The 57,671-nt window shown below is 38.4% G+C and carries 56 protein-coding genes (2 of these 56 running past the window's edge); 29 read left to right on the top strand and 27 right to left on the bottom strand.

The genetic code is table 11. The features are described from left to right. From GR160_RS03505 to GR160_RS03485, 5 genes are all read left to right on the top strand, one after another. A protein-coding gene (locus GR160_RS03505; protein WP_160748446.1) for an efflux RND transporter periplasmic adaptor subunit crosses the window boundary here: on the top strand, positions 1-673 show its 3' portion. Its footprint begins 566 nt before the window's first position; only the last 673 of its 1,239 coding nucleotides appear in the window; the start codon falls outside the window, past its left edge; its stop codon occupies positions 671-673. Positions 674-811: 138 nt separating this feature from the next. Beyond that, positions 812-1,516, top strand: coding sequence for an ABC transporter ATP-binding protein (locus GR160_RS03500; protein WP_160748445.1), 705 nt, complete (start codon positions 812-814; stop codon positions 1,514-1,516). A gap of 53 nt (positions 1,517-1,569) precedes the next feature. Beyond that, positions 1,570-3,996, top strand: coding sequence for an ABC transporter permease (locus GR160_RS03495; protein ID WP_160748444.1), 2,427 nt, complete (start codon positions 1,570-1,572; stop codon positions 3,994-3,996). 2 nt (positions 3,997-3,998) lie between these two features. Beyond that, a complete protein-coding gene (locus GR160_RS03490; protein WP_160748443.1) occupies positions 3,999-6,425 on the top strand; it encodes an ABC transporter permease in 2,427 nt (808 codons plus the stop codon). A gap of 69 nt (positions 6,426-6,494) precedes the next feature. Next, a complete protein-coding gene (locus GR160_RS03485; RefSeq protein ID WP_160748442.1) occupies positions 6,495-7,826 on the top strand; it encodes a TolC family protein in 1,332 nt (443 codons plus the stop codon). Between the two features lie 154 nt (positions 7,827-7,980). On the opposite strand, the gene GR160_RS03480 is transcribed toward GR160_RS03485, so the two are convergent. Together GR160_RS03480 and gyrA are read right to left on the bottom strand one after the other, a co-directional pair. Further along, positions 7,981-9,270: a hypothetical protein gene (locus GR160_RS03480; RefSeq protein WP_160748441.1), complete on the bottom strand. Its 1,290-nt coding sequence runs from the start codon at positions 9,268-9,270 to the stop codon at positions 7,981-7,983. Positions 9,271-9,286: 16 nt separating this feature from the next. Beyond that, positions 9,287-11,875 carry a DNA gyrase subunit A gene (gene gyrA / locus GR160_RS03475; RefSeq protein ID WP_160748440.1) on the bottom strand — a complete coding sequence of 863 codons (2,589 nt, stop codon included), beginning with the start codon at positions 11,873-11,875 and terminating at the stop codon, positions 9,287-9,289. 283 nt (positions 11,876-12,158) lie between these two features. Between gyrA and GR160_RS03470 the strand changes: the two genes are divergently transcribed. Next, on the top strand, positions 12,159-14,717 hold the full coding sequence (locus GR160_RS03470; protein ID WP_160748439.1) for an ATP-dependent Clp protease ATP-binding subunit: 2,559 nt from the start codon (positions 12,159-12,161) through the stop codon (positions 14,715-14,717). Positions 14,718-14,765: 48 nt separating this feature from the next. On the opposite strand, the gene GR160_RS03465 is transcribed toward GR160_RS03470, so the two are convergent. The 5 genes from GR160_RS03465 to GR160_RS03445 all read right to left on the bottom strand — a co-directional run bounded on the left by GR160_RS03465 (position 14,766) and on the right by GR160_RS03445 (position 17,313). Then, positions 14,766-15,302 carry a DUF4252 domain-containing protein gene (locus tag GR160_RS03465; RefSeq protein WP_160748438.1) on the bottom strand — a complete coding sequence of 179 codons (537 nt, stop codon included), beginning with the start codon at positions 15,300-15,302 and terminating at the stop codon, positions 14,766-14,768. A 2-nt stretch (positions 15,303-15,304) separates the two neighbouring features. Then, a complete protein-coding gene (locus GR160_RS03460; RefSeq protein ID WP_160748437.1) occupies positions 15,305-15,829 on the bottom strand; it encodes a DUF4252 domain-containing protein in 525 nt (174 codons plus the stop codon). Between the two features lie 73 nt (positions 15,830-15,902). Next, positions 15,903-16,364: a DUF4252 domain-containing protein gene (locus GR160_RS03455; RefSeq protein WP_160748436.1), complete on the bottom strand. Its 462-nt coding sequence runs from the start codon at positions 16,362-16,364 to the stop codon at positions 15,903-15,905. A gap of 12 nt (positions 16,365-16,376) precedes the next feature. Further along, positions 16,377-16,817 carry a hypothetical protein gene (locus GR160_RS03450; RefSeq protein ID WP_160748435.1) on the bottom strand — a complete coding sequence of 147 codons (441 nt, stop codon included), beginning with the start codon at positions 16,815-16,817 and terminating at the stop codon, positions 16,377-16,379. Continuing rightward, positions 16,798-17,313 carry an RNA polymerase sigma factor gene (locus GR160_RS03445; protein ID WP_160748434.1) on the bottom strand — a complete coding sequence of 172 codons (516 nt, stop codon included), beginning with the start codon at positions 17,311-17,313 and terminating at the stop codon, positions 16,798-16,800. The genes GR160_RS03450 and GR160_RS03445 overlap by 20 nt, the downstream gene beginning before the upstream one ends. 113 nt (positions 17,314-17,426) lie before the next feature. On the opposite strand from GR160_RS03445, the gene GR160_RS03440 reads away from it, so the two are divergent. Both GR160_RS03440 and GR160_RS03435 read left to right on the top strand, forming a co-directional pair. Further along, positions 17,427-18,881, top strand: a complete 1,455-nt coding sequence (locus tag GR160_RS03440) for a S41 family peptidase (protein ID WP_160748433.1) — start codon at positions 17,427-17,429, stop codon at positions 18,879-18,881. Between the two features lie 86 nt (positions 18,882-18,967). After that, positions 18,968-19,615, top strand: a complete 648-nt coding sequence (locus GR160_RS03435; protein ID WP_160748432.1) for an HAD family hydrolase — start codon at positions 18,968-18,970, stop codon at positions 19,613-19,615. A 38-nt stretch (positions 19,616-19,653) separates the two neighbouring features. On the opposite strand, the gene GR160_RS03430 is transcribed toward GR160_RS03435, so the two are convergent. The 5 genes from GR160_RS03430 to aroB form a co-directional block, all read right to left on the bottom strand. Further along, the gene (locus tag GR160_RS03430; protein WP_160748431.1) at positions 19,654-20,139 is read right to left on the bottom strand and encodes a hypothetical protein; all 486 of its coding nucleotides are present in this window, start codon (positions 20,137-20,139) and stop codon (positions 19,654-19,656) included. A 100-nt stretch (positions 20,140-20,239) separates the two neighbouring features. Beyond that, entirely contained in the window at positions 20,240-20,671 is a 432-nt protein-coding gene (locus tag GR160_RS03425) for a DNA primase (RefSeq protein WP_370519195.1), read from the bottom strand. Between the two features lie 52 nt (positions 20,672-20,723). Next, entirely contained in the window at positions 20,724-21,695 is a 972-nt protein-coding gene (locus GR160_RS03420) for a deoxyhypusine synthase family protein (RefSeq protein WP_160748430.1), read from the bottom strand. Between the two features lie 3 nt (positions 21,696-21,698). Further along, on the bottom strand, positions 21,699-23,147 hold the full coding sequence (locus tag GR160_RS03415; RefSeq protein ID WP_160748429.1) for an arginine decarboxylase: 1,449 nt from the start codon (positions 23,145-23,147) through the stop codon (positions 21,699-21,701). A gap of 297 nt (positions 23,148-23,444) precedes the next feature. After that, positions 23,445-24,512: a 3-dehydroquinate synthase gene (aroB, locus tag GR160_RS03410; protein WP_160748428.1), complete on the bottom strand. Its 1,068-nt coding sequence runs from the start codon at positions 24,510-24,512 to the stop codon at positions 23,445-23,447. 89 nt (positions 24,513-24,601) lie between these two features. On the opposite strand from aroB, the gene GR160_RS03405 reads away from it, so the two are divergent. Continuing rightward, positions 24,602-25,774, top strand: coding sequence for a proline dehydrogenase family protein (locus GR160_RS03405; protein WP_160748427.1), 1,173 nt, complete (start codon positions 24,602-24,604; stop codon positions 25,772-25,774). 67 nt (positions 25,775-25,841) lie between these two features. Here the strand turns inward: GR160_RS03405 and GR160_RS03400 are convergent, their stop codons facing one another. Then, complete coding sequence (locus GR160_RS03400; protein WP_160748426.1) at positions 25,842-26,843, bottom strand: 2-hydroxyacid dehydrogenase; 1,002 nt, start codon at positions 26,841-26,843, stop codon at positions 25,842-25,844. A 176-nt stretch (positions 26,844-27,019) separates the two neighbouring features. Between GR160_RS03400 and GR160_RS03395 the strand changes: the two genes are divergently transcribed. Together GR160_RS03395 and GR160_RS03390 are read left to right on the top strand one after the other, a co-directional pair. Continuing rightward, on the top strand, positions 27,020-27,643 hold the full coding sequence (locus tag GR160_RS03395; protein WP_160748425.1) for a hypothetical protein: 624 nt from the start codon (positions 27,020-27,022) through the stop codon (positions 27,641-27,643). Positions 27,644-27,649: 6 nt separating this feature from the next. Next, entirely contained in the window at positions 27,650-28,384 is a 735-nt protein-coding gene (locus GR160_RS03390) for a hypothetical protein (RefSeq protein WP_160748424.1), read from the top strand. On the opposite strand, the gene GR160_RS03385 is transcribed toward GR160_RS03390, so the two are convergent. Beyond that, positions 28,381-28,878: a metallophosphoesterase gene (locus GR160_RS03385; protein ID WP_160748423.1), complete on the bottom strand. Its 498-nt coding sequence runs from the start codon at positions 28,876-28,878 to the stop codon at positions 28,381-28,383. The two genes, GR160_RS03390 and GR160_RS03385, sit on opposite strands and share 4 nt — an antisense overlap. 129 nt (positions 28,879-29,007) lie before the next feature. Here GR160_RS03385 and truA point away from each other — a divergent pair, with 129 nt between their 5' ends. The 5 genes from truA to GR160_RS03360 all read left to right on the top strand — a co-directional run bounded on the left by truA (position 29,008) and on the right by GR160_RS03360 (position 35,540). Further along, complete coding sequence (gene truA / locus GR160_RS03380; protein ID WP_160748422.1) at positions 29,008-29,742, top strand: tRNA pseudouridine(38-40) synthase TruA; 735 nt, start codon at positions 29,008-29,010, stop codon at positions 29,740-29,742. A 68-nt stretch (positions 29,743-29,810) separates the two neighbouring features. Next, the gene (locus tag GR160_RS03375; protein WP_370519206.1) at positions 29,811-31,532 is read left to right on the top strand and encodes an ABC transporter ATP-binding protein; all 1,722 of its coding nucleotides are present in this window, start codon (positions 29,811-29,813) and stop codon (positions 31,530-31,532) included. Positions 31,533-31,645: 113 nt separating this feature from the next. Continuing rightward, positions 31,646-32,104 (top strand): pantetheine-phosphate adenylyltransferase, encoded by a 459-nt coding sequence (gene coaD / locus GR160_RS03370; RefSeq protein ID WP_160748420.1) that lies wholly within the window; start codon positions 31,646-31,648, stop codon positions 32,102-32,104. 15 nt (positions 32,105-32,119) lie between these two features. Next, positions 32,120-33,847, top strand: a complete 1,728-nt coding sequence (locus tag GR160_RS03365) for a M14 family metallopeptidase (RefSeq protein ID WP_160748419.1) — start codon at positions 32,120-32,122, stop codon at positions 33,845-33,847. 73 nt (positions 33,848-33,920) lie between these two features. Then, entirely contained in the window at positions 33,921-35,540 is a 1,620-nt protein-coding gene (locus GR160_RS03360) for a M1 family metallopeptidase (protein WP_160748418.1), read from the top strand. Between the two features lie 51 nt (positions 35,541-35,591). On the opposite strand, the gene GR160_RS03355 is transcribed toward GR160_RS03360, so the two are convergent. The 3 genes from GR160_RS03355 to GR160_RS03345 all read right to left on the bottom strand — a co-directional run bounded on the left by GR160_RS03355 (position 35,592) and on the right by GR160_RS03345 (position 38,626). Beyond that, a complete protein-coding gene (locus GR160_RS03355) occupies positions 35,592-36,644 on the bottom strand; it encodes an AMP-binding protein (RefSeq protein ID WP_160748417.1) in 1,053 nt (350 codons plus the stop codon). 20 nt (positions 36,645-36,664) lie between these two features. Continuing rightward, positions 36,665-37,573, bottom strand: a complete 909-nt coding sequence (locus GR160_RS03350) for a CPBP family intramembrane glutamic endopeptidase (RefSeq protein WP_160748416.1) — start codon at positions 37,571-37,573, stop codon at positions 36,665-36,667. A gap of 156 nt (positions 37,574-37,729) precedes the next feature. After that, entirely contained in the window at positions 37,730-38,626 is an 897-nt protein-coding gene (locus GR160_RS03345; protein WP_160748415.1) for an aldo/keto reductase, read from the bottom strand. Positions 38,627-38,739: 113 nt separating this feature from the next. Between GR160_RS03345 and GR160_RS03340 the strand changes: the two genes are divergently transcribed. From GR160_RS03340 to GR160_RS03325, 4 genes are all read left to right on the top strand, one after another. Beyond that, positions 38,740-39,375 (top strand): hemolysin III family protein, encoded by a 636-nt coding sequence (locus GR160_RS03340; RefSeq protein WP_160748414.1) that lies wholly within the window; start codon positions 38,740-38,742, stop codon positions 39,373-39,375. A 45-nt stretch (positions 39,376-39,420) separates the two neighbouring features. Then, the gene (locus GR160_RS03335; RefSeq protein ID WP_160748413.1) at positions 39,421-40,239 is read left to right on the top strand and encodes a helix-turn-helix domain-containing protein; all 819 of its coding nucleotides are present in this window, start codon (positions 39,421-39,423) and stop codon (positions 40,237-40,239) included. Positions 40,240-40,303: 64 nt separating this feature from the next. Beyond that, positions 40,304-40,816, top strand: a complete 513-nt coding sequence (locus tag GR160_RS03330; protein WP_160748412.1) for a DUF6265 family protein — start codon at positions 40,304-40,306, stop codon at positions 40,814-40,816. An 8-nt stretch (positions 40,817-40,824) separates the two neighbouring features. Then, positions 40,825-41,391, top strand: coding sequence for a pentapeptide repeat-containing protein (locus GR160_RS03325; RefSeq protein WP_160748411.1), 567 nt, complete (start codon positions 40,825-40,827; stop codon positions 41,389-41,391). A gap of 47 nt (positions 41,392-41,438) precedes the next feature. On the opposite strand, the gene GR160_RS03320 is transcribed toward GR160_RS03325, so the two are convergent. Next, on the bottom strand, positions 41,439-42,785 hold the full coding sequence (locus GR160_RS03320; RefSeq protein ID WP_160748410.1) for a DEAD/DEAH box helicase: 1,347 nt from the start codon (positions 42,783-42,785) through the stop codon (positions 41,439-41,441). A 152-nt stretch (positions 42,786-42,937) separates the two neighbouring features. Here GR160_RS03320 and GR160_RS03315 point away from each other — a divergent pair, with 152 nt between their 5' ends. Then, entirely contained in the window at positions 42,938-43,192 is a 255-nt protein-coding gene (locus tag GR160_RS03315) for a hypothetical protein (protein ID WP_160748409.1), read from the top strand. An 88-nt stretch (positions 43,193-43,280) separates the two neighbouring features. On the opposite strand, the gene bcp is transcribed toward GR160_RS03315, so the two are convergent. Continuing rightward, positions 43,281-43,739: a thioredoxin-dependent thiol peroxidase gene (bcp, locus tag GR160_RS03310; RefSeq protein WP_160748408.1), complete on the bottom strand. Its 459-nt coding sequence runs from the start codon at positions 43,737-43,739 to the stop codon at positions 43,281-43,283. A gap of 33 nt (positions 43,740-43,772) precedes the next feature. On the opposite strand from bcp, the gene nth reads away from it, so the two are divergent. Continuing rightward, positions 43,773-44,432, top strand: a complete 660-nt coding sequence (gene nth / locus GR160_RS03305; protein WP_160748407.1) for an endonuclease III — start codon at positions 43,773-43,775, stop codon at positions 44,430-44,432. A 17-nt stretch (positions 44,433-44,449) separates the two neighbouring features. On the opposite strand, the gene GR160_RS19260 is transcribed toward nth, so the two are convergent. The 3 genes from GR160_RS19260 to kdsB all read right to left on the bottom strand — a co-directional run bounded on the left by GR160_RS19260 (position 44,450) and on the right by kdsB (position 46,284). Then, positions 44,450-44,593: a hypothetical protein gene (locus GR160_RS19260; protein WP_202390694.1), complete on the bottom strand. Its 144-nt coding sequence runs from the start codon at positions 44,591-44,593 to the stop codon at positions 44,450-44,452. 60 nt (positions 44,594-44,653) lie between these two features. Beyond that, complete coding sequence (locus GR160_RS03300) at positions 44,654-45,238, bottom strand: RNA polymerase sigma factor (RefSeq protein WP_160748406.1); 585 nt, start codon at positions 45,236-45,238, stop codon at positions 44,654-44,656. 320 nt (positions 45,239-45,558) lie between these two features. Further along, positions 45,559-46,284 (bottom strand): 3-deoxy-manno-octulosonate cytidylyltransferase, encoded by a 726-nt coding sequence (gene kdsB, locus GR160_RS03295; RefSeq protein WP_160748405.1) that lies wholly within the window; start codon positions 46,282-46,284, stop codon positions 45,559-45,561. A 193-nt stretch (positions 46,285-46,477) separates the two neighbouring features. Here kdsB and GR160_RS03290 point away from each other — a divergent pair, with 193 nt between their 5' ends. Continuing rightward, a complete protein-coding gene (locus GR160_RS03290) occupies positions 46,478-46,921 on the top strand; it encodes an SRPBCC domain-containing protein (protein ID WP_160748404.1) in 444 nt (147 codons plus the stop codon). A 13-nt stretch (positions 46,922-46,934) separates the two neighbouring features. On the opposite strand, the gene GR160_RS03285 is transcribed toward GR160_RS03290, so the two are convergent. From GR160_RS03285 to GR160_RS03265, 5 genes are all read right to left on the bottom strand, one after another. Then, positions 46,935-48,353, bottom strand: a complete 1,419-nt coding sequence (locus tag GR160_RS03285; RefSeq protein WP_160748403.1) for an ATP-dependent RecD-like DNA helicase — start codon at positions 48,351-48,353, stop codon at positions 46,935-46,937. Positions 48,354-48,453: 100 nt separating this feature from the next. Continuing rightward, a complete protein-coding gene (locus tag GR160_RS03280) occupies positions 48,454-49,392 on the bottom strand; it encodes a nitronate monooxygenase family protein (protein ID WP_160748402.1) in 939 nt (312 codons plus the stop codon). A 1-nt stretch (position 49,393) separates the two neighbouring features. Further along, positions 49,394-49,732 (bottom strand): hypothetical protein, encoded by a 339-nt coding sequence (locus GR160_RS03275; RefSeq protein ID WP_160748401.1) that lies wholly within the window; start codon positions 49,730-49,732, stop codon positions 49,394-49,396. Between the two features lie 194 nt (positions 49,733-49,926). After that, positions 49,927-50,169 (bottom strand): hypothetical protein, encoded by a 243-nt coding sequence (locus GR160_RS03270; protein WP_160748400.1) that lies wholly within the window; start codon positions 50,167-50,169, stop codon positions 49,927-49,929. A 3-nt stretch (positions 50,170-50,172) separates the two neighbouring features. Continuing rightward, a complete protein-coding gene (locus tag GR160_RS03265) occupies positions 50,173-51,783 on the bottom strand; it encodes a S8 family serine peptidase (protein WP_160748399.1) in 1,611 nt (536 codons plus the stop codon). Positions 51,784-51,877: 94 nt separating this feature from the next. Between GR160_RS03265 and GR160_RS03260 the strand changes: the two genes are divergently transcribed. The 6 genes from GR160_RS03260 to GR160_RS03235 all read left to right on the top strand — a co-directional run. Then, positions 51,878-52,735, top strand: a complete 858-nt coding sequence (locus GR160_RS03260) for an EamA family transporter (protein ID WP_160748398.1) — start codon at positions 51,878-51,880, stop codon at positions 52,733-52,735. Positions 52,736-52,740: 5 nt separating this feature from the next. Beyond that, positions 52,741-53,619, top strand: a complete 879-nt coding sequence (locus GR160_RS03255) for a helix-turn-helix domain-containing protein (RefSeq protein ID WP_160748397.1) — start codon at positions 52,741-52,743, stop codon at positions 53,617-53,619. Positions 53,620-53,699: 80 nt separating this feature from the next. Beyond that, a complete protein-coding gene (locus GR160_RS03250; protein ID WP_160748396.1) occupies positions 53,700-53,924 on the top strand; it encodes a hypothetical protein in 225 nt (74 codons plus the stop codon). Positions 53,925-53,995: 71 nt separating this feature from the next. Continuing rightward, complete coding sequence (locus GR160_RS03245; protein WP_160748395.1) at positions 53,996-55,339, top strand: TolC family protein; 1,344 nt, start codon at positions 53,996-53,998, stop codon at positions 55,337-55,339. Between the two features lie 3 nt (positions 55,340-55,342). Continuing rightward, entirely contained in the window at positions 55,343-56,374 is a 1,032-nt protein-coding gene (locus GR160_RS03240; protein ID WP_160748394.1) for an HlyD family secretion protein, read from the top strand. 3 nt (positions 56,375-56,377) lie between these two features. After that, a protein-coding gene (locus tag GR160_RS03235; RefSeq protein ID WP_160748393.1) for an MFS transporter crosses the window boundary here: on the top strand, positions 56,378-57,671 show its 5' portion. 350 nt of this gene lie beyond the right edge of the window; 1,294 of the gene's 1,644 nt are visible here — the first part of the coding sequence; the start codon lies at positions 56,378-56,380; its stop codon lies off the right edge, out of view.

Genomic DNA, 57,671 nt, shown 5'->3' with positions numbered 1-57,671 from the left:
CATTATTCAACAAAGTATACAGCGCGAAAAAGAGGCCAACCGCATACAAATAAATCAAATTTCGCAATCGCAGGCCACTATGTATAAGAGCCTTGAAATATTGCGCAGCAATAAAAAAAACTTTTTGGTAATTGCCCCGCTCGCCGGAAGACTTACTTCTTTTGAGCCGATATTAGGAAAAAATTATGTGGCCGGTGAAAGCATTGGCAAAATTGACGTAATGAAAGGATACAAACTGGTTGCCGAAATTGATGAATTTTACCTGCCGCGTGTAACCGAAAACCAAAAAGGAAAAGTAGAATATAAGGGTAAAGAAATAGATGTAGTGGTAAGCAAAGTAGTACCCGAAATTAAAAACGGGCGATTTTTAGCTGAATTAAATTTTATTAGTAATAAACCTATTACTGTACAACAGGGGCTTAGCTTTAGTGTAAGACTTATTCTTAGTGAAAAACAAAAAACAGTAGTACTGCCACGAGGAAGGTTTAATGAAGAAACCGGTGGTAAATGGATATTTGTAGTTAACGGTGATAAGGCTGAATACAGGGAAATAAAACTGGGGAGGGAAAACCCGTTATATCATGAGGTGCTTAGCGGACTTAAACCCGGAGATAAAGTAGTAACCAGTAATTATGCCGACTATAAAGAAATAAAAATACTAAACTTAAATTAATTAAAGATCACTTTTTAATATGCCGGCTCTCATCAGGCCAGTGCACAGACCATTAAGATATAAACAAAACGAAGGAGTTCATCATCAATCAAATAAATCATCATTAATCACTAACCATCAACTCTAAAAATTTTAGTTATGATACAGATCAGTAAACTTACAAAAGTATTCCGCACCGAAGAAATAGAAACCCGTGCGCTTAACGAAATATCACTTGAAATAAAACAAGGCGAGTTTGTAACCATTATGGGGGCTTCCGGCTGTGGTAAATCTACCCTACTTAATATTGCAGGCCTGTTGGACAATGCCACAGGCGGCAGCTACAAACTACTCGATAAAGAAATTAACGGACTTAGCGAAAGCGAACGCTCCAAAATACGCAAGGAAAATATTGGTTTTGTATTCCAGAATTTTAACCTAATAGATGAGCTTTCGGTTTTTGATAATATAGAGTTGCCGCTTATTTATAATAAAGTTCCATCACAGGAGCGTAAGAAAAAAGTAGAGGCCATAGCCGAAAGGCTTGCCATATCGCACAGGCTTAAACATTACCCCCAGCAATTATCCGGAGGGCAGCAGCAACGTGTTGCGGTGGCACGTGCATTAGTTAATGACCCAAAAATTATACTTGCCGATGAGCCAACAGGTAACCTTGACAGCAAAAACGGCAATGAGGTTATGGAACTGCTTACCGATCTGCATGCATCGGGTGCCACTATACTTATGGTAACACACTCTAATCATGATGCTGCTTTTTCCCAGCGAACCATAACTATGAAAGACGGTGAAATTTTGAGCGAAAAACACAACACAAAAAAAGTGGATGTACTGATTACTGGATAAATAATCATTATCTAAAACCTTCATCAATCATCAATACCTAATAATCAGACAACATGCTTAAAAACTGGCTAAAAATATTTTTACACCACTTAAGAGTTAATGCTTTCTTTTCGGCGCTAAATGTACTGGGGCTGAGCCTGGGAATTTCAGGACTTATATTTGCCATACTTTACTTGAACGATGAGCAATCTTATAATAGCTGGAACCCTAATAAGGATAATGTTTTTCAATCTATAAGTGTTATAAGCGAAGACATGATATGGCCGCATAACGTGTACCCGTTGGCACCGTTTATGGACAAAATACCTGAAATTGAAGAATACTGCTACCTGAACAATTATTACGATAAAGAGATTGTTGCATACGGCCAGAAAAAAGTAGATCTGGAACTACTTGACACTCAAAAAAACTTCTTTTCTTTCTTTCCTTTCGAAATTATAAAAGGTAACGGCACCAACCCACTGCCCGACAGCAATAGTATATCACTGAGCGAAAAAGCAGCACAAAATATTTTTGGAAAAGAAGACCCTGTTGGAAAAGAAGTTAAATATACCGGAAGAAGCCTTGTTGTGCGCAGTGTGTACAGGATACAGGGTAAATCATCTTACATGCCCGATGCGGTAATAAATCTTATAGGCATAACACGCCTTAAAGGCAACGAAGACCAATGGGGCAACTTTAATTTCGGATTACTTTTAAAGCTAAAAAACCCGGAACAAATAGACATAGTAAAAAAGAAAATTGAAAATGTACTTATAGAAAACCGTTCAAAGAAATTTGCACAGCAAGAGGGCATTTCGCTGGAGGAATACCTTAAAAAAAATGGCTCTATGAAAACAATATATGAGCCATTGTCTATGGCAAGGCTTCACTCAATTGTAGAAGGCTATCCTGAAGGGCGTGGAAATTATCAGTTCCTGCTCATTATAGTGGGATTATCGGTACTAATACTTTTGCTGTCTATAGTAAACTATGTAAATCTTGCCACCGCCAATGCTATTAAACGTGCTAAAGAAGTTGGTGTTAGAAAAGTGCTTGGTGCAAGTAAAAATAATATTATAAAACAGTTTTTATTTGAGGCTGTACTAACAGCTTTTACTGCAATATTAGTGGCACTGGTTATCGTAGAATTGGCATTACCTTTTTATAACGACTTCCTTTCTAAAGATCTTGCCCTAAACAGCACTCAATTTTATCAGCAGCTTATACTAATATTTATTACGGTTATAGTTACTGCAGGTTTACTGCCCGCAATATATGTATCAAACTTTGAAATGCTAAAGGTGCTCCGCGGAAATTTTAGCCGCAGTAAAAGCGGTATTTGGCTGCGCAACGGCATGCTGATAGTACAGTTTGCCATAGCTTCGTTCTTTATTGTAGGCTCTTACATCGTTTACTTACAGGTAAATTTCATGATGAATAAAGACCTTGGCCTAAATGGAGAGCAGGTACTGGAAATAGTATACCACAACCCAAAAGTGGAGCCTACCCAAAATGATCTGAAAATTCTTTATAGTCATTATGAGGCTGTTCGCGATGAGATAAAGAAAATTAAAGGTGTACAGGGTGTAGCCGGCGGCGCATTCACATTGGGTGCAGATGCCGGAAGTTCATCGGGATATACTTACAATGGAAAAAATATACAGGGACAGAACATGGCAACAGATTTTGGATTCCTGAACATGATGGGAATGAAAATAGTAATGGGGCGCGAAATCAACGATACTTTTTCGTCTGACACCATCAATTCCATGATGATAAACGAAACAGCTGCCAAAATGATGAACGAAAAGAACCCTATAGGCAAGGAAATAGACTGGAACGACAAAAAGCTACGTATAGTTGGGGTAGTAAAAGATTTTCATCTTACCGGACCTCAAAACAAAATTCCGCCAATGTCGTTCTTTCATTTAAAGACTATAGACTGGATGTCATATAACCTCCAGAAAATGTATGTAAAAATATCGCCTGAGGCCATGCCGCAAGCCATTGCCGATATAGAGAAATTATGGACTTCGAAAATAGATACAGAATACCCCTTCAGTTACGATTTTGTAGATAAAACGTATGCCCGCACCTATTTGGGGTATATAAAACAACGCAACCTGTTCTCATTGTTAAACGGTGTGGTAATAGCTATTGCATTATTTGGCTTGTTTGCACTTGCCTCATACAGCATACAACGTCGCATGAAAGAAATTGCAATTCGCAAAACTCTTGGTGCAGAAACCATTGTGCTCATGAAACAGCTTAGCATACAATATATAGTATTTTGCATTATGGGCTTTATTATAGCTGCATTGCCTGCCTGGATACTGCTCGAAAAATGGCTCGAAAATTTTGCTTTCAGGATAGATGTTTCCTTAATGCCTTTTATTATTGGTTTTATAATACTAATGCTCCTTACACTTGCCGTAGTACTGGGAAGGGCTTTTGCGGCCACAAGGGTTAATGTGCTTAAATATCTAAAATACGAATAGTTATGCTAAACAACTGGTTAAAAATATTTATCTATCAGGTAAGACATAATAAATTCTTCACTTTTCTAAATGTATTGGGTTTAAGCATAGGTATTGCAGGTTTGATATTTGCCATACTCTATTGGGATGACGAGCACAGTTATGAAGCCCAAAACCCTGTAAAAAACAAAGCCTATTTTGTTGTAACAGACCTTAGTGAAGATATGGTTTGGGGGTCTTCGGCAGCACCGGTGGGTAAACATATAAGTGAAGTGCCTGAAGTAAGCGAATATTGTTATATAAATTCCTGGTATAACAGCGATATAATTAAATATAAAGGCAGGAAAGAAATGGCCGCTAAAATAATTGACGCGCAGGCAAATTTCTTTCATTTTTTCCCTTATCATTTTATACAGGGAAGTGCAGATACTGCGCTTACACCTGCAACAATAGCCATTTCAGAAAACTTAGCCAAAAGATTATTTGGTAATGAAAATCCTATGAACAGGCAGGTTGAACTTACGGGTAAAACATTTACGGTAAAAGGTGTATATAAAATAGAAGGTAAAGGCCTGTATATGCCGGAAGTCGTTACTAACATGATAGACTCTAAGCTTAAAGAAAACGAGAACAATTGGGGAAGCTTCAGTTTCGGGCTTTTTGTTATGGCAAAAAATGCAAACGACGGCATTACAATTGCTCAAAAAATAGAAAACCTTTACTACAATTACAGTACGGTAAAAAGTGCTAAAAAAAGTGCTATTCCGGTAGATGAATATATTAAGCGTTATGGTAAGGTAAGAATAACGACAGAACAGCTTGCAACCATGAGGTTGCATTCTAAAGTAAATGATATACCCGAAGGCAGGGGAAGCTACCAGTTTCTTCTTATCATGGCAGGCTTGTCAATACTCATACTCGTCATGTCTGTAGCCAACTATGTAAACCTTGCTACCGCAAATGCCGTAAAACGGGCTAAAGAAGTGGGCGTAAGACAAATTCTTGGCGCAGGTAAAAGAAACATTATTTACCAATTTATTTTTGAAACAGTTATACTTACACTCTTTGCACTGCTCTTTGCGCTAATGATCGTAGAAATAGCTCTGCCCTACTACAACAGTTTTTTAGGTAAAAAACTGGTTATAACTAACAATCGCTTTTTTGCAGAACTGATCATAATTTTTGCTGTAGTGGTAATATTAGCAGGCGTATTTCCTGCAAACTATGTTGCAAAATTTAAAGCTGTTGAAGTACTAAAAGGCAACTTTGGTCGCAGCAAAAAAGGTATATGGTTACGCAACTCGATGCTAATTGCCCAGTTTGCCATTGCTTCATTTTTTATTATTGGTTCCTATATAGTAAACCAGCAGGTTAACTACATGGCGGGTAAAGACCTTGGGTTTAACGGCAACCAAGTGGTAGATATTTATTTCAGAAACCCTTACGATTTTACAGAAAAGGGATTCCGTGATATGATCTCTGCACGCTATAATAACATAAAAGAGCGCCTCATGCACATAAAAGGCGTTCAACAGGTATCTGCTGCAACATTTACAATGGGCAATGGCTCTTCTTTTCAGTCAGGATTTATCTACAAAAATATAGAGGCTTCCTTTCAAAACATGGCTGTAGATTATAACCTTACCGACATTTTAAAACTCAAAATCAAGGAAGGAAGAAGCCTGTCGCCTAAATATGCTTCAGATAGTATTAATGCTGTATTGCTCAATGAAACAGCTATAAAGCTTATGGGCATAAAAAATCCGGTTGGCCAGTACATAAATTATGGCAACGATCTGCGCATGCAAATAATAGGCGTAGTGAAAGACTTTCATGTTAGCGGTCCGCAGGATAAAATATTGCCTATGGCTTTCTTCCATTACAAGAGCATAAACTGGATGTTGCAAAATGCACACAGCATTTATGTAAAAATTGATCCACAGTATACAGAAGAGGCACTTGCGGGCATGGAAAAATTATGGACAGAAGATGTAGATCCTGATTATCCTTTTAACTACGGCTTTGTAGACAAAAATTTTGAACGTGCTTATAAAAGCTACGTATACCAACGCAATCTTTTTACATTATTAAACATTGTGGTTATCATTATAGCGCTGTTAGGCTTGTTCGCGCTTGTATCGTTCAGCATACAAAGGCGAATGAAAGAAATAGCCATAAGACGAACTCTGGGTGCCGAAACCCCTGCCCTGCTTCGTGAACTCTCAAAACAATATGTTATTTACTGTATTGCAGGCTTTGTTATAGCTTTTGTGCCGGCATGGCTGTTGTTAGACAAATGGCTGGAAAATTTTGCATATCGCATACAGGTTGGCATAGTACCATTCATTGCCGGGTTCGTTGCCATTATGATACTTACACTGGCAATAGTACTTGGACGCGCTTATAATGCCACTAAAGCAGATGTACTGAAGTACCTTAAATACGAATAATAGATTTGAAGTTAGTTTTTTTAAATAGCCTGCGGCATTTTAATACCGCAGGTTATTAATCCGTGTATTATGAAAAGGTTTTATTATTTATATATCTCAATACTTATAGCTTCGGCACAAAGTGTACAGGCTCAACAGGTACTCACATTACAGCAATGCCTGGACACCGGACTTAAGAACACCCCGGACTTCCAGATAAAACAGCTTGAAATTCTGAGTACCGAAACAACCTACCGCAGTGCTGCTAAGGAATACCTACCTGTAGTAGAGTTTAACAGTACACATGCCTACAATTTTGGTTCGGTTATAGACCCTGCCACAAACAACAGGGTAAGCAGCCGCATACAAACAGACAATTTTGGCCTTAACGCCAGTATGAACTTACTTGACTTTACTATTTTTACCTCTGCCCGACGAAACAAAATTGCCATACTAAAGGCCCTTGCCGATAAAGAAGCTACCGCATCAGAATATGCCATTACGCTGCTGGACAACTACATAAATGTTATCTATACACAGGAACTTTTAAAAATACAGCTTACTCAGTTTGAAAATGCAAAATTCAATCTGAACCGTATTACACAGGAAGTAGAAATAGGAAGCCGGCCTAAAAGCGACCTTTATGATATGCAGATGAGTTATTCGCAAGAGGAGAGCACTTTACTGCAAACTACTCAACTGTTATATAATCAAAAACTGACACTGCTCCAACTGATGAATGTTATTATCTATAGGCCAAACGATATTGTATTGCAAAGCATAACAGCCATTACATTACCCACAGAGATTAGATTAGAACAGTTGCTTGAAAAATCATTTGCGGCTTCTCCGGCGATACATTCGGCCGAATTAAACCAACACATAGCCCTGAAGGAAACTGCAATAGGGCGCAACAAATACCTGCCAAAAATTTCTGCCTTTTACAGTTATTCATCCTTTTATTACCTGCCTCTCAACCAATCTGGTACACAAGATATTGCCCCTTTTTGGACACAGGTCAACGATAATAAAAACCACTACTTAGGATTACAGCTTTCAGTACCCATTTTCAACGGGCTTAAAACACACCGCGATGTACAGCTTGCTAAAGTAAAACAGCAAATAAGCACTGTAATGCTTGAGCAGGAAAAGATAAAGCTACGCCAAACTATAGAGCAGGAAATGGTTAAAAAAGAGCAAAGCACAATACTGGCTTCTAAATTTGAAGAAGCCCGCCTTTTTGCCGAAAAATCGTTTACTACTACACAGGCTAAATTTAGCAGTGGTCTTGTAGATGCCATAACATTTACATCGAGTAAAAACCAAATGCTTACCGCAGAATACAATCTTTTAAAGGCAAATTTATCAGTCGCATATGCTGATCTAAAGCTATACTTTTTGCAGTATAACCGCTTTGATTAAACAGTTATGCTAAATTGCTCTCTCAATTCATCTCTCAAAACACCAATATTTTCTCATCAGAATCTTGCTGAAAAATATCTTGACAATAATCTAAAAAAAAGCGCAATTTGAAAAATATCAAATTGCGCTTTTGCTTTTTAATTACTGATAAGAATTAAGCTTTCTTTTGCTTAGCTTTCATTGCTTTATATTCAGTATTTTTTTCAAGTGCCTGATAAAGGCTTGCAAGTACTGATATTATGTATTGATCGTCCGGCTTAAGTTTATGGGCTTTTTCAAAATATGGCAGTGCATTATTATACAGGCCATCTTTTTTCTTTTTTAGCACCTCATAGCGAGCGTTGTCTTTAGCAGATGTACCCAGTTTATTCATTTCGTCTACAATTTGCTTTTCGCTGGTAAGTTGTAAACCGCCAATACCTACTAAAGCATCAATATAGTCAGGGTTTATGGCAAGGGCTTTTTTATAATAAGCTTCCGCTCCGGCAGGATCGGCCTCGGTTGACACTACTCCAAGATTATAGAACAACATAGCATCGTTAGGGTTTTTAGCCGCTGCCTCTGCAATAAGTTCTTTATATCTAGCCATATCTTTTGTTTTAAGATAAAGCTCAGCTTCAGCAATAATAAGGCTGCTGTCTTCAGGATTAGCCTTTCTTGCATTGCTCATAGCCTCTTTTGCTTTTTCTATCTCACCTTTTTGAGAATAGATAAGCGCAATATTTTTTACAATATCCCCTCTTAATGATGGTGTTGTTTCTACTTTAGGATCAGAATATAATCCGTTCTTAACAGAAATATCCATAGTAGCCTTATTAGGGAAGGTCTCTACCTGACCGTTAGATTTGTTTTTAGCTGAATATAAAGTAGTAACACCTGTAAAACCAATTTTATCCAGTTCAAGATAGTTTCTAAGAGCTGTATCATAATCCTGCCCATTAACTGCCATAGCCGCAGAATTGTAAAGCATAGAAGCATCTTTTGTATCAAGCTTATAAGCTAAGTCATACAATTGTCCTGCTTCTTTAAATTTCTTTTCGTTTACAATTGTAGCGGCCGCATTTAAAAGCTGGTCTTTTACAGCAGGAAAAATTTGCTCCTGTATCTCTTTAGTACGGTTTTGTTTACCCGCTTTTTCTATTTCAACAACTTTATTGTAATCTTCTATAGCTGCAGGAAGTATAGTTAATGCACCCGCTGGGTTTTTCTTGGCTTCACCAATAGCATACTGAGCTTTATAAAAGTAAAAATCAGCTTTTTGCTCGTTAGTAGCATTAGCCATAAGTGGCTCAGCTTTGTCGAGAAGCGTTTTAAATTCGGGTGTATAAGTTTGCGTAGCCGCCCCCTTATCATTTAATTTTTTAAGTGCCTTAAGTTCATCTTTTTGTGCATAAGCATTAAGCGAAAGCATTAGTGCTGCTGCAATTACATAAGTAACTTTCATTTTGTTGCTGTTTTAGTTATTCTTCTGTTTGTGGTTCTTCGTCAGTAAAATCGTCCGGATTAATTTCAAGGTCATCTACATCAGTGCCTTCCGGAGCAATAATAGCATTAACACCATTTTCGGCATCTCCGTCTAATACTTCTGCAACTGCCTCATCAACGGCTTCTTCTTCGCGCATAACTTTAGTTACTGCAGCAATAGAGTCGTTGCCTTTAATGTTTATAAGGCGAACACCTTGTGTGGCACGTCCCATAACCCTCAGATCACTTACCGCCATACGGATAGTTAATCCAGACTTGTTGATGATCATAAGGTCATCAGCATCGGTAACATTGTTTATAGATACAAGGCTACCTGTTTTGTCTGTAATACTTAGGGTTTTTACACCTTTACCTCCGCGGTTTGTAATCCTGTAATCTTCAAGGCTTGAACGCTTACCATATCCGTTTTCAGACACCACAAGAATTTCACTGTTCATATCGTTTACAGATACCATCCCGATAACCTCGTCTTTTTCATCCTGAAGCGTTATACCACGAACCCCACTGGCACTACGACCCATTGGGCGGGTTTTGCCTTCTTCAAATCGAACAAGCTTGCCCGATTTAACAGCTATAAGCACCTGGCTCTCGCCTGTAGTAAGCTTGGCTTCTAATAGCTCATCGTACTCACGTATGGTTATGGCTGCAATACCGTTTAGCCTTGGGCGCGAATATTGCTCTAACAGTGTCTTTTTAACAATACCTTGTTTGGTTGCCATAATAACGTAATGGCTGTTTATGTAGTCCTGGTCTTTAAGATCCTGTGTACATATAAATGCTTTAACCTTATCGTCATTCTCTATATTGATAAGGTTTTGTATAGCGCGGCCTTTACTGGTTTTTGTTCCTTCGGGAATTTCGTAAACGCGCATCCAGAAACACTTACCCTTTTGGGTAAAGAACAACATGTACTGGTGGTTGGTAGCCACAAACAGGTGTTCAAGGAAGTCCTGATCGCGGGTTGCCACACCTTTTTGCCCCACACCTCCCCTGTTTTGGGTTTTATATTCAGAAAGCGGTGTACGTTTAATATAACCTGCGTGAGAAATGGTAATAACCACATTCTCATCAGCAATAAGGTCTTCAATACTTACATCGCCTCCGGCATATTCAATCTGTGAACGACGGTCGTCTCCAAATTTCTCTTTAACCTCAATAAGCTCTTCTTTAATAAGCTGCATCCTTAAGTCTTTACTTTCTAATAAAGCCCTTAATTCTGCTATTAACTTCATTATTTCTTCATATTCTGCACGAAGCTTATCCTGCTCAAGACCTGTAAGTTGTCTTAAACGCATCTCTACAATGGCACGTGCCTGAATTTCAGAAAGATTAAAACGCTCAATTAATTTAGCGCGTGCCTCTTCTCCGTCTTTAGAACTACGGATAAGAGCAATAACCTCGTCTATATTATCAGACGCTATAATAAGTCCTTCTAATATATGTGCACGCTCTTCGGCTTTACGAAGTTCAAACTGCGTCCTTCTTACAACTACATCGTGCCTGTGTTCTACGAAGTAGTGTATCATATCTTTCAGATTAAGCAATTGCGGCCTTCCGGCCACAAGCGCAATATTGTTTACACTGAAAGATGATTGCAGTTGTGTAAATTTGTATAATGTATTAAGCACCACATTTGGCACAGCATCGCGTTTAAGTATATAAACGATGCGCATACCGTTACGGTCGCTCTCATCGCGAATGTTTACAATCCCGTCTATTTTCTTCTCATTAACAAGGTCTGCCGTTTTCTTGATCATGTCGGCCTTGTTAACCTGAAAAGGTATCTCGGTAACAATAATACATTCCCTTCCTTCAACTTCTTCAAAGTTGGCTTTAGCACGAACTACTATCCTTCCGCGGCCTGTTTTAAAAGCTTCACGAACGCCCTCATAACCATATATAACACCTCCCGTAGGGAAATCAGGTGCTTTTACATGGTGCATAAGCTCGTCTATTTCAATATCGTTGTTATCTATATAGGCAAGTGTACCATCTATTACCTCAGTAAGGTTGTGTGGCGGCATATTGGTTGCCATACCCACGGCAATACCGCTGGCACCGTTTACCAAAAGGTTAGGTATCCTTGTTGGCATTACAGTAGGCTCCTGTAGTGTATCGTCAAAGTTTAACTGAAAATCTACGGTTTCTTTGTCAAGGTCGCTCATTATCTCTTCAGACAGTTTGCGAAGCCTTGCCTCTGTATAACGCATTGCAGCCGGGCTGTCTCCATCTATAGACCCAAAGTTACCCTGACCGTCTACCATAAGGTAACGAAGGCTCCAGTCCTGGGCCATACGCACCATGGCGTCATATACAGAGCTGTCTCCGTGCGGGTGAAATTTACCCAATACCTCTCCAACTATCCTTGCCGATTTTTTGTGGGCTCTGTTACTAAAAACGCCCAGTTCATACATTCCGTAAAGTACCCTTCTATGCACGGGTTTCAAGCCATCCCTAACATCAGGAAGCGCCCTGGATACAATAACCGACATCGAATAATCGATGTAGGCCGATTTCATCTGGTCTTCTATGTTAATAGGAATTAACTTTTCTCCATCTGCCATAAGTAGTTATATTAAAAATTACAGTTAATTTATAGTTTATACAAAACGTGCCAATATACGTATTTTTATTAGCAAATTAATCGTTTTAGGTAGGATTTTTAAACCTTTTTATCAACATCCTCACAATCAGAAAGCAGCATAAAAGTTAATAAACAATTACTAAAACATTTTTATTTACGGTTTTTTTTTTGTCTCTTAGCCTGACAGTACTTTTAATAGGTATGGTTTTTGTAAAATATTAAGTAAATGGTTACATTTACAATAGACAAAGAAAGGAATTATTATGGACGATAATTTTTCACCAAGGGTTAAAGACGTTATAACCTACAGCAAGGAAGAAGCCCTGCGGTTAGGACACGATTTTATTGGTACAGAGCATTTAATGCTGGGGATTTTGAGAGATGGCAATGGCAAAGCAATATCTATACTAACTAATATATCTGTAGATCTGGAACACCTGCGTAAAAAAGTAGAGATTCTGAGCCCTGCAAATCCTTCTGCCGAGCGCAACAATGAGAAGAAGAACCTTCATTTAACGAGGCAGGCCGAAAGGGCTTTAAGGACCACATTTTTAGAAGCTAAGGTGTTTCAAAGCACTTCTATAAGTACAGCACATTTACTGCTTTGTATTTTGCGCAACGAGAACGATCCAACCACTAAACTGCTCAATAAGCTAAAAATTGATTACGAAACAGTTAAAGAACAATTTATCAGCATGACATCAAACGAAGAAGATTATATGGAAAATCTGCCAAAAGCGGAATCCTACAACGATGATCCCGGACAGGATGACAGTTTGCGTGAAAGTACGTTTAACAATCCTGCTGCCGGCAATAAGGCCAACAAAAAATCTAAAACACCTGTATTGGATAATTTTGGCCGTGACCTTACCGAACTTGCCGAAGAAGGCAAGCTTGACCCTGTAGTGGGCCGTGAAAAAGAAATTGAGCGTGTTAGCCAGATACTTAGCCGAAGGAAAAAGAACAACCCATTACTAATTGGTGAGCCGGGTGTTGGTAAATCGGCTATTGCTGAAGGACTTGCACTGCGCATTATCCAGAAAAAAGTATCGCGCATATTGTTTAACAAACGTGTGGTAACGTTAGACCTTGCCAGCCTTGTTGCTGGTACTAAATACCGCGGCCAGTTTGAAGAGCGTATGAAAGCCGTTATGAACGAGCTTGAAAAGAACGACGACATTATATTGTTCATCGACGAGATACACACCATTGTTGGTGCCGGCGGTGCAACTGGATCGCTGGACGCCAGTAATATGTTTAAACCTGCGCTGGCAAGGGGCGAAATTCAATGTATTGGAGCCACAACCCTTGATGAATACAGGCAGTATATTGAGAAAGACGGTGCTCTTGAAAGACGTTTCCAAAAAGTTATTGTAGAGCCTACTTCTATCGAAGAGACTATTACGATACTGAACAACATCAAGAATAAGTATGAAGACCACCACAACGTGATTTATACACCTGAGGCTATCGAAGCGTGTGTAAAACTTACAAGCAGGTATATGACTGAGCGCTTTTTACCGGACAAAGCTATTGATGCTTTAGATGAGGCAGGAAGCCGTGTGCACATTACAAATATTGATGTACCGAAACAAATACTTGACCTTGAGCGTCAGTTGGAAGAAGTTCGTGAGCTTAAAAATACAGTTGTTAAAAAACAAAAGTATGAAGAGGCAGCAAAACTTCGCGACGACGAAAAACGTATAGAAAAAGACCTTGCCATAGCCCAGGAGCAATGGGAAGAAGATTCTAAAAACAACCGTATTACCGTTACCGAAGATAATGTTGCCGATGTGGTTAGCATGATGACAGGCATACCTGTAAACCGTATTGCTCAAACAGAAAGTAATAAGCTTGCTAAGTTGCCGGAACTTATTAAAGGTAAAGTTATAGGCCAGGATGAAGCAGTCCAAAAAATTGCAAAATCAATTCAGCGTAACCGTGCCGGACTAAAAGATCCAAACAAACCTATCGGTTCGTTTATTTTCTTAGGCCAAACGGGTGTTGGTAAAACACAACTCGCTAAAGTAATTGCTAAAGAATTGTTTGATAGCGAAGATGCCCTTGTGCGTATAGACATGAGTGAGTATATGGAAAAATTTGCCATATCGCGCCTTGTAGGTGCGCCTCCGGGATATGTGGGTTATGAAGAAGGTGGACAGCTTACTGAGAAAGTGAGAAGGAAACCTTACTGCGTAGTATTGCTTGACGAGATCGAGAAAGCCCACCCGGATGTATTTAACATGATGCTTCAGGTGCTTGACGATGGTTATTTGACCGACAGCTTAGGCCGCAAAATAGACTTTAAGAACACTATTATCATAATGACATCTAACGTTGGTGCACGCCAGCTTAAAGACTTTGGTCAGGGTGTTGGTTTTGGCACAAGCGCTAAAAAGCTACAGGCAGACGAGCATACAAAAGGTGTTATTGAAGCCGCATTGAAGAAAACCTTTGCTCCTGAATTCATTAACAGGATAGATGATATTATTGTATTTAATGCGCTTGAAAAAGAGGATATACATAAAATCATTGGCATTGAACTTGACAAACTTTATGTAAGAATTAAAGATCTTGGCTACAACATTTCTCTTTCAGAAAAAGCTAAAGACTTTATTGCCGAGAAAGGTTTTGACAAACAGTATGGCGCAAGACCGCTTAAAAGAGCAATACAAAAATATGTTGAGGATGTTCTTGCGGAAGAAATAATTACAGCTAAAATATCTGGTGGCGATGAGATCTTTATGGATCTTGAAGATAATGCTACTGAACTTAGCGTAACTATTAAAAAAGCAGAGAATAACGAGAATACAACAAGTTAATTCAATTAATTATTCCAAAAAATAAATGCTGTCTAAATAAGACAGCATTTATTTTTTAAGCATATTTTGAATAGGCTTGAACTGTTCCATATTTAGGTCTGCTTTTTGAAGCAGGTTTACAATAGTCATTACATTAGCAGGTGTCATATCATCTCCGGTAACACGGGCAACACCAAAACCGGCACCTTTATTATTGGCAAGAATTATAAATTCTTCGATATGCTCTCCCTCGCCTTTAGTGCTAATAGAAGCTCCCATACCATCACGGTTAAACTTTATAAGCTCATCATAACTATCATCTTTAATCAGGTTCTTTACATTATTAAGCTCTTTATCATAAGCTGTAGTATTAGAATCTTTAGCACTATACACCAAAAGGTTGAGATGGTGCAACGACTCTAAAGCAGCCTTTTCTTCGGCTGATAGTTTAAGCTTGTCTGTTTTTATAAAAGAAGGGGCAATGTCTATAGCTGCAAAATCTTTACTTTCAGATTTCTCAACAAAATATTTTTGCAGCGTGGGCTTACTCTCGCATGAGGCAAACAGCATTACTGCAACGGCAAGTGTACACACAAGTTTTTTCATAATTACTGTTTTTTAGAAGCTGCTTTTTTAAGTTCAGGTCCACCCGGAAGACTCATCTTTTCTGTAAGAACTGATATATCGTTAAGATCAAAATTTCCGGTAAGCGACATAATAACAGTTTCGGTTTTATTACCATCCATAAACATCAGCAGTTCTTTTACCTGCGAAGAAGATGCTCCCTGCTTAATATATATTTTAATATTCTTACCGTCGTTATTGATACGCATAAGTTCTTCCAACGGATTGGTCTTTAAATAAGTATCTACCGTAGATTTCATATCGGCAGCATATTTATTATTAGACGTTGTAAACACCTTAAGATTATCGAGCTTTTTTACAAGGTTTAGATACTGCTGGGCATCTTTATCCTTAGGATCCATTTTCATCTGGCCAATAAGCTGAAACATTTTTTTGTTTACAATTACCGATGTTATTTCTGTCTTATCTTCATATTTATTAAAGGCCGTTTGTGCAAAAAACACTGTTGGCATAAGCATGAAAATTAAGACTGCAAATAAATTTTTCATTTTAAAAATTTTATGGTTCAAATTTAGGGGTTTTAATCCGGCCGGAATACCCGGCCGGATATTTTATTGCAACTTATTTAAGGTCGCTTAAATCTACGTTACCGGTAAAAGATACCAGCACTGCTTCTTTTTTAGATCCTCCGTTAGAGAACAACAGGAACTCTTTAACATCTGTTGCCGTTTTGCCTGATTTTACATAGAGCTTAACTTTAGTTCCTTTATCAGCAATGCTCATAACCTCTTCAAGCGAGTTTTTCTTTAAATACTTGCTCACCGTCGATTCCATTTCATTAATATGATTTATCTGGCTGGTAGTAAATATCTTAAGATAGTCTAGGTTTTTAACCTGCTTAAGGTATTTTTTTGCTTTGGCATCTATATCAGATGTTTCTATGCCACCTAAAAGGTCAAACATTTTTTTGTTTACGGTTATCACGTTTATACCTTCTTTGTCTTCAAATTTTGCAAAAGCGTCCTGTGCGAATGTTATTGTTGGCAATACGGCCAAAAATAAAACGATGATGATTTTTTTCATGATGATGATTTTTTACTCTTTAAAAATTGTTTTTCTTGATTTTTCGTACTCTCCTCCTACATAGTTAACACTGTTTATACCCACATTTACGTTTTTAGAGACCATGTTAAGTGCTTTTTGGGTTTCCCTAAAAGCAATTTCGGGATCATCATATGTTCCCAGGTCATTCTGGGATTGTTGGTTTGTAAAGTAGGCAAACATTCCCATTAGCAACACCAGGCTTGCCGCTACCGATATCCATCCGGAATAATGCCTTTTAGTTTTTAGTGGCAGGGTTTTGGTAAACTGTGGCGTGGCCTCTTGGGCAAAATATCCAAACATTGGCCTGTACTGCTCCAGGTGCGGCGCCACACCCGGCGAAGAGAAATACTCCTTAAGCTGATTTTCTTCGGCAATACTGGTTTCTGCATCAAAATATTTATCTAATAACTGTTCAATTTCTCTTAATTCCATAGCTGTGTGTTTTTGTCAATTCTTCCCTCAACGTTTTTCTTGCCCTGCTTAATGCCACCCTAACAGCGGTCTCGTTCATATCCATTATCTTGGCAATTTCCTCAAATTCATATTGTTCTATATCCCGCATTTGCATTATCAGCTTTTGTTGTTCAGGCAGGTTTTTCATTATTTTTTCTACCCACTCCCAACTGTCGCGGTCTTCGGCCTGCTGTTGCAGCCCTGCCTGCCTGTCGGTATAATTGCTGTGCACTATGCGCATTTCGCTGGCTTGTTTACTTTTAAGGCGGTCAAGGCAAAAATTTTTGGTCATTGTCATGGCCATTGCCTCTACACTGCCATAATTTTGCAGCTTTTCTTTATTATTCCATAATTTTACCAGCACCTCCTGGGTGGCGTCTTCCGCTTCTTCAGTGCTAACCAGCAGCCTTCTTGACAGCCGGAACACCTTATCTTTAAACGGCGAGATGATCTTCATAAACTCCGCCTGATTCATTCTTGTGTTGGTTTTAATTATTGGTTTATAAATTGAAGACGAATAGCAATTATTTTTGTTACAAAGAATATTAAAAATATTTAAATTTACGTTTTTATAATAAAAACTGCTTCATGAAAAAACTATCGCTTTTGGTGTTCTCGCTTATAGCAGGCGCTTTAACTTTACAGTCGTGCGAAGATCTTGATGACAATGCCGTTCCGGTTAGCGACTTTGTATGGAAAGGACTGAACGCCTATTATTTATGGCAAGCCGATGTGCCCGAACTGGCCGACGACCGCTTTGCCAACCAGGAACAGCTTAATCGGTTTCTTGAAGCATACAATACCCCTGAACAATTATTTCAAAGCCTGCTTTACCGCCCTGATGAAATAGACAGGTTTAGCGTTATTTTTCCTGATTTTACTGTTTTGGAAAGCCTGCTGCAAGGTGTTTCTAAAAGCAACGGTATGGAGTTCGGGCTTCGCTATACTTCAGCATCCGGTAGCTCAATCTTTGGCTATGTGCGCTATATAATGCCAAATTCTGATGCGGCGTCTAAAGACATTGCCCGTGGCGATATTTTTTATGGGGTTAACGGTACTCCTTTAACCGATCTTAACTATAGTTCATTACTTAGTGCTGATACCTATACACTTAATATGGCTTCTTACACAGATGGTGTACTGGTGCCAAACGGAAGAGAAGTTACACTAACCAGAGCACAATATGCCGAAAACCCGGTACATACTGTAACCACCGTTACCCGCGGAAGCCACAACATTGGCTATTTACTGTACAATGGCTTTTACAGCAATTATGACAACCAGCTCAATGCAGCGTTCGACCAGCTAAAAACAGCAGGAGTTACTGATCTTGTTCTTGATCTTAGATATAATGGCGGTGGCTCTGTGCGTACTGCTACCTATCTTGCAAGTATGATAACCGGACAGTTTAACGGCCAGCTTTTTGCTAAAGAACAGTGGAATGCTAAATTACAAGCCATATACGAAAATCAAAACCCGGGGGCTTTGCAAAACCTGTTTACAAATCAAATATCTAACAGCGCAGCTATAAACAGCCTAAACCTTAATAAGGTATATATATTAACCACAGTCAGTACAGCATCGGCAAGCGAACTGATAATTAACTGCCTGAAACCCTATATAGATGTTGTACAGATTGGAGATACTACAACAGGTAAAAACGTAGGATCGGTAACATTATACGACTCACGCGATTTCTCTGCAAACGGACGCAACGGAAGTCACAGGTATGCCATGCAGCCTATAGTTATAAAAGTGGTAAATAAAGATAACTTTGGCGAGTACAGCGAAGGTATATCGCCGGATGCATCTAATTTACTGGAAGAAGATTACAGTAACCTTGGCGTTTTGGGCGATCCTGCTGAGCCGTTGTTTGCAAGAGCCGTAGCACTTATAACAGGCACAGGCAGGCAGGCAGCTCCAATACAGGGCATACACCACAAACCTTTTAGAGACTCTAAAAACATGCGCCGCTTTGGCAACGAAATGTATATAGAAAATATGCCCGAAGGTTACATGAACATTGTAAAAGATTTGAGGTAAAAACTTTATTAAAAGTATAAAAGTCTTTCTTATTTAAAATAAATTGAGAAAGGCTTTTTTTTTGTTCAAAATTTTAAAATCATAAAATGCAAAAAATAAAAGCAGTAATATTCGATCTTGACGGTACCTTAGCCAATACCCTACCCTTGTGCATAACTGCCTTCCGGAAATCTATAGAGCCGTTAATAAACCGCAATGTTAGCGACGAAGAAATAATTGCAACCTTTGGCCCATCGGAAGAAGGCACAATAGATGCCCTTGCCCCTGAGTTTTATGATAAGGGTGTTGCCGATTATATTTACCATTACACAGCATTGCATGATATGTGCCCTTCAATTTTTGATGGTATGCCGGATGTATTGGAGTATCTTAAAAACAACGGCATTCGGACGGCAATGGTTACAGGAAAAGGCAGAACCAGCGCACAAATATCGTTAGATAAATTTGGGATTAGTGACTATTTTGCGCTTTTAGAAACAGGAATACGCACAGGGCCAAGCAAACCAAAGGGCATTAAAGCTATACTTAATAAATGGGATGATCTAAGCAAAAATGAAGTAATATATATAGGCGATGCCCCAAGCGATATCACTGCCTGTCGTGAAGCTGGTGTTGCGATTATAGCGGCTGCCTGGGCTGATACCTCTGAACCTGAGAAACTATTATCTCTTGAGCCCGATGAACTTTTTTATACCGTAAAAGATTTTTCTGACTGGCTTAAAACAAAGATTTAGGCCTAGAAATCTTCTATATTTTAAAAATAATGAAATCTCTATTTGCATCCTGATATTGCTATTGCAACATCAGATGCAGATACTGAGTTTTTATATTGCCATAAACCATTTTCTCCCTCTTTCATTTCACCCATTTTTACTAAAACCCGGTCAGGCTTTATCTCAAAAATAAATTCTTCCTTATTATTCACTCCTTCTGCCTGTGCAATAAGTATAGTATTTGCAATATTATTTGTCACAACGCCTTTAAAAGTCCCCGTTTTTTTGTCTTTGTAAAACGGCAGCCATTTAAATTCACCTGTAATACTGTCACCTGTACGCTCAAAATTAAGTGATAGCGTATCATTTACAACTTTATCATTCTCAACGCTTTCGGCAACAGTCAAATAGCATTGACTACCAGACGATTCTAAAGGCGTCGTTTTTTCTACGCTTGTCTCTTCAATTACAGTTTCTGCATCAACAGTCTTTTTACAGGCAGTTGCTATCAGCAACACAATAGCAGATAAAATTATTTTTTTCATAAAAGCATTGGTTTATGCATATAAATAAAATTACACCAAACAGCATAAAAAAAGAACTCCGTTAAGAGTTCTTTAATATAATAAGTCATAAGATCATCGATTATTCATCGTCGTCGTCATCTTCATCATCTTCATCATCACTTCTGCGTTTCTTGCGGCGGCGACTGCCAGATTCTTCATCATCGTCCTCGTCGTCACCATCCTCATCATCATAGTCTTCATCCTCGTCATCGTCATCTTCATCTTCACTATCATCGGTGTCAGGCTTAGATTTTTTTGCCGGAGTATCGTCATCGTCATCATCTCCCATTTCCAACTCTTTCAATGCATCAAGATCATCTCCTGTTTCATCTATATCGTCATCGTCATAGTTCTCAATCCTGTCAGCCAGCTTAGTACTTACTTTTACCAGGTAAATAGTGTCTTCAGTCCTTACTTCAACAGCCTCAATGGTTTCATTTTTAGCATTTTTAAAGCGGATGATGTGTGAATCATCATAACCATCGGGAAACCTTTCAACCAAAAGGGTCAAAATTTCGTTTGTTAGTTTTGCGTAATCAACAATAACTCTTTTCATAAATCAACTATAAATCTAATAAGTAAGCAAATATAAGAGGAGCAACGATAGTTGCATCAGATTCTATAATAAATTTTGGAGTATTTATATCGAGTTTACCCCATGTGATCTTTTCGTTTGGCACAGCGCCGGAATATGAACCATAGCTGGTAGTAGAATCTGATATTTGGCAGAAGTAGCTCCAGAATGGCACATCATGCATTTCCATATCCTGGTAAAGCATTGGAACAACGCATATAGGGAAATCTCCTGCTATACCGCCACCAATTTGGAAGAAGCCAACACCGTTACTGCTGTTTTTAGTGTACCAATCGGCAAGGAATGTCATATATTCTATACCCGACTTCATTGTACTTGCCTTAAGCTCTCCTTTAATAACATAAGAAGCAAATATATTACCCATCGTGCTATCTTCCCATCCCGGAACGATAATAGGCAGGTTAGCTTCAGCTGCAGCATACATCCAGCTGTCTTTAAGGTCTATTTCATAATACTCTTCCAATACACCTGAAAGAAGCATTTTGTACATAAATTCATGTGGAAAGTAACGCTCACCTTTATCATCTGCATCTTTCCATATTTTATAAATATGTTTTTGCAGTCTTCGGAAAGCCTCATGCTCGGGTATACAGGTATCTGTAACTCGGTTTAAGCCCCTTTCTAAAAGATCCCATTCCTGCTGTGGTGTTAGGTCGCGATAATTTGGCACTCTTTCATAGTGCGAATGCGCTACAAGGTTCATTATATCCTCTTCAAGGTTAGCCCCCGTGCACGATATGATCTGTACCTTATCGCGGCGAATCATTTCGGCAAAAATTTTACCCAATTCGGCAGTACTCATGGCACCTGCAAGGGTAACCATCATTTTAGCACCGTCTTCCAATTGCTTTTCATAAGCTTTGGCAGCATCTACAAGTGCAGCTGCATTAAAATGCAGGTAGTACTTTTCAACGAACTGGCTTATTGGTCCTTTACTCATTACTTAGTTTTTTTCTGTTTTATTTAATTCTTTCGTAGTTTTCTCTGTGCTATCTACATCATAGCCTAATATTCTTAATACATCATCGGCCTGCTGCATTTCAGAGAAAACCTCTGTTGCAAGAAAACCGTTCTCATCGCGGTCTATAAGTATATGCTTTGGCTGCGGTATAAGGCAGTGGTGTAATCCTCCAAAGCCACCAATAGTTTCCTGATAGGCACCTGTATTAAAGAAACCAATATATAAAGGTTTATCTTTATTATATTTTGGCAGGTATATAGCATTTAAGTTTTGCTCAGAGTTGTAATAATCATCGCTATCGCAGGTAAGACCACCCAAAAGCACGCGCTCATACTGGTCGTTCCAACGATTAACGGCAAGCATAATAAAACGCTTGTTTATGGCCCAAGTATCAGGTAATGTTGTAATGAAAGATGAGTCTATCATATTCCATTTTTCCCTGTCGTTTTGTTGTTTTTGATATAGCACTTTATAAATAGCACCGGCACTTTCGCCCACTGTAAACGAACCAAACTCAGTAAAGATATTAGGCACATCAACCTCTGCCTCCTCACAGGCAATTTTTATCTGGTTGGTTATTTCGTCTACCATATACTGGTAGTCGTATTCAAAATGAAGTGAATTTTTTATAGGGAAACCACCGCCAATGTTAAGGCTATCAAGTGTAGGACATTCTTTTTTAAGGTTTACATATACCTTTAAACACTTGGCAAGTTCGTTCCAGTAATAAGATGTATCCCTGATGCCGGTATTGATAAAAAAGTGAAGCATTTTAAGCTCCAGGTTTTTATTTTCCTGTATTTGCTTGCGGTAAAAAGGTACAATGTTTTTGTACCCTATGCCAAGACGTGAGGTATAGAACTCAAATTTTGGTTCTTCTTCTGATGCTATACGGATACCTATTTTAAACTTGCCTTTTATTTCTTCCTGTAAAAGGTCGAGCTCTTCATAGTTATCTATAATAGGTATGGTTTTATTATGGCCATTGTTTATAAGCCTTGCAATATTTTGTATGTACTGGTCTCTTTTAAAACCGTTACATATAACATACGTATTCTTGTTTATTTTGCCTTTTTCAAGAAGCTTTTCAACGATGTTAACATCGAATGCAGCAGAGGTTTCAATATGAATGTTGTTTTTAAAAGCTTCATTCATTATATATTCAAAATGCGAACTCTTGGTACAATAGCAATAATAATACTTGCCTTCATACTTGTTCTTTTCCATCGCATTCCTAAACCATTCTTTTGCCTTACGTATGTTGGTCGAAATTTGAGGCAGGTAAGTAAATTTTAAAGGAGTGCCATATTGTTCTACAAGTTTCATAAGGTCTATATTATGAAACAAAAGGTGGTTTTCTTTATTAAGGTTGAACTCTTCCTGCGGAAAGTAGAACGTTTGGTTTATAAGGTCTGAATATTTTGTGTTCATTTCGTGAAATTAGTAAAAGTGGTTGTAAAAAATTGTTAGTATTTCCAAAATTTAAACCATTTTTCAAACTCTCAGATTGGCATACCTTATCTGCAGCTTTTCAGGCGCATTGATTATGCTGTAAAAAACTGTTAATAAACTAACCGTGCGCAGTTTAAGCTGCGGCAGGTTAATGGCGGGCAAATGCCTGAATTTACTCATGGCCCGTAACAGAAAAAACATATTTTGTTTTATTTTCATCCCGGCAAATGTAAAAAATATTACCACTTATTTAAAAACAAATGTCTTAAAAAAATGTTAGTTTTGATAGTCTTCAAAAGCATTTAAAATCAGCTCATTATCTACAGTTTTGTTGATAACTGCGTGGCCTGTTCTTTCAAGCAGTACAAATTGAACCTTTCCTGCTTCATTTTTTTTGTCATGTATAAGCAAAGCCATAATTGCTTTTATATCCTGCTGACTAAAATCTACTAATGGATATAGCGAATTTATAACACTCTTTATTTCGGCATATTCAGCTTGCGGCAACAAATTTTGCGCCACAGATATATATGCCTCAAGTATCATGCCTACAGCAATAGCCTCGCCATGCAATAATGTAGTTTTAACATCACTTTCTAAAAAGTAAGACTCTATAGCATGGCCCAAAGTATGCCCAAAATTTAAAATTTTGCGCAAACCTTTCTCGGTAGGATCCTGCATTACCACATTGTTCTTTATTTGTACCGATTGGTATATCAACCTGCCGAGATCATCTGTTGTCAAATTATCAAGAGCTTTAAAAGCATCCCAGTATTCTTTATCTTCAATAAGCCCATGCTTAAGCATTTCGGCAAGTCCTGAACGCATTTCGGCAGCAGGAAGCGTATCTAAAAAAGCTGTATCGACTAATACCGCAATTGGATTGTTTATTACACCTATCTGGTTTTTAAGCGCACCCAGGTCTACACCTGTTTTACCTCCAACAGAGGCATCTACCATTGCCAGTAACGATGTAGGAACATTAATAAAGTCCATACCCCTTTTAAATGTAGAAGCCACAAATCCGCCAAGATCTGTAACCACTCCCCCACCTATATTAATTATAAGGCTCTTGCGATCGGCACCAAGCTCAGTAAGCGCATGCCAAACCTGTATGCATGTATCTATATTTTTATTTACTTCACCCGCTTCAATTTCAATGATCTCTACAGGCAGTTCTGTTGGCAACTGCGCTAAAAAACCCGGCAGGCAGTACTGCGAGGTATTTTCATCTGCAATAATAAAAATGTTGCTGTAACCGCCCGGTATTACAACGCTGGCAAGATAACTGTAACAGTTTTCATTAAAATAGATATTATAGCCTGAACTCGTTATGTGCTGCATAATGGTGTATTAAAGAAAAGGCAAAATAAAGTAATTTCTGCTTTAAATTCTTGAACAGTATTTATATTTGCATTAAATTTTTTTGGTTAATGGAAAAGATCTTCAATAATACAGCTGCTGCATTTGCACTTAAAAGTGATACAGAACTTGACAGGGCTTATTTTTTATTTAAAATGATAGCCTCAGAGCCATTGGTGCGTATAGGTACGGCGGTTACTAATTTTGCCTTAAAGGCACATTTGCCTGTAGAAGGACTAATACGTGCAACTGTTTTTGATCATTTTTGCGGAGGCACCACAGAAGAAGACTGCCTTACTGTGGTACAAAAAATGTTTACCAAAGGCGTTTCTTCTGTTTTAGACTATTCGGTAGAAGCCAAAGAAGATGAAAGCGAGTTTGACAAAGCTCTGGAAATTACGCTGAAAACGATCACATTTGCCAAAGAAATTGCAGCTATTCCTTTTGCTGTATTCAAACCGACCGGTTTTGGGCGTTTTGAACTTTATGAAAAACTGGGGGAAGGAAAAAAACTCAACATTGAAGAAGCCGCCGAGTGGAAACGTGTTTTAAACCGCTTTGAAGTGGTATGTAAAGCTGCCCATGATAACGACATTGCCCTGCTTATAGATGCCGAAGAAAGCTGGATGCAGGATGCGGCTGATGATGTGGTAGCCGATATGATGGCTAAATACAATAAAAACAAAGCAATTGTATACAACACACTGCAAATGTATCGCCATGACAGGCTGGACTATTTAAAAAAACTCCACAAACGCTCTCAGGAAGAAGGATTTTACATAGGAATGAAAGTGGTGCGCGGAGCCTATATGGAGAAAGAGAATAAACGTGCCGAAGAAAAGGGCTATATTTCACCAATATGTATTAGCAAAGCGGCTACCGACCTTAATTATGACGAGGCTATTGCATATATGATAGACCATATAAACACCATGGCTATTTTTGCAGGCACACATAATGAAGAGAGTTCTTACAAGCTTATTAAACTAATGAAAGCCGCAGGACTTGAGAAAGGAGATAAACGAGTGTTTTATGGTCAGCTTTATGGCATGAGCGATAATATTAGCTATAACCTTGCCGATCATGGTTATAACGTTGCAAAGTATCTGCCATTTGGCCCTGTTCGCGACGTTATGCCTTATCTTATTCGCAGGGCAGAAGAGAACACATCGGTAGCAGGGCAAACCAGCAGGGAACTCAACCTTCTTGCTGCCGAACGCAAAAGAAGAAAACTGGAGAACTAATAAATCTGTAGAAAGTAAATATCAAACCCCATTTCTCCACGATCTGGGGTTTGTTATTATTATTGCTTTATAGCAATAGTACAGCCTTATTTTCCGGCTCCGTATTGTTTATCAAAAGAGTTTCAATACTGCTAAGTGTAACCTGTGCTATTTGAGACAGTGCCTCATCTGTAAAAAATGCCTGATGCGCAGTAACCAATACATTAGGAAAGCTCATTAATCGCTGTATGGCATCATCTTCAATGATATTAGCCGACAGGTCTCTAAAGAAAAGTTTATCTTCCTGCTCATAAACATCTATACCCAAATAGCCTACCCGCCTGCTCTTTAATGCCTCAATAACGTCGGCAGTACAAATAAGTCCGCCACGACTGGTATTTATAATGGTGACACCGGGTTTCATTACCGCAAGTGTATCTTTATTAATAAGATACTTGTTATCTTCTGTCAGCGGACAATGCAGCGATATAATATCAGATTTATGAAATACCTCCTGCTGAGATACATAATATACCCCAAGACTGGCCAGTTCGGCATCTTCATAAAGATCATAAACCATTACAACGCAGCCAAAACCAAGCATAATTTTACAAAATGCCTTACCAATTTTTCCTGTACCAATTACTCCTACTGTCTTACCAAACAAGTTGAACCCTAAGAGCCCGTTAAGGGCAAAATTTTGTTCGCGCACACGGTTATATGCTTTATGAGTTTTACGATTGAGGGTTAGCAACATAGCAACAGCATGTTCTGCTACTGCTTCGGGCGAATAAGCAGGCACACGGCAAACCCTTATTCCGTTTTCTTTAGCTGCATTTAAGTCTACATTATTAAAACCTGCACAACGCAATGCAATTAGTTTGACGCCATTTGATGCCAGGGTAGCAATAACTTCGGCAGTAAGTTTATCATTAACAAAAACGCAAACCGCCTCAGCATCATCTACCACATTAACTATATGTGGTCCCAAATGGGTTTCAAAATACTCTATTTCAAGATCTGGGTTGGTATTGTATTTATCAAAAAAAAGTTTGTCGTAAGGTTTTGCAGAAAAGAATGCTACTTTCATGGTGTAATGTTGGTTTTTGTTTGCACTCGTAAGACACATCTAATTTAATTAAAAATAATGTTATACCACGCAACCATTTAGATATTTGTGCATCTAAAACCTACAAATACAAACCAAAATAAAACAGAAAAACAAAGGATACACCACACCTCTGTTTTCTTATCATCTAATCCATTATGAAAAAAAAATACCTTTTAACCTGCGTTTTAGTACTTATCTCTCTATCTCTTTTCAGTCAGGACACTATTCAAAAACCAAAACGTAATTTAAATAAGTTCAGGATGTGCATACTGAGCACCATCTATTACATGCAACCCGGCAGTACAGGCAGTAATTTTTTAAGTGCCCACAAAGGTAAATTTGGAGGCGGAACAGAAATTACCTTTTTAACAGCCTATAATTTCTATTTAGGTGTTGGTTACAATTTTTCGCAATATGAAGTAGAAGATGCATCGATGGCTGCCAATGCAGAGCACACCAACATTAACGCTTTTTTTGGTAAGATATATTATAAAATACCCATTACTGAAAAGTTTAGTATTAATCCGGCAGTTATGGCAGGCCAAATAGAGCTAAGACAATTTACGGGCAGCAAAGGATATGGCACGCAGGAAGGCTGGTTTATAGGCCCGGGAATAGATGCTCAATATGATTTAAGCAAATGGGTTGCAATTATGGCAGGCGCACGCTATAATTTCATTACAACTACCACGCAAGCCAATGCACAATATCACGATTATTTTGCAAAACAAAACCAATTTAATATATATGCCGGGTTGCGCATAGGACTTAATAAATAAACAGCCATGATAAAGAAAATATTTTTCCTGATACTTACGGCAGCTATCTTTCAATCTTGCGATGACAAACTTTACTATAGCGGTAAAGAAAGAATACTAATGCAAGGCAGGATAGTCGATCAAAACAACAGTCCGGTTCAGGGAATTCCGGTAAATATATTTGTTGAAAAAGACGACAACGACCCGCTTTTCCTTATTGGACGGTCTTTAGAAGATGAAGATATTATTAGCTATACAACAACAGATGCCAACGGATATTACAAAATGCTTATGCCAAGGCCTCTAAACCAAGATAATATTTCGCTAATAATCAACAAACCCACCAGCGAGCAGGGACAAAACACCGATTACTCTAACACGGTTGTAACCTATATTTCATTAAGAGATGCAGATGATTATGCAATAAACTTTAGTGAGCAAAAGTTGTACAGGCTACAGGATAATATTACAATCACTATTACAGTTAACAATGTTCCGTCTAATTTTAATGGCAAACTGCTAACAGATATTAGTGGTCTAATAAACAACAAAATAACTACAATACAGCAACCGTATTACAATCAGTTTTATTTGTATGATACTACGTATCAAAATAATTTTACTACCATAAAATATACATTGAACGTAGCCAAAAATCAAACCATTTCTTTCAAATATCAACGTAACGTTTCTACCGGAGCAACTACAGAACATTTAATAAACGTTGGAAACGAGCCTGCTAATTACAACGTCAATTACTAACCCTTCTTAGCAATTTCGACAATTTCCAGATTTTCTATTTTATCGCCATTTATATCAAACCGCAACATGGTTCGCACCTGCTGAAAACCATGTGTTCCGGCTGCACCGGGATTCATGTGCAACAGGTTGTGCTTTTGATCATACTGCACTTTAAGAATATGCGAATGCCCGCATATAAAAAGCTTAGGAGGGTTTAACATCAGTTCCTGCCGCACTGTCGGGTTATATTTTCCCGGATATCCGCCAATGTGCGTGATCCATACATCAACCCCTTCACACATAAAGCGGTTGTTTAACGGAAACTCCATACGGGCTTTATTATCATCTATATTGCCATAAACAGCTCGCAGTGGTTTTTCTTTTTTTATAGCATCTGTAACGCTAAGGTCGCCAATATCACCGGCATGCCAAACCTCGTCGGCAAGCCTTACATACTTAAGTATAGTATCGTCTATGTAACTATGGGTATCGGATAAAAGCAGGATCTTTGTCATACCACAAAAGTATTAAAAGCACCTTAACCCCAAAAGACAGAAATAGATTAAAGCAACAACTTTATAACTTTACAAATTCTGACTTTATAACTTTAATAAGTATCTTTGCACAACTAATTGAACAACGTTTTGAGGTATTTTATAGAGTTTGCTTATAATGGTAAAAACTACTGCGGATGGCAGTACCAACCGCACAGCCCATCGGTACAGGAAACCCTAAACAAAGCCCTCTCTATCCTGTTGCGTACCCCTATAGACGTTGTAGGTGCGGGCCGTACTGATACAGGTGTGCATGCCAAACAAATGTATGCGCATTTTGACCTTGAGGCTCAATTTGACTCCCAATTGATCGTACAAAAACTCAACTCTTTTTTACCAAAAGATATTGTAGTATATCGCTTTATACCATTGCACGATGACGCTCATGCCCGTTTTGATGCTACCAGCAGAACATACGAATATCACCTGCATACCTTTAAAGATGCTTTTGAGAATGAGGGCAGTTGGTACAACATTCATCCGTTAGATGTAGCAAAAATGAACGAAGCTGCAAGCATATTATTAGAGTACGCAGATTTTAAATGTTTCTCTAAAACACATACCGATGTGCGTACGTTTAACTGTAAAATCAGTCATGCACAATGGCAACAAAACGGCACACATTTGGTTTTTACCATAACTGCCGATCGTTTTTTGCGCAACATGGTTCGTGCCATTGTAGGCACGCTTTATAACGTAGGCCTCGGAAAAATCAGTCCGGAAGACATGCGTACTATTATAGAAAGCCGCGATCGTGGCCATGCAGGCGCATCGGTACCGGCACACGGATTATACCTCACAAAGGTAATTTATCCGTACCTTTAAGCCATTAAGATTATATGAAAGCCACAAACAACACCCCACATAAAAAAACGTCATCGCTAAAAAAAGTGATGCAGTTTGCTCAACCTTACAAAGCCCGTTTTATATGGGTAATTGAATTTTCTATAGCCTTATCGGTCTTTGCCGCGTTACGCCCTTACCTGCTTAAAGAAACGGTAGATAATTACCTGATGCATAAAGACATGCCCGGCCTTATTAAATATGTTGGTTTAATGGGTATTGCTCTTATACTGGAGGTAGCGTCGCAGTTTTATTTTGTGTACTGGGCCAACTGGCTGGGACAGGACATAGTAAAAGACATCCGTGAAAAACTGTTTGCCCACATCAGCAGTTTCAGGATGAAGTTTTTTGATAATGAAGCTGTAGGCCGATTGGTTACCCGTACTGTTTTTGATATTGAGTCTATCGCTAAAATATTCAGCCAGGGACTGTTTATGATCATTAGCGACATGCTAAAAATGGTTGTAATACTGGGCATTATGCTGTATATGAACTGGAAGCTTACCATTGTAGTAATGCTTGCCATGCCCGTATTGGTAATTGCTACACGTATTTTCCAAAAGAAAATGAAAGGGGCTTTTGAAGAGGTACGCGCACAGGTAGCCAACTTAAACACGTTTGTTCAGGAGCGTGTTACAGGTATGAAGATAGTACAGCTTTTTAACCGGGAAGATATTGAATACGAAAAATTTAAGGTTATCAACAAAAAACACAATGATGCCTGGCTAAAGAATATACTTTACAACTCTATATTTTTCCCAATTGCCGATATTATATCATCGTTGACACTGGGCATGGTAATATGGTATGGCGGTGTGAGTATTTTAAATGGCGACAGCCTGACCACTCCCGGCGATTTGTTTGCTTACACCATGTTTATTGGCATGCTGTTCAATCCATTGAGGCAAATAGCCGATAAGTTTAACGAGATGCAAATGGGTATCGTAGCTTCAGACAGGGTATTTGAACTACTGGATATGGATGAACACACCCAGCAAAACGGCACTAAAGAGGCATGGCACTTTAAAGGAGAACTGTATTTTGACAATGTGCGCTTTAGCTATATTGAAAATGAAGAGGTTATTAAAGGCATTACCCTAAAAATAGAGGCAGGGCAAACCGTGGCTATTGTGGGTGCTACAGGAGCAGGAAAAAGTACCATAATCAATCTGCTGAACCGTTTTTATGAAATTAACAGCGGCACCATATCTATAGATGGTACTAACATAGACGATTTTACACTCGACAGCCTGCGCAGGCAAATTGCTATTGTTTTACAGGATGTGTTCCTTTTTGCCGATACAATACTGAACAACATTACACTAAATGATCCGGCTATTACACGCGAAAAGGTTATTGAAGCCTCTAAAGCTATTGGGGTGCACAACTTTATTATGAGCCTGCCGGGCGGATATGATTATAACGTTAAGGAACGTGGCGTAATGTTATCATCGGGCCAGCGACAACTCATAGCCTTTTTAAGGGCTTATGTGAGCAACCCGAGCATATTAATTTTAGACGAGGCTACATCATCTATAGACACTTACAGCGAAGAACTTATACAAAATGCTACAGAAGCCATAACAAAAGACCGTACTTCTATTGTAATTGCACACAGGCTTGCTACTATTGTAAATGCAGATAAGATTATTGTAATGGACAAAGGCAAAATTGTAGAACATGGCACGCATTATGATCTTATAAACCGTGAACAGGGCTATTATAAAAATTTATACTACTCTCAGTTTGCAGTGGAAAATGAGGAGAAATAATTTTGTTTTACAAAAACACCAAACAGAAAGCTTATTCAGCCTAAAAAAGTTTTTCTGTTAATGGTAATTGGTAAACTAAAACATTATAACTTTAAACCTCAAACAAAAATTCTATGAAGACAGCCGTATTTCCGGGATCATTCGACCCAATTACACTGGGCCATTATGACATAATTAAACGGGGTATTAGCCTTTTTGATAAAGTAATTGTTGCTATTGGTGTCAATGCCGAGAAAAAATATATGTTTGATCTCGAAGACCGTCTGTCTTTTATCCGGGAAGCCTTTAAAGACGAACCTAAAATAGAGGTTATAACCTATCAGGGGCTTACCATAGACCTTTGTAAAAAAGTAGGCGCAAAATTTATTTTGCGCGGCCTTAGAAACCCGGCCGATTTTGAGTTCGAAAAAGCTATTGCCCACACCAACCGACAACTCTCTAAAATAGAAACGGTGTTTTTACTTACGGCAGCAAAAACATCATACATAAGCTCAAGCATTGTGCGCGATGTATTGCGCAATGGAGGTGATTATACCATACTTGTACCCGATTCGGTAAGGGTTAAAAAATAATTCTGAACATATTGGATGAATAAATTTTTACTGTTATTACTGCTAACCTCTACCCTATTTGCCCAAAAGAAAACGATGTATCTAACTCCATACGAAAAAGGCAACGGAAACCAAACGGCTACCTATAAAGAAACTATAGAGTACTTTGAACTGCTGGACAAAAATTTTGAAAGTATACAAATGCTTAAAATGGGTACTACCGATAGTGGTGAGCCTCTTCATATTGTTATCTACAACCCTGATAAAAATTTTAACCTTAACGAAGTTCGTAAAACCAAAGCAATACTGCTTTTAAACAACGGCATACACCCGGGCGAGCCCGATGGAATAGATGCTACCATGATGCTATATAGGGATCTTGCAACAGGTAAAATCACTGCTCCAAAAAACACGGTTATTGTTAATATCCCTGTATATAACGTTGGTGGGATGCTTAATCGAAATGCATACAGCCGTGCCAATCAAAATGGTCCTGAAAGCTACGGTTTTAGGGGTAATGCACGTAATTATGACCTTAACCGCGACTTTGTAAAGAACGATACCAAGAATGCCCGAAGCTTTGCACAGATATTCCATCATGTAAAACCTGATATTTTTATTGACAATCATGTGAGTAACGGGGCCGATTATCAATATGTATTTACTTACATAGCTACGCATCATCAAAAACTTGGCGGTAATTTGGGCAATTATTTTAAAGATACGATGATGCCGCAAATACTGGCAGAATTAAAAGCTAAGAATATTAACGCAACACCTTATGTAAACATACACGACAAAAAACCGGATGCAGGCTTTGAGCAGTTTATGGACTCGCCCCGATATTCTACCGGCTACGCCTCTATGTTTGATGTACCGGGTTCAATGCCCGAAACACACATGCTTAAGGACTACAGCACGCGTGTAAAAGTTACGTATCAATACATGATTGAAACCCTTGCCTACATAGAAAAAAACCATACTGCCATAAAAGAGCTAAGGGCAGCCAATCGTGATAATTACCTGCCGGGAATGAAATATACCCTGCAATGGGAAATAGATTCGGCTCAGGTTACCCTACTCCCTTTTAAAGGTTATGAAGGAGGCTATAAAACCAGCGAAGTTACAGGGCAGCAACGCCTTTATTACGATCGCTCCAAACCTTTTGAAAAAATAATAAAGTACTATCAAACTTATCAACCGGTAACTGAAGTAACCATACCGAAAGCTTATATCATTCCTAAATCCTGGTTTAATGTTATTGAACTTTTACAGCTAAACAATATACAAATGTATGAGCTGGAAAAAGATACTGAATTTGAGGTGGAAAGCTACAGGATTGAAGAGTACCAATCTGTAAAACAACCCTTTGAAGGGCATTACCTGCATTATAATGCTAAGGTTAAAAGCACAACAGGAAAAGTGATGTTCAGTAAAGGTGATCTAGTAATAGATACTCAGCAGCCGGGTGTAAAATATCTTTTAGAAACATTAGAACCACAAGCACCTGATTCGTTTTTTAACTGGAACTTTTTTGATGCCATATTGCAACAAAAAGAATATTTTTCGGCTTATGTATTTGAAGACACCGCAGCAAAAATCTTAAAAGATAATCCTAAACTAAAAGCCGAATTTGAAGCAAAAAAGCAGCAGGATACAAACTTTGCAAAAAACGCCGAAGCACAATTAGATTGGATATACACACAATCTGTATACTACGAAAAAACGCATATGAAATATCCGGTTTACAGGAAGATAAACTAATTTCATAGGCCTGTGTGATATTATGTAACAAATCATTACTTTTCATGACCAATAGAACATAACCGGACCAATCATGAAAAAGGTATTTTTTATAGCGGCATTTACATTAAGTTTTTATGTTGCAAATTCTCAAACATTTACAAGAAGAGATAGCTTGCAGGGTGGTTTGCGACCTGAACGTACAAACTTTGATGTGCAGCGTTATGACCTTTCTATTAAGGTAGACCCGGATAAAAAATACATATCCGGTTACAACAACATTACATTTAAGGTTATAGAAAACACTAACCGTATCCAGATAGATCTGTTTGATAACATGGCTGTAGACAGTATTGTGTACAATAAAACAAAACTGGCATACAAACGGGATAATGATGCCGTGTTTATAAACTTTCCATCTGCCTTAGCTAAGGGTAGTGAGCAACAAATACGTTTTTATTATTCGGGGAACCCAAAAATAGCTGTAAATGCTCCATGGGATGGTGGTTTTGTGTTTGCCAAAGACGACAAAATGAAACCATGGATAGGCGTTGCCGTGCAGGGAACCGGTGCCAGCTTATGGTATCCGGTAAAAGACCATCAAACCGATGAGCCCGACCGTGGCGCATCTATAAAAGTTGCTGTACCCAACGGACTGATGAACGTAAGCAACGGACGTTTTAAAGGAAGTGAAGATCTTAAAAACGGATATACACGTTGGGACTGGGAAGTTACAAACCCTATTAACACCTACGACATTACGCTCAATATTGCCGACTATGCACATATACACGATAATCATAACGGCCTCGACCTTGATTATTATGTATTAAAGATGCATGAGGAAAAAGCAAAGAGTCATTTTGAGGAGGCAAAGCAAATGTTGGATTGCTTTCAGGCAAAGTTTGGGCAATATCCTTTTACAGAAGACGGCTATAAGCTGGTTGAAACTCCTTATTTAGGCATGGAGCACCAAAGTGCAGTGGCTTATGGTAACAGGTTTAAAAAAGGATATCTTGGCAACGATCTTTCCGGCACTGGCATAGGCATGAAATTCGACTATATTATAGTGCACGAAAGCGGTCATGAGTGGTTTGGCAACAGCATTACCTCTAAAGATATTGCTGATATGTGGATACATGAAAGTTTTACAACTTATAGCGAAGCCGTATATACCGAATGTCTTTACGGATACAGCGAAGCACTAAAATATGTAAACGGGCTGAAAAACAACGTTGAAAACCGCAAACCTGTAATAGGTATTTTTGGCGTTAATAAAGAAGGATCGGGAGATATGTACCCTAAAGGCGCACTAATGCTTAACACCTTAAGACATGTGATAAATGACGATGCCAAATGGTGGAAACTTATCCTGGATTATGCAACTACCTTTAAAAAACAAATTATTGAAACACAGGATGTGATTGGCTTTTTCAACAAGGAGACAGGCATCAACCTAACATCTGTTTTTAACCAATACCTACGCTACAAAGATATTCCTGAATTACAGCTAAGACAAAAAGGAAAAAACTTTGAATATCGTTGGCAAACCAACGAACCTGATTTTACTATGCCCGTAGAAGTAATTGTTAACGGCAAAACCATTCGCCTTACCGCTACAAACAACTGGCAAACCGAAAAAATTGTGTTTAAAGCCCTAGACGAGGTTAAAGTAAATACTGAGAAATTTTATATCAACACAAAAAATCTATAAACTGATTTTACAACAAACAAAAAACGGCCACAATTTGAAGCCGGTTTTTGTTTATATATTTTTCAGTATGAGTTCTCTTTGCAATTTGCCGCTGCCTGTTTCGGTAAATTTTTCGGCAAATATAATTTCTTTGGGCTTTTCGTATTTATCAAGAATTCCCAATATCTCGTCATCAATATCAAACTTCTCACCTTCAATTACAAGCACAAGTTTTTCTCCAAGAGTTTCATCAGCTATTCCTTTTACAAAAAAACGCCTGTCTATGCGATGTGAAAGTTTTTCTTCAATTTGTTCAGGATAAAGTTTTATACCTCCGCTGTTTATAACATTATCATAACGACCTAACCAAATAAAATGAGTGTCGTTAATAAGGTCAACAACATCGTTGGTAACAACAGGTTCGTTGGTAAGTTCTTTCGCATTTATTACCAGGCATCCTCTCTCATCCTGACTTAAATTAATATTTGGTAAAGCCTCAAAAGCGCTCTCTCCCACTCTCTTTGCTGCAATATGTGTAATGGTTTCGGTCATTCCATACGTTTCAAATACCTGCGTGGGCAGTTTTTCAAGTTGCCCAACAAGGTCTCCACTCACTTTTGCTCCGCCCAATATCAGTTTCTTTACTTTGTGCAGTTTGTCTAACGATTGCTTTGCCTGTAATGGCACCATAGCAGCAAAATCATAAGTGGTGGTATTACGCTGTAAAGGTGTAGAGGTTGGCTCAACAACATCCATGTTCCAGCCCAATATAAAGGCCCTTACAAACATCATTTTTCCTGCAACGAACTGTGTTGGCAGGCAATGCAGTACTTTAATACTGTGACCAAGATCAAAATATTCTCCGGTAGCTATAGCCGAGTTTACCATGGCTTGTTTTTTTACACGGATAATCTTCGGCGTTCCTGTTGTACCGCTCGTTTGCATTTCTACATAATCTTTGGCATCAAACCAGTCAAGAATAAATATACCTATCGATTTTTCGTAAGGTTCACCTTCTTTAATAAAACTATAGGCAATTCGGCAAAGATCATCGGCTGTAAGGTTAAAACCATTAAGCCTGAACTTGCTATGCACAAAGCCCGGGATTTGAGTGTTAGTGTACATTATTTATAAAGTTTGGGTTGTCAGGATTCAAGTTGCGGCAATTCTATTTTTGCCGTTAATTTTTGTTGCCATCCATGCCACTTGTATTTCTTAGCAAAGATGAGTAGTAATAGCGGATAAAATATTAAAACGGGTACAAGTACGTCAAAACCGGCCGAGGGTTCTGATATATCTTTTAAAACCGATGGTGTTTGCAGTGCAGTCCAGTCGCTTGTTACTAATAAGCAGGTTATAAGATTATTGGCAGCATGAAAGCCTAATGCAAGTTCAAGCCCGTCATCCATAAGGGTAACAATCCCCAGGAATAAACCTGTACCAATATAATATACAAGTAATATGTATCCCATTTTTCCTACTTCGGGGTTAGCAATGTGCATAACACCAAAAGTTATGGACGTAAACAGCAACGGAAACAACCTGCTGCGCGTAGCAATGCCAAGCCCCTGCATTAAATGTGCCCTGAAAAGGTATTCTTCAAAACTGGTTTGCATAGGTATTAGTACAACCGCAATGGCAAAAAGTATGAGAAAAGGAATCAGCTTAAAATTGAGTACAAAATTTTCGGGATACATAATATAAGAAATCCCGGTAAGCACAATATTTAAAGCAGCCCAAAGGCCGAAAGAAAAAAATATGCGCCTCCAGCTTATACTGCTTCTGGAAGTGGTAAGGCTTGTAATGGTTTGACGCTGAAAAACTTTAACCCAAACCAGCAGCATTATTAAAAAAAAGGCAAGAGGCATTACGGCTAAGAAAAAAACCGTCATTTCGCCACTTTGTTCTATTTGCTGCTGTATAACCTGCTCAGAATCTATATTAGTTACTTTAAGGGCTACAAAGTTGAGCAGTATTAGAAAAAAGAACATTAGTGTTATTGGCAAATAGCTTAAAAAGCTATAATTTTTGGTATAAGCCTGCTCAATATACATTTTTGTAAATTAGGTAGTTTTGGTTGTACTAATGTAGTGTAATTTTCATACAAATATTGATTTTTATTTTTAAAAAATCGTTGTAGTGATTAAAAATATCCATTAAAAACACTAAATCGCACAATATTATTAATTTATATTCAAACAAAAGCATTATTATCTATGCTCCCGGTAAGTATTCCCCTCCCAAACCGACTGTATTTTTCTTAATTCACCTAAAGACAAAGGTGTTGCCCTCTCAACATCAAGTGCATCCGCAAGTTGCTGCTTTGTTCTTATACCTACCACAGCCGTAGTTATTGCCGGATTATCTATAACATAGCGCATAGCAGTTTGAGAAAGTTTTTTGCTTTGAGGCATCAGCTTTTCAATACTCTCAACTATATCTTCTACTTTCTGTTTGGATAAACCTAAGTACTCTTTAGTTTCTTTTCCGGCTAACAATCCCGAAGCCACTGTTCCACGGGCAAGCACGCCAATATTATTTTCCTGTACAAGACTTAATGTAGCTTCTTCAGGGCGTCGGTCTAAAATACTGTACTGCGTCATTACCGCAGCTATGTTAGAACGCTTTACATATTCCCGAATAACACTAGGACGTATAGATGAAATACCATAGGCCCTTATTTTGCCGGATTTTGCTAAACCTTCAAATGCTTCAATAACCTCATCTACAGGATCTTCAATTGTTCCGCCGTGCAGCAAATACAGGTCTATATAATCTGTTTGCAATCTTTTTAGACTCTCATCAACAGCTTTTAATATATACTCTTTTTCAGGTACCCAGTCCCAACCTGTTCCGTCATCTCTCCAACGGTTGCCTACCTTAGTGCTTATAAATACTTCATTTCGCTTTCCTTTTAAAGCCTGTCCTAAAAGTTTTTCATTCTCACCTTTATCATACAGGTCGGCAGTATCAAAAAGATTGATTCCATTTTCAATAGCTTTACCTATAATTGCATCGTTCTCTGGAGTTTTGTCTTTTAATGACATACAGCCAAAACTAACCTGACTGATCTTAAACCCGGCTTTATCAAGAATTTTATATTGCATACCGCTTGTTTACCCACAAATATAAAGCAGTATGCAGTATAAAGCATTAATTTTATAATTTGTTTAGCTATGGAAATTTTTTACTTTTTATCTTTGTAATAAGCTCCTGTACAATGGCAAAGAAAAATAAGAAAAGCGAAGAGCTATGGAATGTTATAACCCATGGCACAGGTGCAATACTATCTGTAATTGCACTGGTTTTAATGCTTGCCTATACCATTTGCTGTGGCAGTACCATGCACATAGCCGCCTGTACCGTTTTTGGCATTAGCCTTATTTTATTGTATTCTGCATCAACAATATACCATTGGGCATGGAAACTTCGCTGGAAACGGCTCATGCAGCGCATAGACCACTTGTGCATTTACATACTTATTGCCGGAACCTACACACCATTTGCCCTGCTTGGTCTTAAAGGAACATGGGGATGGACAATTTTTGGACTTATATGGGCATTTGCCATTGTTGGTTTTATTTTTAAATTCTCTCCGTTGCGCAAATCAGAAAAATTATCTTTAACGCTCTATGCCCTCATGGGCTGGCTCATAATAATTGCCATTAAACCGTTAATGGTAAGCCTTGATACCGGTGCGCTTTTATTTTTGCTTGGAGGTGGGCTATGCTATACTTTTGGTATTTATTTTTATGCCAAGGAAAGAATACCATACAACCACGCCATTTGGCATCTCTTTGTTCTTGGTGGTAGTACCCTGCATTTTTTAGGTGTATTTATTTATCTTATTCCATAAACCTGTAGTATTGGCTTTATAAAAGAAATGCTTAATATTGCCTGTATGCAATATAAGGTTTACAATCCCTGCCCTGCCCTCGAAAAACAGGTTAGATATTACTGGAGTCTGGAAAGCAATCCAGACGACCTGCCACACAGCCGCGAACGCATTTTTCCTGACGGTTGTATAGAGCTTATATTTAACTACCGTGAACTGTTTATTAAGTTTGAAAACGGTATAGCTTCACATGAGCAATACCGTACTATGCTTTATGGCCAGCTTAAAACTTTTATAGAAGTTGAGGCTACCGGAAGTGTAGGGCTTTTTAGTGTACGGTTTAACCCGGCGGGATTGCAGCCGTTTATAAACCGGGATGTAGGATCCTTAACATCACGTGAACTGAACATTACAGAGCTTTGGGGAGATGAAGGTGTACAACTGGAGCACGATATGCTGAAATGCAACAGTAACGAAGAAAGGGTTATAATAATAGAAACCTTTTTAATGCAAAAACTGCAAACCATTGCTTTTGATAACAGCGACGTAGAATATTGCGTTAATGCACTAACCGAAAGCGAAGGCAGCATTACTATTGATCTACTGGCAAATCAGTTGTGTATTGGCAAGCGACAGCTTGAACGAAAATTTAATGCCGCTGTAGGGCTATCGCCTAAAATGCTGGCACGGATAATTCGTTTTCAAAACACATTGCAACTAATAGAAAAGAAAGAATTTACCAGCTTTACAGGCGTTGCTCACGATGGCGGATTTTATGACCAGGCGCACTTTATAAAAGATTTTAAGGAATTTACGGGACTTAATCCCAAACAGTATTTTTCTGAAAATCTTGAAATGGTAAAACATTTCAGCTTTGATGAATAATGTCGCTTTTTTACAATTTTTGGCATTGCCTTAAACGCATCTTTGTGCTATAAAACCAAATATCATGAAAAAAATAGTACTACCAATTTCTGTTGTTTGCTGTATGCTGGCATCTTGCAGCAAAGCTAAAAACGAGACTATTGTTCCTGAAAAACAGCAAACAAAAAGCTATCCATCCCTTGAAAAAGCCAACTGGCTGATTGGCAACTGGGGCAACGCATCGAGCGAAGGTGTGCTTACAGAGTTTTGGAAAAAAACTAACGACTCAGTATATCATGGAGAAAGCTATTTTGTAGTAAAGAGTGATACTGTTTTCTCTGAAAACATTGAACTCGAAGAAACCAACGGAAAACTTGCCTATGTGGTTACTGTACCCGGCCAAAATAATGAAAAACCTGTACGCTTTGAAATGACCTCAATTGCAGGAGATAGTATTATTTTTGAGAACCCTCAACATGACTATCCAAATAAAATAAGCTATAAAAAAATTACTAACGACTCGTTGGTTGCTAAAATAGCAGGTATTCAGAATGGCAAACCAACATCTGAAACTTTTACCATGAAAAGACAAAAATAGGATTGTTGATGAAGATAATTGAAAGCACTGTTTTTGAAAAAGAAGATTTTAGTGAAAACCCTTTGGAGTTTGCAGAATATGACAATTGTAAGTTTAAAGACTGTAATTTTAGCAATGCCAACCTAACCGGATTTATTTTTACCGAATGCCGTTTTGAAGGCTGTAACATGGGCATGGCAAACGCAAAAGGAACAGCGTTTAAAGATGCTGCATTTATAGACTGTAAACTACTGGGCTTTAATTTTAGTATTACCGATCCTTTTTTATTGTCTCTTTCATTTGAGGGATGTAATTTGCAACTGGCCTCTTTTTACAGGCTTAAGCTAAAAAGTATAAAGTTCATCAACTGCAACCTACACGATGCCGATTTTACCGAAACCAACCTTACCGCCGCTGTATTTAAAGAATGTGATCTTAATAAGGCAATATTCCAGCAATCGGTATTAGACAAAGCCGATTTTCGTTCAGCCTATAACTATAGTTTAGACCCTGAGCAAAATCAAATTAAAAAAGCACGGTTTAGTATAGAAGGACTACCCGGTTTATTAGCAAAATATCAAATCATTACAGAATAATTTTTTCGGGTTTTGGACCATAAAATAGTGCAAAACCCGAAAAACTATTATTTATTTTTTTTCTTTTTAGCAGCACGTTTTGCTTCTACCGCACGGTTTCTTGGTGCTGTTTTCCTTGGTTTTGTTTTACCGGGACCACCAAGATTTACTTTTTTGTTCTTGTCTTTCTTTTCATGAAAAGCTCCGTTATCGCTTTTCTTAGGGGTACGCAGTAAAAGTTTTATCTTCTTTTTATCTTTTTCAAACTCTAAAAGTTTTTCAGCTATTTCTACATCTTCCGGCAATTCAATAAATTCGAGTTCTCTTTCCATTAAAACTTCAGCCTCTAATTGTATTTCCTGCTCAGAAGGGGCAATTAGGCTAATAGCCACACCTGTTTTATCGGCACGGCCTGTACGTCCAATACGGTGAATATACTGTTCAGGCACTTCAGGGAATTCCATATTGATAACGTGCGTAACATCAGATATATCAAGGCCACGTGCCATAACGTCTGTAGTAACAATACCTCTTAACTCTCCCTGCTGAAAGGATGCCATGGTATTAAGCCTGTAATTTTGTGATTTATTAGAGTGTATAACTCCAAACTGCCCGTCATGATTTTCTTCAAGGCTTGTCATTACAAGGTCGGCCGTTTTTTTATTGTTCACAAAAACCAATATGCGCGAAAGACTTTCATCCTGTAGCAGGTTTTTAAGCAAATTAATTTTGGTTAAAAAATTAGGTACATTATAGCCAAACTGCTCAATTTGATCTAACGGGGTGCCCGATGGTGCCAATGATACCTCTTCAGGAAAATCGAAATAATCATTCAGCATTTCATCAACCTCATCGGTCATTGTGGCAGAGAATAGTATGTTTTGCCTTTTGGCTTTCATCATATTAAAAATAGAGGTTACCTGCACCCTGAAACCAAGGTTAAGTATTTCGTCAAACTCATCAATAATGAGCTTTTGTACCTCATCAAAACGCACCACATTATCGAGCGCAAGATCCATCATCCTACCCGGAGTACCTACAAGCACATCTACCCCTTCATATACGCGCAACTTTTGTGTATTGATATTTACACCACCAAAAACACCCACCGTGCGCACAGACATGTATTTAGTTAGCTTTTCGACCTCCTCTACTACCTGTACTACCAGCTCGCGGGTAGGTACAATAATAACTACACGTGGTGTATCGGTTTTAGCAAACTTCCATTGTTTTAGCACAGGCAACAGGTAGGCAAAAGTTTTACCGGTACCGGTTTGTGCAATGCCCATCATATCACGCCCACTAAGTATTACCGGCATAGCGCGCTGCTGTATGGGTGTAGGGTTTGTAAGCCCCAGCTCATCTATAGCTTTTTGAAGCGATTTGGGTAAGTCGAAGTCGTGAAATGTAATCATTGCTGCTTTAATTTTTTGCAAAGATAGCTTAATTAGGTGGTTAGATTGTCTTATTAATACAATATTGGGTTAGATCGCCTCTTCTAATTTAACAAAAACTTGTAAAAAAATGATTTTTATGAAACTATCTTAGCTTTATAAAACAACATAATATGTCTGAATTCGTAGTAATAGGCCAAGCCATATCTGTAGCATCAATAAGGGATTATCTATTTGCAAAAAAAATAGACAAAGGAGATTCTATAGTATTAAACCCTACTGATTATGAGCATATACTTGATGAAATAAGAAATTCTGACGAAGCTATAGACATTCCGTTGAATGTGTTGGGGGTTCTATTAATTAAAGATACTTCTGGCAACGTACCCGTGGGTAAAATACAAATTGTTGAAGACGACAAAATATAAAATTCCATCTTGCTTATTAATTCACTAAAAGCTTCAACAGATAACTGCTGAAGCTTTTTTTTATACCTTTTATCTCTATAAAAAAGAACTATTCCTGTTTAAGAATCTGATCGCTATGTTCTTTCGTTTTTACAGCAGTGATTACTTCATCAATTATTCCTTTTTCATCGATAACAAATGTGGTGCGGTGAATTCCGTCGAACACCCTGCCCATAAACTTCTTAGGTCCCCATACACCGAAAGCGTTTATAACCGACTTGTCTTCATCAGAAAGCAAAGGGAAAGGCAATTCATATTTTTCTTTAAACTTTTGAAGCTTTTTCTGGCTGTCGGCACTCACGCCAAGCACTTCATAATTTTGGGCAATAAAACGGTGGTAGTTGTCCCTTATATTACATGCCTCAGCAGTACAGCCGGGAGTATCGGCTTTAGGATAAAAGTACACAACAAGCTTTTTACCTGCATAATCTGCAAGTGTGTGCTGCTTACCATCCTGGTCTATCCCTTTAAAATCAGGTGCTTTATCTCCTTTGTTAAGTGTTGTCATAACTGTATATTTGTTTGCATAAATATAATTAAAATGACCAAAGCAGAAAAGGCCAGGTTTGTTATTAAAACCCTAAATGAGCTTTATCCTACTATACCACTGCCGTTAGACCACAAAGATCCTTACACTTTGTTAATTGCTGTATTAATGAGTGCACAAAGCACTGACGTTCGTGTAAATCAAATTACCCCACTTCTTTTTGAAAGGGCTGATAATCCTTATGCAATGGTAAAACTTCATATAGAAGATATACGCGATATTATTCGTCCCGTTGGGTTGTCTCCTGCCAAGGCCAAGGCCATACACGGATTATCTGAAATATTAATAGAAAAGCATAACGGAGAAGTTCCGCAAAGTTTTGAAGACTTAGAAGCCCTGCCCGGAGTAGGCCATAAAACAGCAAGTGTAGTTATGAGCCAGGCGTTTGGTGTACCGGCATTTCCGGTAGACACACACATACACAGGCTTATGTACCGATGGGGATTGACAAGCGGTAAAAACGTAGTGCAGACAGAAGCCGATGCCAAAAAGCTTTTTCCCAAAAGTTTGTGGAACGACCTGCACCTGCAAATTATATGGTATGGCAGGCAATACAGCCCTGCCCGTGGGTGGAATTTAGATAAAGATATTATTACCGCCACAATTGGCAGGAAAGATGTGTTGGAAGAATACCATAAAAAAACCTCCCGATAATACCGGAAGGTTATAAATTAGTTAGCAATGTTTTCAAACGTACCGTTTTGTGTTTTAACTATTTTAAGTGCTTTAGAATAGTTAAGCAAAAAGTCTACTGTCTCTTTTTTAGGTAACATATTAGGCGCTGCTACTGGTTTTTTAGAGTAAAGTTTTGCCATCTGACTACTGTTATTTTGTTGTTGTTACACCTATAACGCCAGTACAAAACTTTATATTGCCTAATTAGTCAAAATAATTTTATTCTTCTCTATTACTTTTCTAAGGTTCATTAGGGCATAGCGCATTCTGCCTAAAGCAGTGTTGATACTAACACCAGTAAGATCGGCAATTTCTTTAAAGCTAAGATCCTGATAAATACGCATTTGAAGCACCTCTTTTTGGTCATCAGGCAACTCTTCAATAATGCGTTGCAGGTCGTTCTCTACCTGATCTGTAATGATCCTGTTCTCTATATTCGGGCTGTTATCCGTCATTATAGAAAATATTGAAAACTCCTCGGTTTCACGATACATAGGCATTTTTTTATTACGCCTGAAATGATCTACAATAAGGTTGTGCGAAATGCGCATAACCCATGGCAAAAATTTTCCTTCCTCATTGTATGAGTTAGATTTAAGGGTCTTGATTACCTTAATAAAAGTATCCTGGAAGATATCGTCAGAAATATCCCTATCGTTTACTTTAGAGTAAATAAAACCATAAATTTTAGATTGGTGCCTTTTAATTAGTGTGGCAAGAGCATTTTCATCTCCACCCACATAATCTTTTACCAGGACAGCGTCAGGGATTACAACATTAGCCATAACAATACTTTTTAGCGTTTTTTTTTGAGATTTGGTCGATAAAACCTCTGTTAACCAGAGTTCTAAAAAGTAGTTTTTTGTATAGGCGGTGTTAATTAAGAATTAATTATATGCCAAATATAACATAATAAAATTATAATAAACAAATGCTAATAAAAATTTTAACACATAAAAGACAATAAATATCATTTTAACATATAAACACCTCAAAAACGTAGGTAAAAACACGTAATGTTAGCATACTCTTCAAAATTTAAACTTACGGCTATTTATAAATTAACTGTATAAAAAAACAAACGGAGCTTACAACTCCGCTCCTATTACAACATTTTTCTTGCCTTTTCAAGATCCTCCGGCGTATCTATACCTATGCCGGCATGTGTAGTTTCTACCATTCTAATCTTTTTACCATACTCCAAATATCGTAATTGTTCGAGCTTTTCAGATGCCTCCAAACTTTGCATGGGCAGTTTATAAAAATCCATTAAAGCATGCTTACGGAAAGCATAAATGCCAATATGCCTAAAGTATCGCACCCCCGCTTCGGTATCTCTCGGATAAGGAATTACAGAACGCGAAAAATAAAGTGCAAAATTCTTTTGGTCTACAATTACCTTTACATTATTAGGGTTTTCAATATCTTCCTTATTGGTAATGTGCATCATTACCGATGCCAGGTCTACCTCACGGGCAATATCGTTTTTAAAAACCTCAAGCACATCGGCTAATGGCTCTTTGTTTATAAAAGGTTCGTCTCCCTGCACATTTACAACAATATCTACATCAAGGTGCTCCACAGCCTCAGCAATACGATCGCTGCCGCTTTCGTGTTCTTTAATGCTCATAATAGCCTTGCCACCATTGTTTACTATCTCATTAAAAATAATATCAGAGTCGGTCACGACAAACACATCATCAAAAAGATTGGTTTCAAGTGCTGCCTTATAGGTTCTTGTAATTACTGTTTGTCCGCCAAGGTCCTGCATAAGTTTTGCAGGGAAACGGGTGCTGGCATATCGTGCCGGTATTACTGCTATGATTTTCATACTGTTTTAGTAAATTTTGCACTTGCGATATAACGCAAGTCTTTAAATTATACCCAAACTTAAAAAACTTTGTTTTAGTTCGGGTACTTTTTTTATTTTTTTGTCCAAATCCCCCCCTGTTTATGTCTTATCTGCACATTTAACAGATAGTATAGAACTGCTAATTTTAGTTTATAATTTAAACCCATAACAAATGCAAAATCAAAGTTATAATACAACAATTAAAACTCTTAAACCTGCACAAAAGGTTTTCAATAAAATCAACGAAACAGATAAATGGTGGACAGCAAATTTTGAGGGTAGCAACTCTGTTTTAGGAGATACTTTTAAGGTTACATTTGGCGATACTTATATGGAATTAAAAGTGGTGGAATTAATCGAAAACGAAAAAATAACATGGTTGGTTACAAATAGCCATAAGCATTTTGTAAATAAAACAAACGAGTGGAATGACACAACAATTAATTTTAAAATAACAGAAGAAGGTGATACAACTACAGTTATGTTTGAGCATATAGGTTTAGAAAACACATTGGAATGTTATGAAATATGTTGCAACGGATGGAATACATATTTGCAAAGCAGTCTTAAAGACCTTATCAACACAGGAACAGGATTACCTGATAAAAAAGTTTAGACCAAACGATAAATTACCCCTCAAAAGCATCATCCTTAAACCCTATCAGATAAAGTTTATCTTTTGCACGTGTTATGGCTGTGTACAACCAGCGAATATAGTCTTTATCTATGCCTTCAGGCAAATAAGGCTGCTCTATAAAAACAGTATTCCATTGCCCTCCCTGGCTTTTGTGGCACGTCATGGCATAGCTGAACTTTACCTGCAATGCATTAAAATGAGGGTTGTTCTTTACTTTTAAAAATTTACGGTATTGTGGTTCATCCTCATAATCTTTCATTACTTCCTGATAGAGCCTGTTAGACTCTTCATAGGTTAACGATGGCGACTCACTGGTAACCGTATCTAAAAGCAGGTAGGTTTCCAACGGTGGACTGTTTGGGTAATCTATAAGCCGCACTTTTACCCGGGCAAATTTAAATCCGTATAATTCTTCTATCCTGAAAATTTCAAGCACTTCAATAATATCGCCGTTTGCTATAAATCCTGCCTCGCTTTTTTCATCAAGCCAAAAATAATTATTTTTTACTACCATCATAAAATCGCCCGCCGAGAGTTCGCTTTCCCTCCCCAGTATTCGAGATCTTATTTGTTGGTTATAAGCATTGGCACGCTTGTTAGAGCGCACAATAAAAGCAGTGTCTTCAATGCTGTAATTACTGTAGGCATAATTTATGGCATCCTGAATATCATAACCATCAGTAAGCCGTATTATATCTTTAAACCCACGGAGCCTGAACTGAAAGGTATCTATAAATGTCGATTTTAATATCTCTCTCAATTCTGTAGCATTATACAATATGCCCGAATCGAATTCCTGACGCATTACCTCATCAAGTTCAATCTGCTCTACATCTTTCAAAAAACCGCGGCTCAGCCCATCGGCATCGAGTGCAGGGCTAACATCGCTGTTTACAGGGGGCAACTGGGCGGTATCACCCACCAGTATCATCTTGCAGTTGTTGCCACTGTACACATAGTACATAAGATCGTCTAAAAGCGAACCATTTTCATACATTTTAGAATCAGATGGCGTATCCGAGATCATTGAAGCCTCGTCGACTATAAAAACGGTATCTTTAAATTTATTAGGTTGTCGGGTAAACCCAACCGTACCCCCACTACCCTTTTTAGGAAAATAAATGCGCTTGTGTATTGTAAATGCAGGTTTACTGGAATAGCCCGATATAACTTTTGCCGCCCTGCCCGTAGGTGCTAACAGCACATATTTTTTATTGGCAAGCCGTAAGTTATTTACCAATGTAGATATAATAGTGGTCTTGCCTGTACCCGCATAGCCCTTTAAAACAAAAATATCATCGCGCCCATTGGTTACAAATTCGGCTATTTTTTGCAAAAAAATGTCCTGTTTGAGGGTTGGGGTAAACGGAAAATCTTGTCTTAATAGTTTATAGAACTGTACAGGCGTCATTTAGCTATGCCGGGGGTATTAAAAATTTATATGCCCAAAGATAACACATAGCCACACAACGGGCATACACATTTTGTCATTGCGATTATATTTAACAAACCTAAAAATTAGCTGTTTCTTTTTTAGCCAGTTCAAACTCGGCAATCATGTCATTTACAATTTCGGCAACAGGCTTAATGTCATTTATTAATCCTGCAATTTGCCCAATTTCGAGCTCTCCCTCTTCAAGATCACCTTCAAACATGCCTTTCTTTGCTCGGGCACGTCCCAACAAAGCAATAAGTTCGTCTTTAGTGGGAGCATTAGCATAAAGAGCCATTATATCATGGAAAAATTTGTTCTTTATCAGCCTTACGGGAGCCAGTTCTTTAAGCGTAACATGGGTTTCTCCCTCCTGCAGATCTACCACTAATTGCTTAAACTTTTCGTGCGAAGAAGATTCTACTGAGGCTAAGAAACGGCTCCCTACCTGCACACCGTCAGCACCAAGCACCATTGCGGCAAGCATTCCCCTACCCGTGGCTATACCTCCTGCTGCAATAAGCGGAACACTTAGTTTTTCTTTTACCATGGGTATAAGCGTAAATGTTGTGGTTTCTTCTCGGCCATTGTGCCCTCCTGCTTCAAAACCTTCGGCTACAACAGCATCAACACCTGCCTCCTGAGCTTTAAGGGCAAATTTTACACTGCTAACCACATGCACCACAGTAATGCCTTTTTCTTTTAAAAAAGCTGTCCATGTTTTAGGATTTCCCGCCGATGTAAACACAACCTTTACCCCCTCTTCTACAATAATATCCATTATTTTTTCAATATCAGGATACAGCATGGGCACATTTACACCAAAGGGTTTATCAGTTGCTTTTTTGCATTTTTGTATGTGCTCGCGCAAAACTTCAGGATACATTGAACCCGCACCAATGAGCCCTAAACCGCCTGCATTGCTCACAGCAGCCGCCAGTTTATAGCCGCTTGCCCATATCATTCCTGCCCCTATAATAGGATATTGTATATTAAAAAGTTGGGTTATTTTGTTCATATTAAGTTTTTTCAAAAGATAATTTATAAATAAAGGGTAGGTATTGCATTTTGAGGCATGCCCACAAAAAAGGCATAGGGCTGCCCTGCCCTGCATCCTGAATTGTTTTTATAATTTTTCCTCTTTTAAAAAAAGATACTTTTATATTGCTTTCCATACAATCATCACAATGAAAGCTACCTGTATATTCATCATTCAATTTTTGGTATCCCGCTTTCATAAATGCATTTCTAATATCTTTAAATTCTTCTCTTATAAATTCTTTATTTACATTTTTATATTTGTCCATGTTCACACCGGAAATTTTTGAAGTGCCATCTTCATTAATGTAAATTTCCATGTGCCCATTTTTAAACAATAGAGCATCAAACTCTTCTCCTTTAGGTATAAGATGTAATTTTTGGTAGGCAACTCCTCCCATAACAAGCGAATCTTGGGTTAGGAGGTCTATTTTTAATACTGAATACCTGCCTGAATCCGGATTGAGATAAAAAAGGGAATCTTTAACAATACGATATGTAGTTTCAAAACCTACTATTCGTAAAGGCTCATTTTAAAAAAACCTGTCTTATGCTCCATAATACCATTATGAGAAAAGCCAAATCCAATTTCAATATTCATAGGTGATGGAATCACTACAGAATCACCAACCGTACGTATTGGATGTAGTTTCAGCCAATCTCCTTGTATTAAATCACTAAAATTATCGAAATTTTCATAATTTTCTTTACAAGAAATGTATAATAAGAAGATCAAAAACAACATTACTCTTTTCATCCTCTACTCCTTTACCAGCCTACCCGTTTGAGTTTCTGAACCAGACTGTATATAATAATTGTAAATCCCTGATGTTAAATTTTCTAAAGAAACCGCCTTTTCATTAACAACTTCCTGTTCTCTTACCTTTTGCCCCAAACTGTTGTAAATTATAAATCTTGCGGTATTAGCACTGGTTGGAAATTTAATACTAAGGTGATTTTTAACCGGATTAGGATAAACTAAAAACATGTTACCATCAGCAACGTGGGCAGTTAACAATTCCCGCTGCAAAGCCAAATTAAAATCGGGTATGCCGTAACCGTAAAAATTATCAGGGTTAGTATATCGGTCTGCCGACTCTTTAATGATCTGTAACAATTCGGCATTGGTTTTATTAGGTAGTGCCTGCCATAAACACGCAACCATTCCTGCCGTTATTGGCCCCGAGAACGAAGTGCCACTAGCTGCTGCAATAGTACCATCTGCACTACAAACGGTTGTTAAAAGTCCCTGTGCCATTACATCGGGTTTAATTCGCCCATCTGCCGAAGGGCCAATGGAACTGAAATAAGCATATTGCTCGTCCGGACCTACTGCACCTACAGTTAGTGTATTGAAAGCATCGGCCGGAACACTTATATTAGGCTGGTCTGTAGCTGCTGAATTACCTGCCGATGTTACCAAAAACATACCTCTTGTAAATGCTACATTTGCACCACGGGTAATAAAGGCTGTTTCTCCGTTGGCATTATTATAAGTATGACTGTAATTTGGGTTATCATAGTTTAGATATCCTAATGACGTATTAATAATATCTACACCAAGACTGTCTGCCATTTCGGCTGCTTCTACCCAATATGATTCCTCAACCGGATTTTCGGCAGCAGTATCCTCAGTAACAAACAGATAGTAAAAGGCATCGGGAGCACTACCTACAAGCTGCCCTGATGCATAACCTCCCATAGTGCTTAATACCATAGTGCCATGGCTTCCTCCTGTATAAACATCATTACTATGCTGCACATAGTTATAGCCCGTTGCTATTAAATTATTTTCATACAAACGTGCAAATGCTCCGGCTGTTGGAACTCCTACAAAGCCATTATCAAGCACCGCAATGGTTTTTCCGGCACCTGTAAAATCCTGTTGGTGCAACAAATGACCGTTAAGCATTTGCACCTGCCCTGCCGAAGAACCATAATTATAAGTAGCCTGTATATTTTTTATGCGTGCCGCAGAAGTTGCAGGTCTTGGTGCAGCGGCACGCCCAAAATCGTCCAAAGAATTGTCTGCAAAATCAACCCTGCTTACAAAATTTAATGCGGTTAAGGTTCTTATAGCTTCTTCACTGCCCCTAATGTGCAATGCATTAAGCCATTTAGACTTTGCCATGACAGTAATGCCATTTGTAGCGGCAACAGCATCAATATAAACATTACTGACAGGCACATCCAGTTCGTCTAATTCAATACCCTGATTTGCTCTCCGGTCTAATGCTTTTTGACTAAGCATTTCTAACGGGTTATCAAGGTAAAAAGAAGCATCGGGCTTATCATTAAAATAAACCCAGGCATCCTCTTGTGCATTACTTAGAGTATATGTAAAAAGTAAGAGTAATAATATCTTTTTCATTTTGTTATAATCTGCAATCAAATATACAAAAGTTAGAACGCCGTTAAGTATAACTGTATACAAAAGCTTATTTTTGCAGCTTAAAATCAATTCGATGCTCTTTCTTGTCCTCAGCATATTGTGCAGCGTTACAGTGGGGATTATTTTTAAAATAATCCGAAACTATAATATATGCCCCTCTCAGGTAATAGCCTATAACTATTTTTTCGCTATTATTCTTTGTTATATTTTCTTTGATCCTAATCTGTCACAAATAAATCAAAGTGCACCGTGGAACATATACATACCCTTAATGATCCTTCTCCCATCGGTATTTGTATTACTGGCACGGTCTATAAAACAGGTAGGTATTGCACGCACAGATGTTGCACAGCGATTTTCTCTCTTCATTCCTATACTTGCAGCCTGGCTTATTTTTAAGGAAGATTTTAATACGTATAAAATTATCGGCCTCGTGATTGGCATTCCTGCAATATTGCTCATAATATTTAAAAAAGAAGAAGGATCTGCCAAAGGATGGCATTATCCTGCGCTTGTATTGTTAGGCTACGGCACTGTAGATATTCTTTTTAAACAGGTAGCATTACAAACCACCCTACCCTACTCAACGTCGTTATTTATAGTGCTTACCGGTGCGTTTATTTTGAGCAGTATTGCTGTTACTTACCAAATGACAAGGCGCGGAATTAAGACCAATTTATACAATCTTGCTTTTGGCATACTCGTGGCAATTTTTAATTTAGGCAACATATTTTTCTACCTAAAAGCACATAAAGAATTCACCAATAATCCAAGTACGGTTTTTGCCGGAATGAATATTGGGGTTATTGTACTGGGATGCCTTGCCGGAGTAGCCATATTTAAAGAAAAACTCAGCAAACTCAACTATTTAGGGCTGTTTTTGGCTATCATTGCCATTGTGTTTATAACGCTTTCTCAAATGAAAAGCTAAACTGCATGAAAAAAATTGCCACCTACTCTATACAGCAGCATCAAAAGGTTTTTAACTTATCGAGCAATAAGAAAGACTTTTTTTATGTAGAGTTAGGCAAAGGCAGCCTTTTTAACCCCGAACCCCGACGGTCTGAAACCTACGCGCTTTGCTTTTTAAAACAGGGCGAAATACTGCTGCAAACCGGACTGCAGAAGCAAACAGTAAAAGCACCAAGCCTTATTGCTCTTGGTCCTACGGTAGTGCGCTCAATGCACGAAACCGAGAACCAACCCTATATGGATATTATTTTCTTTACCGGAAATTATTTGTTGGAAAAACGAAGCAATGTGTTCTACCTCATGGAGTTTGATTTTTTTGAAGATAACGATCTTCATACCTCGCATCTAAACCCAATACAGGCAAAAAAAACAGCACGCATTTTCAATATGATAAAAGAGGCTGTGGAAGAACACCATATACACGAACCCGAAATGGTTAGGAGTTCTATTTTTGCGCTTATACATGAAATGGACTCTTTTGTAAAAAACTATCCTGCACCGCAAAGTCATATCAGCGAAAAAGTATCACCCATATTAGGAGCTTTTAAAAGGTTGCTTAATAAAGAATACCAACAGCAACGCTTTGTGAGCTTTTATGCTGATAAGCTTAATGTTACCCCAAAGCATCTTTCGGAATTACTCAAAAAAGAAACAGGAAAAACAGCAGGCGAATGGATAGACGAGGTTATTGTGCTGGAAGCAAGAGTACTGCTTCAAAATAAATCGTTATCGGTATCGCAGGTTAGCGAGTATCTGAATTTTTCTGACCAGTCGGTTTTTGGTAAATTCTTTAAAACCCATACTTCTCTTACCCCACTACAATACCGTAAATCACTATTATAGAAATTTCGACGAAAATTACCGTAATACCGACTGTATTTATAACGAAAATCGGCAGAACTTTGTAGTGTTAAAATTGTTGTATGAACACCATGCTAAAACAGGCATTAACAGGCCTGCTTAAAAGAACGGTCTTTATCATAAAAGTCAATCTGAAAAGATTAAACAACTTTATACCTGCACCTTTTCCTGCGCAGATATACAGCAGCAACACCCCCATGAATACCTCAAATAATTACGCTGAACTGTATGTACAAATACTTCCAACTCTCAATATTGCGCGGGAAAGGTTGGGCAGGAAACATTAGCGTCAAATTATTAAAACGACGAAAACAACACAAAACAAAACCATTTACTAAACCATTCATTACAGGACAAAATGAATCAATTTTCATTAAGGTTAATAGCAATAGCTATAACTTTAACAGGCTGCCTATGCCCTCTTTCTAAAGCTGTTGCCCAACAGGAAAAGCCTGCGCAATATACTCTTAGCATAGAACAGGCTTTGGCTTTGGCAAGACAAAATAACGACCACGTTACTGCCGCAAGACTAAACAGTGCAGTATCTGAATCAGAACTCAAAGAAATAAAAAGCCATGTATTGCCGCACGTTATGCTTAAAGGTACGGCTAAAAGATTAACCAATGCCATATTGTTTGAAGGCGGTGGCCTTACCCAGCCTTTAAGTGTTTCGCCACCACCTGCAAAATATCAAATGAATACTGAGATAGAAGCTTCATTCAATCTCTATTCCGGTGGTAAGCATGAAGCTTCAATTAGAGAGTATGAAGTAAAGACAAAACTGGCCGATGTTAATGTGCAACAACAGGAAGGTAGCATAGCATTACAGGTCGTGCAGCATTATTTGGAAATATTACGACTTAATGAGCTCGACAGCCTTTATAACGAACAGATTGAGCGCGAAAAACTGCGCCTTAAAAATATTAACTCTCTTTATAAAAACGGTAAAGTTACCCGCAGCGACCTGCTAAGGGCAGAAATAAATCTATCCAATCAGGAATATGCAAAAAAAGAAACTGAGAGCGATATAGCCATTTATCATAACAGGCTGAATATACTACTGCACCTGCCGCAACAAACCTATGTTGTGCTTAGTGACACTGCTGTGGTAAACAACATTCCTCAACCCAAAGTTTTAGAAACCCCCAGCGAGAAGGGTGCCTTTAGCCTGCAACAGGCATCGTTAGGAATACAATTGCAGCAAAGCAGGCTTGAAGGAGCTAAAAGCAACTACTATCCATCAATCCACATAATAGCTGCTTACGGTTTAAACTTCCCTAACTATTTGGTTTATCCATATATACCTCATGCCTATGAGATTGGTTTTGTTGGACTAAGGTTACAGTATGATATATCGTCACTCTATCATAATAACCACAAAACAGCAGCCGAAAGGCAACGCCTTGAACAGGTTAAAGTAAATGAAGATGCCGCACGCGATGAGATCCTGCAACAAATAACTTCTCTGCAAATAAAAATGGATGCCATGAATAAGAAAATGGCATTGGCGCGCCAAAATATTGAGCAAAGTCAGGTCAATTACAAGATAGTTAATACAAAATACTTCAACCAGCTTGCATTGTTAACCGATTTACTGGAAGCAGACAACATTTACATGCAAAGCAAATACGGGCTAATTGAGGCTCAAACCCAGTTTTTAAACTACTACTATCAACTACTTTACACCACCGGAAAAATATAAGCTATGGCACCTTTAACAAAAAAATTCAATATACTGTTTAACATTGTTGTGGTTATTATTGTAGCAGTTACGGTTATATTTTTTGGCCGCTACCTTGTGCATGCCTCTAACTATGAAGAAACTAACGATGCTCAGGTAGAATCGTACATAAACCCAATATCGGCAAGGGTTAGCGGCTATATAAAGACCATAAATTTTGAAGAGCACGCCACTGTTAAACAAGGCGATACACTAGTGATAATCGACGACCGCGAGTATGTTACCAAAGTTATGGAGGCCGAGGCCGCGCTGGAAGACGTTAAGGCAAGGCTTACCGTTTTAGATGCCCAGATAAATACCACCCAAACAGGTACTTATGTAAACAAAGACATGATTGCTGTAGCCAAAGCTAAATTTACAGAAAAACAGCAGGATTTAAAACGCTACAAAAACCTGTTGCAGGAAGAAGCTGCCACGCTACAGGAGTATGAAGCAATTAAGGCACAGTATGATGTAGCCGAAAACGAATACAATGCCGCACGAAATAACCTTAAAACCACGGGGTCTAAAATTGAAGAGCTCGATGCCGGGCATGCACTGCTTAAAGCCGAACTGAAGCAAAGGGAAGCCGCACTGCAGTTTGCCAAAATTAACCTTGGCTACACAGTTATAACCGCGCCCTACAGCGGCATGTTGGGCAGGAAAACCATACAGGAAGGCCAGCAGGTACAGGCAGGGCAAAGCCTGGTGCCTATTATAAACGAAGGGCAAAAATGGGTTACTGCAAACTTTAAAGAAACGCAGATTGAAAACATGCGCAACGGCCAGGAAGCCGAAATAAAAATAGACGGTTTTGATGATAAAGTTTATCACGGAACGATAGAAGCCATTGCCGGGTCTACAGGGTCTAAATTTTCGCTGTTGCCTGCCGATAACTCTACCGGAAACTTTGTAAAGATAACACAGCGCATACCGGTAAAGATAAAGTTTAAAGAGACTGACCTGTCTCAGGTTAAGGCAGGTATGAACGTAGTGGTTTCAGTTAAAGACAAGTAAGCAATGGATAAAAATATCTATTTCAGGGAATGGGTACACAACTGGACATGGGGTGCACGTGCTGCATTGTTCCTCATACTGCTGTTTTCTATACTACAATTTTCGCTGTTCTCGCTAACACAAAACTATGTGGTATCCTATTTTGGCGCACAGCCGGAAGACATTACTTTTTCTATACAGGTTACCTATGTTTCGCTGTTGTTTTGCCTGCCGATACAAATACGTTTCCTTAATTACTTTAACACCAAGCGGTATTTAATCGTAGTACTTCTGGCAGGCATTATACTAAACCTGCTGTGCATGCACACTACAGATATTACCCTTTTTACCGTGCTGCGTTTTTTTCAGGGCATGGTAATCGGGCTTATGGCAGGTGCCATGCTTACGCTGATATTTACACGGCTGCACGAAGAAAAAAAACAGGCGGTGGGCTACTCTGTTTTTTACGGAACATTACTGGGCAGCAGCGTGGCTGTGGGTGCGCCATCGGCATGGATTATAGACAACATGGACTGGAAAATGATCTATTATATAGTCATTGTTTTGCAGGTAATATCTATTGCCATTGTGTACCTTATCTTCAATAAAGAAAGGGTACACCGCAAATATCCGCTAACCCAAATAGACTGGAAAGCCTATATAGTGCTGGCAACAGGCATGCTGTGTGTAGCCTACTGCATGGTGTACGGCCCTAAAGAATACTGGTTTGAAAGCAGGTACATTACGTATGTTTGTATGCTTGCCTTTGCGCTGCTCTACCTGTTTATTTACAGGCAGGTAAAAAGCAAACGGCCTATTATACATTTCAGCATTTTCGGCTCAACTAAGTTTGTAACCGGACTGTTATTGCTGGCACTTTTTTACGGTTTTAAAGACACCATAAACCTGGTATACAGCTACATAAGCACAGTAACACAATGGTCTAACTACCAATACATAGAACTGGCTTTTTTTAATATAGCAGGCCTTGCCTTTTCTATGTACCTTTCATCGGCAATGGTAATGCGAAAAAAGCACAGCATCCGCGTATTTTTAGTTGCCGGATTTGGGATCATGCTGGCCTTTAATATCTGGATGTATTTCATAATTTCTACCGACCTCTCGTTTATCGATCTTGTAATCCCTATATTTTTACAGGGGGCGGCATCGGGCATGTTGTTTGTGCCCATAGCCACATACATACTCTCAACAGTGCCTGTAAACACAGGACTTTCGGGCAGTTTGGTGGCCGGGCACGTAAGGCTGTTTGCTACACTAAATTCTTTTGCCGGATATTATACCCTGCAGCTGTTTTATA

Source organism: Flavobacterium sp. Sd200, from assembly GCF_009826935.1.
In the GTDB taxonomy this organism is placed as follows: Bacteria; Bacteroidota; Bacteroidia; order Flavobacteriales; family Flavobacteriaceae; genus Flavobacterium.
The sequence above is the reverse complement of the archived record's forward strand: the minus strand, read 5'-3'. Positions and strand labels throughout refer to the sequence as shown.

What these genes read in the sequence shown, in the direction of transcription:
- kdsB (WP_160748405.1), bottom strand. Translation starts at nt 46,284, where the DNA reads ATGAAAATCATAGCAGTAATACCGGCACGATATGCCAGCACCCGTTTC.
- GR160_RS03360 (WP_160748418.1), top strand. Translation starts at nt 33,921, where the DNA reads ATGAAAAAGGTATTTTTTATAGCGGCATTTACATTAAGTTTTTATGTT.
- GR160_RS03240 (WP_160748394.1), top strand. Translation starts at nt 55,343, where the DNA reads ATGGCACCTTTAACAAAAAAATTCAATATACTGTTTAACATTGTTGTG.
- GR160_RS03480 (WP_160748441.1), bottom strand. Translation starts at nt 9,270, where the DNA reads ATGAAAGTTACTTATGTAATTGCAGCAGCACTAATGCTTTCGCTTAAT.
- GR160_RS03320 (WP_160748410.1), bottom strand. Translation starts at nt 42,785, where the DNA reads ATGATTACATTTCACGACTTCGACTTACCCAAATCGCTTCAAAAAGCT.
- GR160_RS03490 (WP_160748443.1), top strand. Translation starts at nt 3,999, where the DNA reads ATGCTAAACAACTGGTTAAAAATATTTATCTATCAGGTAAGACATAAT.
- coaD (WP_160748420.1), top strand. Translation starts at nt 31,646, where the DNA reads ATGAAGACAGCCGTATTTCCGGGATCATTCGACCCAATTACACTGGGC.
- GR160_RS03325 (WP_160748411.1), top strand. Translation starts at nt 40,825, where the DNA reads ATGAAGATAATTGAAAGCACTGTTTTTGAAAAAGAAGATTTTAGTGAA.
- GR160_RS03275 (WP_160748401.1), bottom strand. Translation starts at nt 49,732, where the DNA reads ATGGAAATTTACATTAATGAAGATGGCACTTCAAAAATTTCCGGTGTG.
- GR160_RS03430 (WP_160748431.1), bottom strand. Translation starts at nt 20,139, where the DNA reads ATGAAAAAAATAATTTTATCTGCTATTGTGTTGCTGATAGCAACTGCC.
- GR160_RS03390 (WP_160748424.1), top strand. Translation starts at nt 27,650, where the DNA reads ATGATAAAGAAAATATTTTTCCTGATACTTACGGCAGCTATCTTTCAA.
- GR160_RS03300 (WP_160748406.1), bottom strand. Translation starts at nt 45,238, where the DNA reads ATGGCTAATGTTGTAATCCCTGACGCTGTCCTGGTAAAAGATTATGTG.
- GR160_RS03330 (WP_160748412.1), top strand. Translation starts at nt 40,304, where the DNA reads ATGAAAAAAATAGTACTACCAATTTCTGTTGTTTGCTGTATGCTGGCA.
- GR160_RS03460 (WP_160748437.1), bottom strand. Translation starts at nt 15,829, where the DNA reads ATGAAAAATTTATTTGCAGTCTTAATTTTCATGCTTATGCCAACAGTG.
- GR160_RS03395 (WP_160748425.1), top strand. Translation starts at nt 27,020, where the DNA reads ATGAAAAAAAAATACCTTTTAACCTGCGTTTTAGTACTTATCTCTCTA.
- GR160_RS03340 (WP_160748414.1), top strand. Translation starts at nt 38,740, where the DNA reads ATGGCAAAGAAAAATAAGAAAAGCGAAGAGCTATGGAATGTTATAACC.
- GR160_RS03245 (WP_160748395.1), top strand. Translation starts at nt 53,996, where the DNA reads ATGAATCAATTTTCATTAAGGTTAATAGCAATAGCTATAACTTTAACA.
- aroB (WP_160748428.1), bottom strand. Translation starts at nt 24,512, where the DNA reads ATGCAGCACATAACGAGTTCAGGCTATAATATCTATTTTAATGAAAAC.
- GR160_RS03375 (WP_370519206.1), top strand. Translation starts at nt 29,811, where the DNA reads ATGCAGTTTGCTCAACCTTACAAAGCCCGTTTTATATGGGTAATTGAA.
- nth (WP_160748407.1), top strand. Translation starts at nt 43,773, where the DNA reads ATGACCAAAGCAGAAAAGGCCAGGTTTGTTATTAAAACCCTAAATGAG.
- GR160_RS19260 (WP_202390694.1), bottom strand. Translation starts at nt 44,593, where the DNA reads ATGGCAAAACTTTACTCTAAAAAACCAGTAGCAGCGCCTAATATGTTA.
- GR160_RS03450 (WP_160748435.1), bottom strand. Translation starts at nt 16,817, where the DNA reads ATGGAATTAAGAGAAATTGAACAGTTATTAGATAAATATTTTGATGCA.
- GR160_RS03265 (WP_160748399.1), bottom strand. Translation starts at nt 51,783, where the DNA reads ATGAAAAAGATATTATTACTCTTACTTTTTACATATACTCTAAGTAAT.
- bcp (WP_160748408.1), bottom strand. Translation starts at nt 43,739, where the DNA reads ATGACAACACTTAACAAAGGAGATAAAGCACCTGATTTTAAAGGGATA.
- GR160_RS03290 (WP_160748404.1), top strand. Translation starts at nt 46,478, where the DNA reads ATGCAAAATCAAAGTTATAATACAACAATTAAAACTCTTAAACCTGCA.
- GR160_RS03500 (WP_160748445.1), top strand. Translation starts at nt 812, where the DNA reads ATGATACAGATCAGTAAACTTACAAAAGTATTCCGCACCGAAGAAATA.
- GR160_RS03470 (WP_160748439.1), top strand. Translation starts at nt 12,159, where the DNA reads ATGGACGATAATTTTTCACCAAGGGTTAAAGACGTTATAACCTACAGC.
- GR160_RS03260 (WP_160748398.1), top strand. Translation starts at nt 51,878, where the DNA reads ATGCTCTTTCTTGTCCTCAGCATATTGTGCAGCGTTACAGTGGGGATT.
- GR160_RS03315 (WP_160748409.1), top strand. Translation starts at nt 42,938, where the DNA reads ATGTCTGAATTCGTAGTAATAGGCCAAGCCATATCTGTAGCATCAATA.
- GR160_RS03435 (WP_160748432.1), top strand. Translation starts at nt 18,968, where the DNA reads ATGCAAAAAATAAAAGCAGTAATATTCGATCTTGACGGTACCTTAGCC.
- GR160_RS03285 (WP_160748403.1), bottom strand. Translation starts at nt 48,353, where the DNA reads ATGACGCCTGTACAGTTCTATAAACTATTAAGACAAGATTTTCCGTTT.
- GR160_RS03445 (WP_160748434.1), bottom strand. Translation starts at nt 17,313, where the DNA reads ATGAATCAGGCGGAGTTTATGAAGATCATCTCGCCGTTTAAAGATAAG.
- GR160_RS03385 (WP_160748423.1), bottom strand. Translation starts at nt 28,878, where the DNA reads ATGACAAAGATCCTGCTTTTATCCGATACCCATAGTTACATAGACGAT.
- gyrA (WP_160748440.1), bottom strand. Translation starts at nt 11,875, where the DNA reads ATGGCAGATGGAGAAAAGTTAATTCCTATTAACATAGAAGACCAGATG.
- GR160_RS03415 (WP_160748429.1), bottom strand. Translation starts at nt 23,147, where the DNA reads ATGAACACAAAATATTCAGACCTTATAAACCAAACGTTCTACTTTCCG.
- GR160_RS03355 (WP_160748417.1), bottom strand. Translation starts at nt 36,644, where the DNA reads ATGTACACTAACACTCAAATCCCGGGCTTTGTGCATAGCAAGTTCAGG.
- GR160_RS03345 (WP_160748415.1), bottom strand. Translation starts at nt 38,626, where the DNA reads ATGCAATATAAAATTCTTGATAAAGCCGGGTTTAAGATCAGTCAGGTT.
- GR160_RS03420 (WP_160748430.1), bottom strand. Translation starts at nt 21,695, where the DNA reads ATGAGTAAAGGACCAATAAGCCAGTTCGTTGAAAAGTACTACCTGCAT.
- GR160_RS03335 (WP_160748413.1), top strand. Translation starts at nt 39,421, where the DNA reads ATGCAATATAAGGTTTACAATCCCTGCCCTGCCCTCGAAAAACAGGTT.
- GR160_RS03280 (WP_160748402.1), bottom strand. Translation starts at nt 49,392, where the DNA reads ATGAACAAAATAACCCAACTTTTTAATATACAATATCCTATTATAGGG.
- GR160_RS03400 (WP_160748426.1), bottom strand. Translation starts at nt 26,843, where the DNA reads ATGAAAGTAGCATTCTTTTCTGCAAAACCTTACGACAAACTTTTTTTT.
- GR160_RS03465 (WP_160748438.1), bottom strand. Translation starts at nt 15,302, where the DNA reads ATGAAAAAACTTGTGTGTACACTTGCCGTTGCAGTAATGCTGTTTGCC.
- GR160_RS03350 (WP_160748416.1), bottom strand. Translation starts at nt 37,573, where the DNA reads ATGTATATTGAGCAGGCTTATACCAAAAATTATAGCTTTTTAAGCTAT.
- GR160_RS03270 (WP_160748400.1), bottom strand. Translation starts at nt 50,169, where the DNA reads ATGAAAAGAGTAATGTTGTTTTTGATCTTCTTATTATACATTTCTTGT.
- GR160_RS03455 (WP_160748436.1), bottom strand. Translation starts at nt 16,364, where the DNA reads ATGAAAAAAATCATCATCGTTTTATTTTTGGCCGTATTGCCAACAATA.
- GR160_RS03255 (WP_160748397.1), top strand. Translation starts at nt 52,741, where the DNA reads ATGAAAAAAATTGCCACCTACTCTATACAGCAGCATCAAAAGGTTTTT.
- GR160_RS03485 (WP_160748442.1), top strand. Translation starts at nt 6,495, where the DNA reads ATGAAAAGGTTTTATTATTTATATATCTCAATACTTATAGCTTCGGCA.
- GR160_RS03495 (WP_160748444.1), top strand. Translation starts at nt 1,570, where the DNA reads ATGCTTAAAAACTGGCTAAAAATATTTTTACACCACTTAAGAGTTAAT.
- GR160_RS03365 (WP_160748419.1), top strand. Translation starts at nt 32,120, where the DNA reads ATGAATAAATTTTTACTGTTATTACTGCTAACCTCTACCCTATTTGCC.
- GR160_RS03440 (WP_160748433.1), top strand. Translation starts at nt 17,427, where the DNA reads ATGAAAAAACTATCGCTTTTGGTGTTCTCGCTTATAGCAGGCGCTTTA.
- GR160_RS03405 (WP_160748427.1), top strand. Translation starts at nt 24,602, where the DNA reads ATGGAAAAGATCTTCAATAATACAGCTGCTGCATTTGCACTTAAAAGT.
- GR160_RS03250 (WP_160748396.1), top strand. Translation starts at nt 53,700, where the DNA reads ATGAACACCATGCTAAAACAGGCATTAACAGGCCTGCTTAAAAGAACG.